The following is a 56,371-nucleotide window of genomic DNA, read 5'->3' as shown; positions in this document are numbered from 1 at the left end:
GTTCCGCTTTCCTGATGATCTCGAGCGCTGCGCGCGGGTTTTCCAGGAAGCCGGCCGTATAGGCCTGCATGATCGCGCCATAGGGGCCGGTGGTGTTGGCTGGAGGCGGTTCGGCATGCGCGGGATCGGCGAGCGACCGGGCGAAATAGCCGCCATATCGGGCCATGGTTCGGCGTGTCGGGTCGAGATGCGGCAGCGCCTTCTGGAAGAGCCTGGCGGCATCGCCATAGCGCTTTTCGGAGCCGGCAATGGTGGCGTCGAGCAGGTCGACGCGGGCCTGCTGTGCGACCGTCAGCTTGCGGCTGCGGATATTTTGCAACGTTGCAGCTGCGGCCTGACGCCCGTCGAAGGCGCTTTGCACCTCGGCAAGTTCCAGCCAGTCTTCTATGCTGCGGCGCTCGGGCGGCAGCGCCAGAAGGCGGCGGCGCTCGGTGGCCATACGGTCGGCCCGCAGCGGCGAGGTCGGCATCAGGCCGAAGCCGTCGCGCAGGTCCAGATAGAAGAGCATCTGCTCGCGATCATCCGGATTGACGCTGATGAGCTTGTGCGGCGCCTGGCCGATGGTGGCGACGGCGCCTTCGCCCTCGTTCACCTCGATGCTGCCCTGCGGGTTGCTGAGCGCCACGCGGCCTTCGAGCACGATCATCGAGGTTCGGGCGCCGTCGACGGTCATCGTCCAGTCCGTGCCGCGGATGGCGGCTGCGGCGGCTGGTGTCTCGACCGTCAGGCCCTGGCCGCCGCGCTGGGCGCGGGCCCAGATGGTGCCGGACTGCAGATTGAGGATCGTGTCGCCGGTCGCAGACATTTTCTTGACCTGCAGCGCGGAATTGCGGCCGAGGCGGATCTGGGTGTGATCGGAAAAGAGGATGGCGAGCTGACCGGTGGCATTGGTGCGCAGCACGTCACCATCCAGAAGGTCCTGGTTGAGATCGACGACGCGCCAGTTGCTGACATCGACGAAGCGCACTTCCTCGCCGGTCTTGCGGGCGATGACGGAGCCTGCAGCCGGCGTGGCGCGCTGCAGCGGCTCGGCTGTAACCGGACACGCAAGTAACGCTGACATGAGCGCAAGAGTGGATCCCGCGCACAGAAAAGACTTCGACCCCGACATCCCAGATACCCCCGCATCTTTTTCCCGTTTGGCCAAGACCGGTGTAAAAGTCAAGTCGGATGCACACGTGTTCTTGCTTTCACAACCAAGTGTATTATTAGGGAAACACTATTGCGGGGTGGGGTTTCCTTTGAGCGAGTTTGAAAATTATGCGGAGCTGCCCTCCAGTTCTCCGTCGACGGATGATATCGGCTCGGGATATTTCGACCATATCAAGAAAATCAACGACATATTCTATGATCAGATCAAGATATCGGATCAGAAAGCCGCTTATATCTTTACGTTCATGCTTGCCTTTCTTGTGAGCTCCGTCGAAGTGAGGGCGGTCTTCACCTGGGTGCGCTATGCGCAGGGCACGCCGCAGGCCATTCTCTTCTCCGGCCTCCTGGCCACAGCCTCGGTCTTTTCGATTCTGTCGGCCATCCTCGTGGTGCTGCCGCGGCGGCTCGATAAATCCACATCGATGTTCTGGGGCGCATGGCCGCGGCATCGCGACGTCTTCTTCGATGCGGCGATCCGGCGCGACGAGCGCTATCTCTTCGACCAGTATGTGGAAAATGCCGACATTCTTTCGCATATCGCGCGCAGCAAATACCGGTTCGTGACGATCGCGTTTCGGGGACTGATGGTGACGGTCGTGGCTTATGTGCTGCTGCTGGTGGCGGCCTAATCCACGGTCTGGTTTGCCGCTCCCATGATCACTGGCGGATGCCGCTCGAGGCTGCAATGCCAGACGCGAATTCAGCTTTTCGCAAAGTCCGCCGCTGTGAGGGGAACAGGTCTGTAGCCGTTGACGTCAGCAATATCGTATTCCCGACCCAGCTCCGCCGCGACCAGGACCTGCCCGGATTTCGACATCAGCGCAGGGTCCCGCCAGAGTCCTGATATGACGTGGCCGATGAACCTGGGGGATTCGGAGTTGGACAGGTCGAAATATTCGGCGTTCTGCATGACGGCTTCGGTGCGGACCAGGCCGGGATAGAGTGCGACGGCGGCGACATCGTGCGGACGCAGATCATGGGCGAAGTCTGCGGCCATCTTGTCGGCAGCGGCCTTGGCCATGCCATAGATTGCGTTGCCGTCGTAGAATTGCGCTGCCCAGAATGAAATATTGACGATCAGACCACGCTGCGCCGAGATCATGACAGGCGCCACTGCACGAGACATCATGAAAGCCGCCCTCAGGGCCGTGCCGATCATTGCGTCCCACCGCCAGACGGGCTGCTCCCAGAAGGCTCGAGGCCAGGTAAAATCGCCATCCTCGACCATGTTTTCGTAGCCGGGCTATGCATTGTTGACCAGAATGTCCAGCCTGTTGCCGGCTCTGATCTCTTCGGCCACGCGCTCGGTCTCGGTGTCGTTGCTGTGGTCGCACTGATGAACGACGCGTCCGGGCAGATCCGCGGCCTCGAGCTCGAGCCCTTCCAGCGATCCCGCGTGTTTGCCCCCGGTTGCTTCTGCCTCGGAGCGCGTCCTTCCGGTGACATGCACCGTGGCGCCCTCGGCGAGCAATGCAAGCGCAATCCCGCGGCCGACGCCGCGGCTTGCGCCGGTTACCAGCGCGACGACATCCTTCATGTCGGCGATCCTCCCATACGATGGTTGTTTGCGGGCCGCGGTCCGTCAGTGCGCATCCGGGCTGCGACATATCCGCCGGACAGCGCAAAATACGGCGCCACCGCGCCATTGTGAAGATCAGGGAGAGCAGCTGTTTTGTCTGTGATCGACTGGACAGGCTGCGATCGGCGTTATTCGGTCCGCTTCATCGTGCCTGCACGGCCAGCCGGTAGCGAAAACGCCAATCGTTTCCTTGCAGATGGCGCGAACGACTTCGTGAAGCGGCGGCGACCTGTCGGCCGCCGCCTGTAGGGGTTAGCGCGTGGCCTTCAACTGGAGGCGGGAGACGCCTGCGGCCACATTCACACCGKTTCCGGTTTCACCGCTGAGCGGCTGCAATGCGAAATTCTTCGAATTTCCGCCGATCAGCGCATTTGCCCCGAGGCCGACACCGACGGAAGCACCGGCGGAAGCGCCGACATAGGTGCCGGCAAGAGCGCCATCACCGACGCGCGTGGGCGCGGTGTTGACGACGATCCAGCTGAGATAGGATTTGCCCGTGACGCCGACATCGAGACCGAGCTTGCCGATCGTGCCTCTATAGTGTTCGACCCTGCCGGTGTTCTGCTTGAAGCGRCAGTCGATCGCCTTGCTCGAGCCGATGATCATGCCGACGCCGCCGGCGACTTCGCAGGAAAGTGTGCCGAGACGCTGCCTTGGCTCATTTGCGACCTGCTGGGCGGCGTGTTTCGGTTGCTTGTGCTGGCTCGCGGCCTCGGCCACGGGTACGAAACCGAGGGAAGCGGCAGCTGCAAGGATGATGAGGTTCTTCATGAGTGTTTCCTTCCTAGTCTTCTGGGGGGACCGTTATAAACGTGTTCAACCCGACTTCGTTCAAACGTCGAAAGGAAACGGACCGGGCTGCAAGCCCGATCTGTCGGTAAATGTCTGCTTTGATGGTCCGGATCGATGCCTGATGCCGTTCAGGCGCTGACGGCTTCGGCGCTACCCGCAAAATCGACGGCGGCAAAGGCGGCGGCGATCACTTCCGGGCCGGCATTCGGCTTTGCGGCATCGGTCGACAGGATCTGGCGGTAGCGGCGGGCACCCGGCAGGCCGGTGAAGAGGCCGACCATGTGGCGGGCGATATGCTGCAGGCGACCGCCATTGGCGATATGGCGCTCCGCATAGGCCATCATGCGGTCGCGCAGATCGTTCCAATCCGGCTCGGCGGCGGGTGCGCCATAGAAGCGCTGGTCGATCTCGGAAAGGATCGCGGCGTTCTGATAGGCCGCGCGGCCGAGCATGACGCCATCGACATGGGCGAGGTGGCCTTCTGCCTCATCCAGCGTCTGGATGCCGCCATTGATGCCGATGAAAACATCGGGAAAGCGGGCCTTCATGCGGTAGACGATCTCGTAATCGAGCGGCGGGATCTCCCGGTTTTCCTTCGGGGAGAGGCCTTTCAGCCAGGCCTTGCGGGCATGGATCCAGATTGCGTCGGCTCCGGCATCGATCACCCTGGTCATCAGCGTGGGCAGGGCCTCTTCCGGCTCCTGCTCATCGACGCCGATGCGGCATTTGACCGTGACCGGGAGGTTTGCGACCTTCTTCATGGCGGCGACGCATTCGGCAACCGTCTCAGGCGTGAGCATCAGGCAGGCGCCGAAGGTGCCCGACTGGACGCGATCCGACGGGCAGCCGACATTGAGGTTGATCTCGTCGTAACCGTAAGGCTCGGCAATACGCACGGCCTCGGTGAGCTTAGCCGGATCCGAACCGCCGAGCTGCAGGGCGAGGGGATGTTCGGCGGCGTCGAACGAAAGCAGGCGTTCGCGCGGGCCATGAATGATCGCGTCGGCGACGACCATTTCCGTATAGAGCAGGGCGTTGCGGCTGATCTGGCGGTGGAAATAACGGCAGTGGCGATCCGTCCAGTCGATCATGGGCGCAACGGCAAAAACCGGCGCCTTGAAGTAGCGCTGGTTGTTTTCGGATGCAGCCGTCTTTGCCGTGGTCATGATCTCAAATCTTCTTTCGTCTGGTTATCTCGCGGCTCTGCCATCACGGACGAGCCTGATGTCGCGCGGCACTCGATGGGTCGCCAGAGCGGGCGCGGTCATGGAGCGGGCTCCCGAGACGAGGGGCTTATACAGGAGAGATGGGGATAAAGCGAGATCGACACCAGGGGCGAACCGACCCACGAAATACAGGGACAATTGAACCAAATTCCTTCTGCCGCGTTTTTGCCACATATAGGAGGATTTCGATGGACAACCTGCTTCTGATCGCCACCCTTTGCGGCCTCATGTCTTTCGCCATGATCTGGCTCCAGACAAGAGAATAGTTTTCTGCGTCAAAGACTTGGCGCTTTCTCTACGCGCATGTCGGCAGCCTGCTTGCGCCGATTCTTAATCTTTTCTTAACCAACGAAAAAGGCGCGCTTGACTTCTTCGGAAATGAGAACAAAATGAGAACAGATAAACGTTCTCATGGAGAGTTCGATGGCAGCCAGCCCGAGTTATTCAGGAGCAGCAGACAAGGCCATGGCCTTTGTGGCGCAGCTGCGTGCCGACCGCGAGCGCCACGAAGCGCGCAGGCGGGAAGAACAGCGCCGTATCGAGGCGATGCGGCCGATCAATAAACATGTGCTGAAGGTTTTTGGCGGGCAGCAGCTGGCGCTGAAGCTGGACAGCTGAGTTCTCGGGTCTGTCCGTGTGAATGACCGAACGGGCGGGCTAACGTCTGCCGCTCCATATCAGCGGGGCGGCTGACGCTGCGGGATGTCCAAGGCACTGCTGTCGAAAGTATGGCGCGCATTCCCCTGATATTTTTACCATTTTTCTAGCCGGTCGTGGACGGTCCGGAATTTCAGACATAGACGTATTGCAACTATTCGGGGTGGGGTTTCGTGAAAAGATTACTGTTGCTGTTGGTGGCGATCACGGTCTCCGCATCAGGCGCATTTGCGCAAGATGCGGAGAAGGAGCCGTTGGAGGGGGTGGTTCGATTCATGGGGAGGATCAATCCTCTCCTACAGGCTATCTATCAGGACCACATGGACGCGGCACGGAAAGTCTATGGGGAAGGCTGGGCGAATGTGTATGAGGAGCGGAAGATCCTTGCTGGGGTGATCGCGACATATGGTACTCCTGCCCTTGCGCGCGCAGGCGACAGTGCAGTGATTTCGGTCATGAACAAGACCGCCGCGCTTGCCGAGATTGTGGCCGAAAAATATCCCGAAGGCTGTGAGTATTTCTTCACCGGCAATATGTGGGATTGGTATTCCATTGCCGAAGTCAGAAACGGTCGCATGGCTGATCTGAGAGCGAAAGCCTATGCCTATCAGGACGGCAAGTTCCGCGCTCCTGTACCGTTGATGTCCGGCAAGGAGCGAGACCACATCATGAAGTGGTACCTGGGAATGACTGGGGGCGAGATATACAAGGCAAGGAAGGCCCCCAGCGGTGTGAGCGACGAAGACATGTGCTCGATAGCAAAGAAGCTCTATAACGTAGGCGCTGCGCCGAAAGAGCGACAGGGCGACTGGGGCAGGGCGTTGCTCTCGCTCGGTCCATCCCCGCAGAAGCAAAAGCCTGCCGCAGATTCGAAGACCATACCGGGTGTGGTCGCGCAAAAACCGAAGGCTGGCTCCTTCGAAAAGGAGATGCAGGTTCTCGCCGGTATCAATCCTTTCGTTCACGCGGTCTTCATGGATCACGAGGATGAAACGCGGCAGTTGCTTGCCAAGACCGAAGCCTCTGGAGGCAAGCTCGATCCGCGAGCACAAGCGGCGGCAATGGTGGCCAAATACGGCAATCCTGCGCTGTCGCGGGCAAGCGATGCAATTGCGATCGATGTCTTGAAGAAGACTGGTGAGCTCAATGAGGCTCTTGCCCGCTACTATCCGCGGGGCTGCAAGGAATTGGTGAACTCGAGGATGTCACAGAGCGCCCAGGCCATTCCGCAGGTGAAAGAGCGCTACTTCCAATATCTGGAAGCCAAACGCCTGGCTTATGAGGACGGGAAGACGCGTCCGCCCACGGCGGTGAAGATGACCGCGCAGGACATCTTGCAAATGATTACACAGCACCTGGGTGTGACCGTAGAGGAGGCGCGCAAGCTGACGAAACTCTCCGAACTCAGCGACGAAGAGGCTTGCTCGATAACGATGAGGCTCAACGCAATAGATCCCGTGCCAGAGGCGCAGCGCGGCGACTGGGCGAGGACTGCCATGTCATGGAGTGGCTGAGCGCTGCCGCTGGGAGCGTTTTACCGCCCGATATCGACCTCGCGACGGAAGGTAGCTGCCGCAGGAGCGGATCTTGCAGGGCGCGGCTTTCCCGCAACGAGAAGCATTGCCCTGCTGCTTTCCGGGGTCTTGCTGTCTGTGCCCGCCCTGCCATCGGCAAGGGCGGGCACGAAAAGACGCTGGATGCGTCGCGCGCCTCAGCGGCCCTGGAAGATCTTGACGAGTTTCGGAGTGTAGCGCTTATTTTGAATGTCGAGCAGATCCTGATAGTTGGCGCGGCCGGAGACGAGCGCTTTCGTGTATCGGCTGCAGGCAACCTTCGGAGCGTCCTTGTCCGCCACGTTCATCACGACCGCAGCGTTGTGATGCGTCTTCTTGTCGGAAAAGCTCAGGCGCCTGATGCAATCGTCAAGAAGGTCGTTTCTCGCTCGCTCGCTGCCCTGAAGCACCGTGATGGCGGCATCAAACTGCTTCTCGGTCGGCGCACAGCCGGCCAGAAGTGCGGTGGCAATCAATGTCATTGCAATATGGGCGCGCATGATTATCCCTCAAATAAGCTGATGACAGCGTCTTGTGCTGTAATAGGCACCGCATCTTTATTTTGATTCTCGCTCTGCGGGAATTCTATTCTTTGCGCTCCTTGATTTCTTCTATAGGCGGTTGAAAACCGTATCGCCCGCATGACGCGCGTGTGGCAGCGGGCGAGACGTTCCAGTCACCGATATCGTGGAAATCGGCTTTCGGCGGGCGTTCGTAACGTAGCTCCGTTCTCGAAGCTGAAGCGTCAGAACTGCCAGTTGGCGGGAACCCAGGCGTATCCGCCATCGGTCTTCAGCATGCGACCAAGACCAGGGAAGGGGTAGTGGAAGCCAAGGACCGGGATCCTGTCGGCGGCAGCCATATCGAAAATCCGTCGACGGGAGGCAAGCGCTGCGTTTTTGTCCCTATCGGGGCCGGGTCGCCACGGATTGTCGACATTGACAACGGGATGGTAGGCGAGGTCTGCCGTCAGCAGCAGCTGATCATTGCCTGAATGAACGATGAAGTTTGCCATTCCTGGTGTGTGGCCAAACGCTGCGATCGTGCTGAGCCCCGGCACGATTTCGGCGCCAGCCTCGTAGAGCTCAACGTCTTTGGCATAAGGCTCGAGACTATGCTTGATGGCCGCACCAAAGCGAACGCGGAAATCCTCGGGTACCGGCATATATGACAGATCGGGATCGTTGCGGACGAAGAATTCCCAGTCGGCGCGTGGCACGAAAACAGTTGCTCTGGGGAAAGCCATTGTGCCGTCGGCAGTTCGAAGGTTACCCACATGGTCGGGATGTGTGTGCGAGACGACCACGACGTCGATATCTGCCGGATCTAGACCGATTGCTGCCAGATTGGCAAAAATGCGACCTGCGTTCGGTCCCATCGTGCCGCCTGCTCCTGCTTCGATGAGGATGCGGCGGCCCGCATTTTCGATGAGCAGCGTATCAGGTTGAGCGTCAGATGGTCGGTGGGAAGAAAGGCGCGACGCAACACCTCCTGAAGCTCTGCTTCCGGTGCATCACTGGCATAGATCCTCGGAGGGCCACCGATGACGCCATCACTCAAAACCGTTGCCGTGATTTCGCCGACGCGAAACCGGTAGTGGCCTATGTTGCCAGAGCCTGGTGTCTTCGTTTGGGCCTGAACCACACCGGCGGCGCCACCAAGAAATGTACTCGTGGCGCCAATCACCGCACTCAGCATTACGGCGCGCCTGTTCAGCGTGAAAGCGTTCATGTGTGCATCCTTCGCAGTCATTGCTGAAGCAGCTCGCAGAACAGCCGCGAGTCCCAACAGCGGTTGGTTGCCGATCATCGTCCATCCGGTCGAGTGCCGGTGGATGTCCTTCTGAGATGACACACAGACATCGCGCTGATAAGATATGTAAACCTACCTGGCTTGATAAGGACTGCTTCGCAATGAGCCAATTGCGGCTGGACAGTTTCGATGTATTCGCCTCGATCGTGCGATGCGGCGGCTTCCGTGCCGCGGCGGCTGAACGTGGCGTCTCGTCTTCAGCTTTAAGCCAGACGATCAACTCACTCGAAGAGGTCCTGGGGATACGACTGCTCAATCGGACGACAAGAAGCGTGTACCCCACCGAAGCAGGCCAGCGCCTGCTCGAGCGCCTCGCTCCGGCATTGAGTGACATCAAGCTCGCGATCAGAGAAGTGGACGATCTTCGAGCAAGCCCGTCCGGCACATTGAAAATCAATGCGCCGGCTCCGGCCGTCGATCATGTCCTATGTCCGTTACTGTTTGATTTCATGCAAAAATATCCAGCGGTGAAGATCGAGGTGATCAGCGATGCTGCGATCGTCGACATTGTGGAACTTGGTTTCGACGCAGGCGTCCGGTTCGGTAAGCAACTGGCACAGGATATGATCGCAATCCCCCTGGGGCCGTCGCTTCGTTACACGATCGTGGCTTCCCCTGACTATGTCGAACGGTTCGGAAGGCCGCTGACACCGCACGATCTTGTCGGCCACGACTGTATCCAGCGCCGGTTTCCAGGCGGCACCCTGGTATCGTGGAGGTTCTCCCGTGCAGACGATCTGATGGAGATAACGCCTGCGGGGCGTCTGACACTGAGTTCGGCCGCTAACGAGCTTCAGGCCGCCCTGGCCGGCATGGGAATAGCGCACGTATTTGACGACTACGCGAGACCGTATATCCAGGAAGGAAAGCTGATGGAGCTCCTTCCCGATTGGAGTCCGGTTTTGCCAAGCTGGTTTCTCTATTATCCGAACCGGCGGCTCCCGAGCGCGGCTATGCGTGCATTTCTGGACCATGTCAGACATTTCACCTGGCGCACCGATCCGGCAAGCGGGCCAGAGGACTGACACGAGGGCGGCTTCTTCACAGGGGGGCAAGCTGGCCTCCGCCCGCTAGCCCCCGACCATCGCCTCCCGATATGCCTGCGCACGCTCCTTTTCCCGCACCGCCTTCACCACGAGCACACCCGCAACCGCGAGCCCGGCCACCATTACCCCACCAAGCACCCACAGATTCGCCTCCGCCGGCAGCGCCGCACCCGTTCCGGCCCCACCCGATGCCGACACCGCAATTGCCGCACCTGCCTTCCGCAGCGTGCCGGCAGCCTTCTCGGCCTTGCTTGCCTCATCCGCCAGGGCGGCCTTGGCGTTCACGCCCGGCTGGCTGCGCAGGAACATCGCCACGGCCTTCACCTCGATCCTTGCCACGCGGGCCGACCAGCCTTTGCCGTAGGTTTTCCAGATCGCCAGGCTTTGCATGAAGCTCAGCCGCCTTGCGCAGAGGGCTTTGATTTCCCTTGTGCCGGCGGTTGCGGCTTTGGCGCGGGTGATGGGGCCGAATTTGCCGTCGGCGGGAGCGCCGATCACGGTCTGGGCGTCGCGCAGGGCGCGGGCGGAGCCGGAGTTGACGGCATAGTCGAAGATGGCGAGGTCGAAACCATCAGGCAGCGTGTCGCCACCGATTTCGTCCCAGTATCTGGCCTTGTAGATCGGCTGGACGTCGTCGAGCGTCAGGTTGCGGATGTCGAGATCGGGGAAGGCGGCCGCCGAGATGCCGTATTTGGTGCCTTTCAGCGTGCCCTTGCCGATCTTGCCGCCGGTCCAGTTGCCGGGGTCGGTGCGCTCCAGGGAGAGGCCGCCTTCGGATGCGAGCGTGATGGAGAGGCATTCGGGGAAATTTGCGCTGGTCATGCCGCGGGTCCTTTTCGATGGATCGCGACAAGATCTGACGGCAACAGTTGTGCCTGTTGCATGAGGACGGGAGGAGTGACCGCCGCCTCCGTTACAGGAGAACAGAGAGGGGCGCGGCGGCCGGCTTTTGACGGCCTGTAAAAGAACCACCCGCGAGAGACATCGTTCCGAAATGAAGCCTAATCAAATAAGGCTAAGGGACGGTTCGCAGGTGTGGAATCGCATCGGAAATGGCTGTGCAAGGCGGGGCAATTCGCTCGACCGGCCTGGCAGTTGATGCCGATCGGCGTATTGCCTGAAGACATCAATGTCTGGTGCTACTGACCTCGGGATTGGCCATCTTGAATCTTGCCAGCATGTCGAGGGCCTCTTTGACGATTGCGTCTGATGTCGCAAACGAAGAGGAGGCGATTTTTTCGCGATCGCGGAAGAGGCGGCCGGCAAGCTCTTCCATGACGGTTGACAGGCGATCACCGTTGCCTTTTGCCACGAGGGCGGAAAAGTGCAGGGTTTCGCTCAACAACAGCAGAGCCGCCAAGCGTTGATCTCTTGTCAGTTCGTTTGCGGGCTTGATCTGGCGCACGTGTTTTCCGATCTGATCTCTGATTGTGATCGGGCGCTGCAGCCGCGCCCTAAAGCGTGTCGCGATCCAGATCCGCTTGTCACGCTTTAAGTCTTTGTTTTGCGCATGTGGTCATCGCAAATCAGGCTTTTTGAAAATCGATCCCGATTTTCGGACGATACGTTAGAAGGCGCCGGTTTTAAGGCTCCTGCAGTTCACCTCTCTCACGAAGCTTCAGAATGCCGAGCTGGATGACCTTTATGAGATCTGCCTGCAAGGAGCCGCGACTGTCCTGATATTCTTCCAGGGTGGGCTTGGTGACGGTCGCATAGGCGAGTGTCGACAGGCGATCATCCTTCACAGCCTGGGCTCCGAGATGCCAGATGCGGTCAAACAATATGCGGTCGAGATTCTGGCGTGACATGCTATTTCTTTTCAATTCACTTCTTCTTGTCGGCTTGAGGCTGAAACGCCGTTGATCGAAAGGCCGCCGCATCATGCTGATGGCGTGCCGGAACGACTTGCCTGCTTCAGACGGGTGCCGCCAGCCAGCGTTTCTCGGATAATTCCGCATCTTCATGCGCCCAGTGCGCGAATGCGTCGAGAGATTGCGAACGGTAAATCGGGATGCCGAATATGAACTGCCGATAGGCAACCTGGCCATCCTCCACCTGCCGCACATAGCGGCGGCGCCTGTCATATCGCGATACGTAGGCGTGGCCGGGCTCGATAAGGGAAAGCTGCATTGGAAGAACTCCATTTCTTCGATAATGGCCGGCAGCCGGGCGAGTTCCGACGCGGTTCAAAAAAAGTACTGCATCCCCGCCGCCTCCCATGCCCGCGTTTCAGAACACATCGGCATAGCCGGCCGTGGCGTTCATCGCGCTTTCCTTCAGCGTCACGCCCTGGGCGATCATGCCGGTCGCAAGCCGCGCAAGGCGCACATCCGGCATGGATTTGAGGCGCTGGGAGAAGGTGTTGACGGGCGGCAGGAAGTTTTCGCGGTAGCCCTGGTCGATCGCCCATTTGCGGAAATCCTCAAACAGCCTTGCGGTGCGCAGCCAGCCGCCGGCGGGCTCCATCGCGGCGGGTTCGACGCGGATGTCGAACCATTCGTTCAGCGGATCGAGCAGCAGCCAGGAATTCAGCGCGTCCCTGGAGCTTTCGGGCATGGTGTAGCCGCCATTCTGCTTCAGCCGCTGGGCGCCGGACACGGCAAGGCCGAGCAGCAGTTCAAGCTCTTCCTCGGCGATGCGCTCGGCAATATCGGGGATGACCTCATGGTCGGGAATGCTGCGGTTGAACTGGATGACGACGAGGCGGCGGCGCAGGCCCCGGTCGATGCCGCCGTTGAAGCGGGGGAGCGTGTTGGTGGTGAAGCAATGCAGGGCGCGGGGGGTGAAGCTTTCGACATCCTTGTAGAGGCTACGGCCTTCGATCGGGTTGCCGGTGACGGCGGCCTTGAATTCCTCGCCTGATATGGCCGCCGCACTCAGCTCGTCGGCGACGTTCGCGGCCTTGCCGGCGAGATTGATGATGCGCTTTTCATCATTGAAGAAGGCGGGCGAGATGGAGGAGACGGAACCTTCCGGCAGCAGAGCGCGGAATAGCGAGGCGATGGTGGATTTGCCGTTGCTCGCGGTCTCGCCGAGCAGGATGAAGGCCTTCGGCTGACGGATGCGGGTGGCAAGGCCGAAGGCGGCGGCACCCAGCATTTCTGCAACGAGGTCGATCTTGTCGGCGGCGTCGGGGTCGCCGTGGAAGGCGCCGTGCAGCAGCCGGTGCAGCAGCGAGCCCTCAGGCAGGTGGCCTTCGGTGGGCAAGGTGTAGTCGGCTGATATGGTGAAGCGGAAACGGTCGTCCGGGTCATGCGGGCGGCAGAGGACCTTGCCGGCCTCGTTGAGGGTGACGGTGCAGTTCAGCGCGTTGACGCCGATGACGGGATTGCCGAAGAAACCGGCATCGGCCGTGCGCGTGCCGAACTCGTTGACGATGCCGTCGATCATGTGCCGGCCGAGCTTCAGCGGCTTTTCCTTCTGGCCGATGCCGATTGCGTCGAAGGCATGGATGGCAAGGCGGAGCTTCTGCTCGGGGATAGGGCGCCAGGCCGAGGGGCCATAGGCCCAGAATTTGCCATCGGCGCGGACGATCCGCCCGCCGCAGGCTTGCGCCAGATGCTCGTTGAAAATGCGCGCCAGCCAGACTTCGGAGCCGAAGGGCTGGCTTGGAAACCATTCCGGCATGCGGTCCATGCCATCGATACCCGGCGGCGGCTCTTTCGGGCTGGTTTTGACCTGTTCCGGCGCTCGCGGCGGCGGCTCGACCGGCGGTGGGGCGTAGCGGCGGATGGTGGCGCGCATGAAGGCATCGAGATCCAGGCGCGTCCAGCCGGCATCGACGGCGTCGGCACTATCCCAGCCGCGAGCGGGAAGGCTGCCTTCCTGCCAGTCGCCGAAGGTGAAATGCTCGATCTTCGAGGCAGCCGCGGCATCGGCAAAGCCCGCGAGGCGCACGCGCGCCCCGAGGGCGGAGAGGATGGCGGCGATCTCGTCTGCCGCCGAAAGGCCGGGCGCATCGAAATCCGGCCAGATCACCACATCGCGGCCTGACAGCGGCGACCAGTCCGTGTGTTTGACGCCCTGCGTGCCGCCGGCCCAGGAAAGCACGGTGCGGCCGGACTTTTCCGCTAGCCGGTCGCGGCATTTCTCGCCCTCGACGACGATCACCTGTTTCGTCTCGCCGAGGCTTTCGAGGCCATAGAGCGGACGTGGCTTGGGGAAGGGGTAGCGGCACCAGGTCTCCTTGCCGTCGGGCAGACGGACAAACATGACCATCGGCGTTTCCTTGGCCCCATCGGCGAGATCTCGGCGCAGCACATAGCCGATCAGCGCGCCATCGGCCTGGCGATAGGGAAACACCATCGACGGAGCAAAGGAGCCCCATTCGAAGCGATCGCCCTGGCGCTTGGGATTATAGAGGCGGATGCGGGCGCCCGACTTGAGCGGCTTTGATGGAGGTGTGAGGGGGGTGATGCCTTCATAGGCATCGCGCACTTGCCGGGCGCGCGGGGCGTTGTTCGGCCTGATATGGCCGACGCCATCGGGACGGCTGACGCCCTCGAGGATACGGATCGCTTCGGCGAGATCGACGCCCTTGATCTGCCGCACGAAATCCAGGACATCGCCGCCGGCCTCGCAGCCGAAGCAATGGAAGCGCTCGATGCCATCCTGCCCTCTGAAGATGGTGAAGGAGGGCGTTTCGTCGGCATGGAAGGGGCAGCAGGCTATGTGTTCATGCCCGTTCCTTTGCAGCCTGCAGCCATAATGCGCCGCCGTCTCAGACAGCGACACATCGCGGCGAAGCCGTTCGACATTTGAAGGCATGTTGCGGCTCTTGCAAGGAATGTTGTTGTTATCGCAACATGGCCGGCCCAGTGCGGGCGGCGGCCATGGTCATTTCACGTCTCGGGCGGGGATTTTAACGCGAAGCGGTGCTCGGAAACCTGCCTTCGAGCACCAGTCGGTAGCCGCGGCGATAGCCGACATTGGCAATGCCGATGCCGGAGCCTTCCAGCTTCTGGCGCAGATGGCAAAGCGCGACCTTGAAGGCGAGGTACATCCTGTCCGGCGACGGGCCGCCATCGGGATCGTCGATATACATGGCGGTGAAGATGCGCTCGGTGATGACGGGCAGGCCCTTGCCCTTCCAGACCGCCGCGAAGATGCGGCCTTCCATCGGCGTGATGCCATAATGATCGATGACGATCTCCGGCGCGGGAATGGTGACCGGCTGCTTGCAGCAGGGGCAGAGCAGGGGCTTGGTGATGGAGAGCGGGCCAGTGGTTTGCGGGCCAGTGCTTTGCGAGATGGGGGCTTTTGCGGCTGAACGTGTCGTGATGGTCTGCATATCGGTCCTCACTGTATTTCCAGGCTTCACTTCCGGGCTTCTGTGACGTTGCGAATTGGTGTTCGGCGCTTCTGACGGCCTAAGACTGGGCCATCACCATCGCGCGGATGCGGTCTTCGAAGAGGGCAAGCCGGCGCAGCCGGTTTGCGAGATGCACGAGGTCGTCGACATCATCGCCATCGATCTTGAGCAGCGTTTCACCCGCCGCTTCGCCGCCGCGCATGACACAGCGCCCGACCAGCGCATCGATCAGCTCCGATTGCGCCAGCATGGACAGAGGCTCCTTACGCATCGTCCTCCTCCGCCATCATGTCCGAGGGGGCGAGACCGGGCTCGGCTGCGAGCTCAGCCGGCATCAGCGCGAATTGGGCGGCGGCTTTCTGCCGGGGCGTTCGGGCCTCTGCCATTCTGATCCACCTGTCCCATGCGTCTCTTGTTGTCTAAGTTGAGATTATGTTGTCGAAATCACAACGTCAATCGAAATAGGAAAAAATACCTATCTTTTGTATTTCGGTCCTGGCGGAGAGGTATTCGGCGCAAAAGGCAAGCGGTGATGCAACTGGAGCAGATCAACCATGTCAAAGGTTGACGGTAAAAAGCCCGGTGCGGTTGCTTGCGTGCCGTTGCGTTTTTTGCAACAAATCAGCAACGATGCATATGTGCATGGGGACGCGGATGGCCGAGATCGATGGCGCCTGGTTTCACAACCAGCTGGAGGATAGGGGGCAGTCGCTGCGCGCGCTCGCCCGCCATCTCGGCAAGGATGCCTCCGCTGTTTCCCGCACCTTCTCCGGCAAGCGCAAGATGACCATGGAGGAGGCGGCCGAGATCGGGTCCTTTCTCGGCGTAACCGTGACCGAGGTCATGCGCCATGCGGGAATTGCGCAGGACAGCGAAGGGCCGAAGATCCTGCTCTCTGCCACCATCGGCGAGGATGGCGAGGTGCGCCCGCTTTCCGAGCCGCAGCCCTTGCCGCAGGCGGTGTTCGACAAGGCCCAGCTCGCGATCGGCGCCGGCCGCAACCGCCGGATCATCGCCGCCCAGGTGCGGGCCTCCTCCGGCGCGCTGTCGATCTGGGACGATGCCGTGCTGTTCTTCGCACCGACCGATGGCATCGAGCCCGGCGCGATCGGCGCGCTTTCGATCTGTGGCCTTGTCGGCGGCAAGCAGATCCTCGCCAAGCTCGACCGCGCCCGCAAGACCGGCGAGGCCAGGGTGGTTTCGCCGGCGGGAAAGGTGGAGGAGGCGGTGCTGGTCTCGGCGACGCCGGTGCTGGCGCTGATACCGTAGGGCGATATGGCGGGCATAGACTGGACAGACGAAGAGAACGCTTTGATCATTGCGGACTATTTCGCGATGCTTGCCGATGACCTTGCCGGCCGGGCCTATGACAAGGCGGCCCACCGCTGGAGGCGCATGTTTCGCTGACGGCGACGTCCTTTCAGGCGAGCTTTCTCTAGAGCGGACCCCGCTTCCCCTCTCTTGAAATGATCTGCCGAGCGCTAATTTCTGTCGCGGAAGGGATGGTTATCGTGCTTGCGCCCATCTTGCGGACGGGTTTACGCAAGGGGGCGCGCGGGAAGATGCGCCTTGCGAGCGGGAAGTGGATTGGATGGACATTGAAGCAGACGGCGCCGGACGGGCGGGGAAAGACGATATCGACAGCGAACAGCACTACAGGATCCTCTTCGATGCCATCGATGACGGTTTCTGCACGATCGAGGTGCTTTTCGATCACGAGGGCCGGCCCCATGACTATCGTTTCCTGCTGACCAACCCGGCCTTCGAGCGGCAGACGGGGCTGGCCAATGCCACCGGCCAAACGATGCGCGCGCTTGCACCCGGGCATGAGCAGCGCTGGTTCGATATCTACGGCAGGATCGCGCTGACCGGGGAGTCCGCCCGGTTCGAGCATCAGGCCGAGGCGCTCGGCCGCTGGTACGAGGTCCACGCCTTCCGCATCGGCGAACCGGAGAAGCGGCAGGTCGCCGTCATCTTCCGCGATATCAAGGACAGGAAGCAGGTTGCGGAGGCGCTGCATGACAGCGAGGCGCAATACCGGACGCTGTTCAACTCCATCGACGAAGGCGCCTGCATCATCGAGCGCCTGCCTGTCGGCGCCGACGGGCGGCGCGACTATCGCTATATCGCCATGAACAAGGCGATGCAGGCGATGTTCGGCGTGGCCGATCTCAGCGGCCGCACCATCCGCGAATTTTTCCCCGACGAGGTGGAGGACTGGTACGACGACTACGACCGGGTTCTTGCAACGGGCGAGCCCCTCCGCTTCGAGCGGGAATCGCAGCCGCAGGGCATGGTGCTGGAAATGTTCGTCTCGCGGCTCGGCGGAAAGGCGGGCCAGCTGCTTGCCGTGATGCAGAACATCACCACGCGCAGGCGGGCGGAAGAGGCGCTGCGGCACAGCGAGGAGCGCACGCGGGCGCTGATCAATGCCAGCTCCGACGTCGTCTACCGCATGAGCGCTGACTGGCAGGAAATGCACCAGCTCGACGGGCGCGGCTTCCTCTCCGCTGTCGAGGGGCCGACCCTGCGCTGGATAGAAGATTATGTCTTTCCCGAGGATCAGGCGCATCTGCGCATGGCAATAGCCAGCGCCATCCGCGAGCGACGCCCCTTCGAGCTCGAACATCGCGTGAAGCAGGCGAATGGCGAGGTGGGCTGGACCTTCTCGCGCGCCATTCCGGTGTTCGACCGCTATGGCGATATCATCGAATGGTTCGGCATGGCGACCGATATCAGCGGACGGGTGAAGGCTCGCGAGCAGCAGCAGTTGTTGAATCACGAGCTCGGCCACCGGCTGAAGAATGTGCTGAGCCTGGTGCAATCGATCGCCAACCAGACCTTCCGCCAGGCCGACAACCTGGCAGAGGCCGCCGAAACCTACAGCGCCCGGCTGATCTCGCTGGGGCGGGCGACCGATATCCTGACGGAAACCGCCTGGGCGGATGCCAGGCTGCACAGCCTGGGGCAGGCAGCGCTGATCTCGGTCGGCGATTTCAGCGAGCGCATCCGCATATCGGGCCCCGATCTCGACCTCGCGCCGCAGCAGGCGCTGATGCTGACGCTGACGCTGCACGAGCTTGCGACCAACAGCCTGAAATATGGCTCGCTGAGCAATGAGACCGGCAGGGTGGACCTCAGCTGGGATGTGACGACGGCGGCTGACGGCGAGCGGCAATTCACCCTGGAATGGCGGGAGAGCGGCGGACCGGAAATCAGCGCGCCGGCGCGCGAGGGGTTCGGGACGCGGATGATTGGACGGCTGCTGCCGGCGTCGTTTCAGGGGACGGCGGTGCTGGGATATGAGGCGGCAGGGTTTGAGTTCAGGCTGGAGGCGCCGGTGGGGGAGGTGATTAAGGTTAGGGGGTAACTCTTTGAGGAAATGGAGATGATCCATCTGCTGCCGCCGAAGTCTGAGTAGTCATTTTGTAAGCCCGGACAAATACTTTTGCTGCCATTTCTCGAGATGTTTTAGAAATCTTTGTTTTACGAAAAGCGCCTCGGTAAGATCTGTGTCAATTGCATTGCAAACGATGACAGTGCCGTAGCCAAGATGCACGGCCAGCTCTTCTATGGAGACGCGGAGACCATTGCATCCCCCCACAATCTCCGCTACCAACGCCCATCCACAAGGACCCGGTGAAACCCCGGGTGGCTCTTCTGGCCGCCGATCCGCCAGACAACACGTGAACGCAACCTTACCTCCCAGGACCGGTCCCTCCGGTCGTTGCCTTCGACTGTGAAAAATTCTCAAATGCGATCTCTTTCAAACTACCGTCTGGAGTGGTTCTCCAACATTCGTGCCGATATTCTCTCAGGCATTGTCGTGGCGCTTGCGCTGATACCGGAGGCCGTCGGCTTTTCTGTCATTGCGGGGGTCGATCCCAAGGTCGGGCTGTTTGCCTCTGTCGCCATTGCCTGTGTGACGGCGCTTTGCGGCGGACGGCCGGCGATGATTTCGGCGGCGACGGCGTCTACGGCCGTGCTCATGGGGCCGCTGGTGCGGGATCATGGCATCCAGTATCTGTTTGCGGCGACCATTCTGATGGGTGTGCTGCAGATCATTGCCGGCGCCCTGAAGCTCGGGCGGCTGATGCGGTTCGTGTCGCGCTCGGTCATGACCGGCTTCGTCAATTCGCTGGCGATCCTGATCTTCGTGGCGCAGCTGCCGCAGCTGATCGGCGTGCCCGAAGTGACCTATCTGCTGATCGCCATCGCGCTTGGCGTGATCTATCTCTTTCCCTACGTGACCAAGGCCATTCCTTCGCCGCTGGTGGCCATCGTCGTCGTGACCTGCATCGCGCTAGGCTTCGGCATTCATGTGCATACGGTGGCCGATCTCGGCGAGATGCCGACGGCGCTGCCGCCGTTTGCCTGGCCCGCGGTGCCGCTGACATGGGAAACACTGCGGATCATCTTTCCCTATTCGGTGGCGCTTGCCGCCGTTGGCCTGCTGGAATCGCTTCTGACGGCGCAGATCGTCGACGATCTCACGGATACGCCGAGCAACAAGAGCCAGGAATGCATGGGGCAGGGTGCCGGCAATATCGTCTCGGCGCTGTTCGGCGGCATGGGCGGCTGCGCCATGATCGGCCAGTCGGTCATCAACGTGACTTCGGGCGGGCGCGGGCGTCTCTCGACCTTCGTGGCCGGCGCCTTCCTGCTGGTGCTGCTTCTGGTGCTCGACGATATCCTGCGCATCGTGCCGGTGGCGGCGCTTGTTGCCGTGATGATCATGGTGTCGATCGGCACGTTCTCGTGGAAATCGATCGTCGATCTCAAGCGGCATCCCGGCACATCCTCCATCGTCATGCTGGCGACGGTTGCGACCGTGCTGGCGACGCAGGATCTTTCCAAGGGCGTCGTGGTGGGCGTGCTTTTGTCCGGCATCTTCTTTGCCAGCAAGGTGGCGCGGCTCTTCAGCGTTGCGAGGCGGGAGGACAGCCAGACCGGCGTCGTGACCTATAGCGTCGAAGGGCAGGTCTTCTTCGCCTCGGCGGAAAGCTTCATCGGCGCCTTCGACTTTGCCGATGCGGGCAGGAAGGTCGTCATCGATGTCAGCGGCGCGCATCTCTGGGACATCACTGCCGTCGGTGCGCTCGACAAGGTGGTCCTCAAGCTCCGCAAGGCGGGCAGCGATGTGCAGGTGCTCGGCTTCAACAAGGCGAGCGCCGACATGGTGGATCGTTTCGCGCTGCATGACAAGGATGAGCGGGCGGCGGCCGGCGCCTCGCTGCATTGATGCGGATTGCTAGCTGAAAACAGATGTGATGGGTGTCCGGTTTGCGCCGGACACCCATCACATCCGGGATATTATCGAGCTTGGAGCGAAGTTGTGGTTTCTCCGGATATGCCGGGCGTGGAGTTTACGCCCGGCACTGTTCCTTTGGCCGATCGATCAGGCCGCCGGCGTCGCCACTGGCTCAGTCGCGAGCGCCTTGCGCAGCTGCTCTTCCTGCTCCGGCGAGAGCGAAGAGCGCAGGATGGTGGCGTGTTCGCCCTTGAATTCGGCCAGTACCTTTTCCGGCTGCACCTTGCGCAGCAGCAGGAACAGGGCGGAGCTGTTGACGGGGATGGTGTCGGCGAGCTTCTTGATGAGGTCGTCGTCGATGCCGTAATCGGTCATCGAGCCCGCGAGCGCGCCGGAGCCTGCGCCGAAGGCGCCGCCGAGAACCATGCCGGCCAGCGGATTGAGGAAGAGCAGGCCGACGAGCGAGCCCCAGATCGCGCCCGACAGGCCGCCGCTCGTTGCGCCCGCAGCCGTCAGGTTGACGCTCTGCTTCAGGCGCACCTTGCCTCCGGCGTCGCGCACGGCGATGACGGCATCTTCGAGATCGACGAGATATTCCTTCTCAAGCTGGACGAGCCGGTTGAGCACGGCATCCGCCTTGTCGGCGGTATCGAAACCAAGCACCACAAGTTCTGACATGGCTTTCCCTCCTGTTGGATTACAGATGCGGCAGATAGGCGCGCGCGCGGTTCCGTCCATGGCCCGGGCCACCCTTTTCTAGGGCTAGCACCGGGATGTGAGAGGGCGATGAAGGGGGATGGTCCGAAGCGGCGATGCCTGCCCGCGCGCGAATAAGTGCCTGACCGTGACGAAGACACAGTTGCGATGCCGCGGCTACTCCGGCACAAAGCGACGACAATGGGTTGAAACGGATGCAGTGGCTTCTCCAGGATTTCGACGACACCAGAAAGCTGGCCGAAGCGCTCGACCAACTCGGCATCTCCTACACGTGGCACAAGGTCGTTCCCTTCGTCGGCGAGCTGATCCCCGAGCCTGTCGTTGCCGATCCCGGCGCCGTGGTCATGTTCGGCGCCTATTCACTGTGGCGGTACGCGGAGGCCCAGGGCTACTGGCCAGGCATGTTGAAGCTGCGGCCTTTTGTGCAGGAAGAGGCGTGGCACCCTTACCTGCTCAATGGAGCCGACGCCCTGTTCATGACCCTCCGCGATGTGCCCGCGCGTCTTGCCGATGACGGGACGGAATGGTTCCTGCGGCCCGTCGATGACAGCAAGGAGGAGCCCGGCAATGTGAAAACCGCGGGTGAGATCATCCGTATGGCGGAACGGGTGCTGGTGCTTGATGAAGATGAGATTCCAAACGGATCGTTGCGCCACGATACGCTGCTGATGCTGACAAAACCTGTTCGTATCCTGCGCGAATGGCGGCTCTGGGTCGTGCAAGGGCGGGTCGTCACCTATTCGCTCTATAAGGATGGATCGCGTGTCATCCACCGTCACGAGATCGATGAGGACGCGCTCGCGTTCGCGCAGCGCATGGTGGATATCAATCCCGGCTACGCGTCGGCCTATGTGGTCGATATCTGCCGCACGGAGGAGGGCCTGAAGCTCCTCGAGACGAACTGTATCAACGCTGCCGGCTTCTACGCAGCGGATCTTAGGAAGCTTGCTGCTGATATCGACGGTCTCGCGCGAGACTGATGCCTTGCTGCTTTTGAGGCGGCGCTATCGCATTTGGCTCAATGAAACGGGCGCACCTCGACCGGTGCCCGGCAGGCGATGGCGGCCTTTCGGCCCCAGGCGAGCGCCTCTTCCATATCGGCTGCCTCCAGCACCCAGAAACCGCCGATATGCTCCTTGGTTTCGATATACGGCCCGTCGGTGACGAGCAGCTTGCCGTCAGGCTTCCGCCGCACCGACATCGCCGTGCTGACCGGCTGCAGGCCGCCGACGAAAGTCCGGATGCCGGCGGCGACCATTTCTTCGTTCAGCAGATCGATATCGTGGCGCAGCGCCTCGTCTTCCTTGCAGGGGTCGTAATCGTCGGGGAGGTGGATGGCGACCAGATATTGCGGCATGGGCTTCTCCTGTCTGGGGTAGGGTGAGGCCGCCTTGGCCTTCCTTCATTTTCTGGTCGAACGGCGAGGGCGGAATTCGACCGACGGCTTGCGAAATTTTGGATCCTGCCGATGGATCGGCTATAGGGAATTCTGCTCCCGGATCCCGTCTGCGCAAAGGTCTTGTCATGCCGCTTCTCGATGCAAATCTAGCCTTCCCCGTCACCCATCCCGATGGCAGGGTTTCGAAGACGACGATGTACCTGAAGAATGTCATCGATCATCCGCGCATGGAGATCGGCGATTACAGCTATTTCACGCATTACGGAAAGCTGGAGGAGACGGCCGAAATCCTCGCGCCCTATCTCGGGGGGAGTTGCCGGGAGCGGCTTGTCATCGGCAAGTTCGTGCAGATTGCCCGCGGCAGCTATTTCATTACCAGTTCGGCCAACCACCCGATGGGCGGCATCACCACCTATCCGTTCCGCATCTTCAAGCCGGAAACCTTCGGCTACAAGGATCTGCCGGTGAAGGATACGGTGGTCGAGAATGACGTCTGGATCGGCCACGATGCCGTTATCATGCCGGGTGTCAGGATCGGCGCCGGCGCGATTGTCGCTGCCTCATCGGTCGTCACCCGGGATGTGCCGCCCTATGCCGTCGTCGGCGGAAATCCGGCCAGCATCATCCGGATGCGCTATCCTGTCGAGATCATCACCGAGATCCTGGAACTTGCCTGGTGGGACTGGCCGATCGACAAGATCGAAGCCAATCTGCCGGCGCTGGAGAGCGGCGATCTCGCGGCCCTCAAGCGGGCCTGAACCGGTCCTCGACATGGGCGCGATGCCTGCGACCGCCGGCGCTCTTCCAATTGTTGCCGGTGGCGCTATCCTCGACAGGGACAGGGTGTAACAATCTTCTGACATGATGGGATCAGGTCGAACCATGCCTCCATGCGACCGGACGCCGATGGCCGCCAGCGGCCGGCCCGCCAATTGTTTTCAGCCTGTGCCTGATGGCGGGATGGACGCATGCTGATGCCGGATGATTCCTACCGACGCCTGGGGCTTGCTGTCATCGCCTGCCTCATCGGGGCGGTCGTGTCGTGGCTGACATTGTCGCCGCTCGGGCTGCTCGGTCCTGTCGTCGCGGCTTTTCTCTATGGGCGAGGCGTTGCTGCCCGGCTGCTTTACGCGGCGTTGGCGGTCGCCCTCGTCGGCGCGCTTCTGGCAGCTGCGCTTTATCCCGATATGCGCGACGCCGCGCTGTCGTGGGTGGCTTTCCTGGCGCTTTCGCTGTGTCTCGGCCCGGTCGTTTCAGCCAACACGCCGGAGAAGCCCGACGCCGATCCGGTGCGGGCAGCCAAATCGGTGGAACGGCTGACGGGTATTGCCTGGGCTACGGATGCCGCCGGCGCTTTTCTCTACGTGACGCCCAGCGTGCTTGCCTTTCTCGGTCTCGGCCTTGATGACTTCAATGCACCGCTCGTCAATAAGGAATTCGGATGGAAGCGGGCGATCCATCCCGACGATTACGAGGTTGCTGCAGCCCTGTGGCGACGCTGCCTGCAGACGGGCGAGCATTACAGCATGGACAGCCGCATGCTGCGCCCGAGAGGCGGTTACGGCTGGACACGCAGCACGGGACAGCCGCTGCGCGACGGCAACGGCGTTATCACCGGATGGTACGGCACGGTCATCGATGTCGAGATCGCGCCTCCGCACAACGAACCTGCGGCTGATGAGCTCGGCGGTTCTGCCGCCGGTGTGACGGCATCCGATACGCTGCCGTCGATGGCAGAGGTTCATCCGCATGACAGGGCGACGGTGGAGCAGGCGCGGGCGCGGGCTTTCTTCCACGGCATTCCCCAGGTCAGCAGCTACCGGAAGCTTCAGGCCGATGGCAGCTATCGCTGGGTCGAATTCCGGGTGGAGCCCACATATGGCACCAGCGTCGAGGTCGATCCGGCTGTCGCGCGGCAGGACGAGCGATGGACGACGGCGAGCGAACTCGGCGAGACTGGCGAGGCGGTGCGTGCCGCACTCGCCATCGAAAACCTCTATGGCGGCGCCTGGGCGTTGGACGCGTCAGGGCAATTCACCTATGCAACGCCGACGGCGCAGACCTCGATCGCCATGGTGCTCGAAGACCTGAACCTGCTTCTCGACGACAAGCCCTTCATCGAGGGCGGACGGCAGGGCTGGCAGCGCGGCGTGCATCCCGACGACAGCGAGGCGGCCGGCGAGACCTTGCGCCACGCGTTGAGGACGGGCGAGCACTGGAATTTCGAATACCGGGTGCTGCGCGCCAACGGCGCCTATGTGTGGCACCGCGCGGCAGCGCGCCCGACACGCGACACCGAGGGGCGCATTACCGGTTGGTATGGCGTGACTGTCGATATCGACGCCTACAAGCGCACGGAGGCTGCACTTCGCGAACGCGAGCGGCAGCTGCAATTGCTTGTCGATACCGTGCCGGCGCTGATCTGGACCACAACGGCCGAGGGACGGCCGACCTATGTCAACAAGCCCTTTACCGAGGTGACGGGCGCCACTCTTGAAGACATCACTGCGCAGGATGGCTCGCCGTCGCTCAGCGTCATCCATCCTGATGACCGGGAGGCGGCGCGCCAGGCGGTGCGCCACTCCTTCGCCACCGGTGAACCCTATGTCCAGCGATACCGACAGGCCCGCGCCGACGGCAGCTACCGCTGGACCGAGACGCGGGCGGAACCGCTGCGCGACGCCTCAGGCGCCATCCTGCAATGGTATGGCGTCAGCACCGATATCCACGACCTGGTCACCACCCAGGAGGCCCTGCGCGAGAGCGAACGCTTCCTGCGGCAACTGGTGGAAACCCTGCCGGCGATGATCGATTGCGCCGCGCCGGATGGCGAGCCGATCTTCCGCAGCCAGAGACTGCGCAACTTCCTCGGCTACGATCTCGACGAACTCGACGGGACGGGAAAATCCCGGCTTTCCGGCACGCTGGATGCCGGCGTGCATCCCGACGAACTGGCCCAGGTGAAAGAGAAATATACCCATGCGCTGGCAACAGGCGAACCTTATGCCCGCCGGCATCGCCTGCGCAGGTTCGATGGCGAATATCGCTGGGTGGAGACGCGCGCGGCACCGATGCGCGATGCCGAGGGCGCCATCGTGCAATGGAACGTCGTTTGCCTGGATATCGACGGCGAGGTGCGGGCGCAGGAGAAGCTGCTTGCAGCACAGGAAAGCCTGGCGCGCGCCAGCCAGGCGGCCAGCCTCGCGGAACTCTCGGCCTCCATCGCCCATGAGGTGAACCAGCCGCTCTCGGCCGTTTTGAGTTCTTCGGACGCCTGCCAGCGCTGGCTGATGGCGGAGCCGCCGAATATCGAGCGGGCGCAGAAAACGCTGGAGCGCATCATCGCCAGCGCGCATTCGGCAAGCGATGTCGTCACGCGCGTGCGGGCCCTGTTCAAGCGCGCCGAAGACAAGCGGGATTGCGTCACACTCGGCCGGGTGATCACGGAAGCGGGCGACCTGCTGGCCGAGGAGGCCGTGCGGCGCGGCGTTCGCATCGATATAGACGGCAAGGATATTGTTCTGCCCGTTCCCTTTGACCGGGTGCAGATCCAGCAGGTCGTCATCAATCTCATGCGCAACGGCATGGACGCGATGGAGGCCGTTCCCGACAGCAGGGTCCTTCAGGTCCGCGTTCGCAGGGAGGGTGGCATGATACGGGTTGCAGTCAGCGACTGCGGTGCCGGCATCGAATTTCCCGACAAGATCTTCGAGCCGTTCTTCACGACGAAGGAGCAGGGCATGGGCATGGGGCTTGCGATCTGCCGCTCGATCGTCGAGGCGCATGGCGGGCAACTTTGGGCGGAAGGGAACGAGCCGCGCGGGACTAGGTTCATCTTCACTCTGCCGGACGAGGCGGCAGCGGCGTAAGACGCGCCTGATGCCATGGGCAAACCTTCGTTCGATGGCGAGGCATTTCGATCAGGCCTATTCCTCTGATTGCTTCCAGCATCAGAAGAAGGCTTTGGCATCATGAGCACGACAGAGACACGGATCGTTGCCGGCATTTCCGTCTCCGATACACCCGTCATCGATCGGGCGGTGGACTATGCGCGGTCGGTCTGCGAGCCCTATCTCTTCAATCACGTGATGCGATCCTGGCTGTTTGCGGTGCGGACGGCGCAGTTGCAGGGGATCGAGCATGACGGCGAAGTCGTGGCACTCGGCACGCTGCTGCATGACATCACCCTCAACGAGCGGTTTGCGGGGCCGCGCCGGTTCGAGGTGGAGGCCGCCGATCTCGCCCGCGGCTTTGCCGTGGATGCCGGGCTTGACCGGCGCCGCGCCCAGATGATCTGGGATGCGGTTGCGCTCAACTCGACGCCATCGATCGGTCTCTACAAGGAGGCCGAGATTGCGCTTTGCACGACCGGCATCTGCCTCGATGTCGTCGGCTTCCAGCACAGCCTCATTCCGGCGGCCGAGATGCGGGCGATCGTCGCGGAATTTCCCCGGCTCGGCATGAAGAAGAAGATGACCGGCTGTTTCTGCCACATCGCCAGGACGCGGCCGGAAACGACCTATGACAATTTCGTCCGCGATTTCGGCGAACGTCTCGTGCCCGGTTATGCGGTTCCTATGTCGTCCGTCGATCTTGTTGCGCAGGCGCCTTTTGACGAGTGAGGACTATTGCAAGACGCTGCGGGGCGAACCTGGAGCTACCCGCGCGGTCTCACCAGGGTTTCGGGGGTGAGCAGATGAAGTTGCTTTTCGTCTTTTTCCAACTCGGTGAGATCGCTCGAAAAACCCGTTCTGCTGAAGAACAGGAAATGCTTGTCGGCGGCACCTTTTCCGTAAGATGTCTTTTCGGATCGCTCGCGTAACAGCCTTACATGGCCAAGGTCGATCGCGCTCGACCTCCATTTGCACTCCCCATAGAAGAATGCACCGTCCAGCAATCTGCCGGCGACATCGATGTCAAAATCGGAATGGCCCCAGATCTGACCGACTTCCTGGGCAGGGACTCCGAGTACTTCCTGAATGTGGAGTCTGGCATATTCCAGCGCGATCGCTTCGAATTCGATGCCCATGTATTCTGAAAACCGAGGCTCCACGACACGGTCATAAACGTCTGCGCCAAAACCGCTGCTGATCGCAGTCAGGTTCGGGCGCACGAAGCGATGCCAGAAGGAAATCAGGCTGTCTGCGACGCGATAGCGCCGGTTTCGGCCCTTCTCATCTGCATCCAACGACTTGGCATTGCTGATAAGATCAAGGACCAGCAATTTTGCCATATAGGGTCCGATGCTGTCTGCTTTGGCGCCCAGTCGATTTGCGATCTCCGATTTGCTGTTACAGCCATCGGCAACGGCCGCCAGGATGCTGGAGTAAAAGCTCGGTTCCCTAAGCTCGGTTTGTAACAGCGTGTTCGGTTCGTCAATCAGTGTGCCCGTCTCGGTCAACAGCAAATTGACGACGTTGCTCCTAAGGGGCGCGTTCGGGTTGCAGAGTTGGAGATAGTAGGGAATGCCGCCGAAAATCGCATAAGCCTTGATGATGTCTTCAGCCCCGTATTCCGGGAAAAATCTGGCAACGTCACTCAAAGGCAGCGGCTTCATGTCCAGCGACAAGGTCTTGCGCCCGTAAAGAGGATTCCGCTCGGCCAACAATTCTTCCATTTGAGAGATGGCGGAACCGCAGAGGATCAGCTTCATGGCTCCTTGGCTGAGCGCATCAGAGTCCCAGAATTTTTGAAGAATGGAAGGTAGCGCGGGCTCGTCATCGAGAAGGTATGGAAACTCATCGATCGTGACGATCAGGCCCGGGTGTTCTGCTGCACGCTCCGCCACATAGTGGAGGACGCCCTCCCAACTGGACAGAGCGTTGAGTTGTGGCTTGAAACCAATCGTTTTTCCGACTTCGGCTTTGAATTGCTCCAGGTTAAGAAGCGATGAGACGCGTGTCGCCTGAAAGTAGATTTCGTTACGGCCTTTGGCGATTTCACGCAGGAATCTCGACTTGCCGATGCGGCGCCGGCCAAACAAGATGACGAGGGATGGCCTTGAGGAATCCAGCTCGCTTCTCACCAACTGAAGTTCGCGCTCGCGACCTAGAAACTCCATTCAATCCACCCACTGTAATTACGATTACCTTAATCACGATTACCTTAATTTTGATTACCTTATCGTGGGTAATGGAAATTGCAAGGGGACGCCATTAAAGCGACGCAAGGCCTGATCGTTGCGTCTTATGGCGGGGGAGGGTCCGCATGGTGGAATTTCCCCGCTTTCCCACGTCTCAAACCGGCATCTCGTCCGTGATCACTTCGAAGCGCTTCAAAACAGCGGGGCCGAAAGCCGTCGACATGGCGACGTCGGTGGCGTCGCGGCCGGTGGCGATCAGGATGCGGCCGATGCGCGGGGTATTGTGGCGGGCGTCGACAGTGTACCAGCGGCCGCTGAGATAAACCTCGAACCAGGCGCTGAAATCCATCGGGTTCGGATCCTTGGGCACGCCGATATCGCCGAGATAGCCGGTGCAGTAGCGCGCCGGAATGTTCATGCAGCGGCAGAGCGTGATGGCGAGATGGGCGAAGTCGCGGCACACGCCCGTGCGGTCGGTAAAGCCGCCGAAGGCGGTGCGCAGCGGGTCGGCCTTCAGATAGTCGAAGGCGATGCGCTTGTGGGTGAAATCGAGGATCGCCTGGACGCGCGGCCAGCCGAGCGGTGTTTTGAAGAACGTCTTCCAGGCGAAATCGGCCAGACGATCGGTATCGCAATAGCGGCTGCCGAGCAGGTAGACGAGCACGTCATCGGGAAGATCGTTGATATCGTGCTGCATGGCGCCATCGGGCACGGGATCGGGCAGGCCGCTGTCATAGATTTCGAATTCGGTGGAAATGGTCGTGAGGCCCGGCGGCGCTGTAATGCGGCTGCAGGCATTGCCGAAGCCGTCCGTATAGGACCAGGCTTCGATCGGCTGGTCGAAAGTGAGCGCCTGTTCTGTCAGCAGATCCACGCGTCGGGACGGGTGGAGGTTGAGGACCAGCAGCATGGGCGTTTCGTGTTCGCATTCATAGCCGATGTGAAAGCCTGCGCGTATCTTCATGGGGCGGTGGTCCTTTGAAACAGCGGTGGTCCTGCAGGCGAATGCGTGAGCGGGCCAGGCGTTCCGTCACCCGCCGCCTGCGGCATCGAATTCCCGTTCCGTGGTGACGTTGACCTGCACCTTCATGCTGTCGAAATCGCGCGATCCGCCGTCGTAACTTCCCGAGAGCGGCACGGCCTGGCGCGGGTCGCGTGCGACACCGACGCGGATCAGGTCGCGGCTTCCGACGATGCCATTGGTGGGATCGAACTCCACCCAGCCGGCACCCGGCAGGTAGACCTGGCACCAGGCATGGGTCGCGCCGCCGCCTCTTGTCACGGAGCCGTCGCGATCCGGCACATAGACGTAGCCGGTGACGAAGCGGGCGGCAAAGCCGAGCGAGCGGGTCGCCTCCATCATCAAGAGCGCGAAATCGCGGCAGGTGCCGCTGCGCAGCCGCAGCGTATCGCGGGGCGGCTGCGTGCCGTGTTCGGAGCGCCTGTTATAGTTGAAGCTCTCATGGATGGCGTAGCAGAGCGTCATCAGGATATGGCCGGTGCGGGCCCGCTGGCTCAAGGGCACGAATTGCCGTGCCCATTTGCCCACCTCGTCATCGGCGTCGGGATAGTGCCTGACGATGGTCCGTTCGAGATCGATCGCCTCGTCGTCATCATAGGCAAAGGGAAAGCGCAACGCCTGCGTATCGATCTCCAGATCGAGGGGAACCTGCACCGTATGGTCGAGGCGGATGACCGTTTCGAAGCGCAGTTCGGCGGAGGCCGCCGATATCTCGACCAGCGCGATGCAGTTGCCGAAGACATCGTGGATCCAGCGGACGGAATCCGGCTTGGGAAAGACATCGAGGCTGCAGTTCAGGAGCGTCTGGTCGAAACTGTCGCGGGGGCGGAACATCAGCCGGTGCTGGCCGAAATGCACGGGCCTTTTGTAATGATAGGATGTGATGTGGCGGACGGAGAAAATCGTCATCCTGCCTCCCTGTTTTCATGGCGCGGCGCTGGAATAACCGTGGGGACATGACCGCAGGGAGAAATGACCGCGGGAAATGACCGCGGCGCCGTCACGTCTCCGTCACTTCTCTCTGCGCGAGAGCGGATAGGCAGGCGCATCGTAGAGCATGCGGATCTGCCTTTCGTCGAAGCGGGCTTCATTCACTTCCAGCACGCAGCCGCGCAATTGCGAGCCGGGCATATCTTCCATGGCAAAACGCACCGCTTCCGCGGCGGTTTCAAACCGCTTGTAGCGGGGGCCACGGGTGCTGCGCAATGTCTTGCCGGTGTAAAGCCCGGCTTCTGTCTGATAATTGAATTCTGCCACTTTATGGTCCTTGCTCGCTCCTGATATGCCGAGCCATCCCGATTTCGGAGTCTTCCAGCTCTTCGGGGCCGGCGGGTTCAGGATCAAACGACGGGAAGCGTCGCCCGCGTTATCTGGCGCTGGCGGCGTTCATCCTGCCTGGTTTCGCGTTGTTTCAAGAGCAGCCGTTTGCGAACATCCTGAAGCTTTTCGGCATCGGAGGCTTTTTCGGGCTGCGGCGCGCGAAAGAGATTTTCCGCTGCGCGCTTGTCGGTGGTCATATTGTTATCCTCTGGAACTTGGGCGGGACGGCCGCAGGGCCGTCACACCGGAGGGCTCGGCGTTATTTCTTCTTGTCGCTGCCCGTGTTGCTGCTTGCCATCTTGACCTGCGTGCCGGGCGCCGGGGCAGGTGTAGCCGCCGAAGCGCTACGGTCCTTCTTCGGCTTGCGGGTTTCGCGGTTGCTGCGGACTTGGCCTTTGGCCATGGTTTCCTCCTGGTGTGGTGATGCGGGGTATATCAGGTATTGAGGCTGCCGCCGGCTGGCCGGCGTGGCCGTTGCGGCATCAAAGGGGCAGGGGTCCGATGCCGGAGCGCTTGTCCAGAGAGGCTGCCAATGTGGAAACATGCAACTGCCCCAGAGAATGGATGCGGCGCGCGTTTGTTCCGCGGCCGGCCTGCGGCCCACGGCTGAAATCGGGAAAAGCCACGAAATTTCCGATGGCTTCGAAACGCTGGTCCCGCTGCCTGGCGGCGGCATCTTCGGCACGATTGAGAATGCCGAGCGCCACATTCTCGCGGTAGCCGAAGGCACCGGTTCGGATGAGATTGCGCGACAGGCTTGACGGATAAAAGTCGGAAGACATCACGTCCTCCTTTCGTTGGGGCCAGGCTAACGCCCGAACCGGCAGCGCCCTTGAAGTGGCTGCCAGCGATTGGAATCCTGCGCTTATTCGGTGTCCGGCGCAAGGCGTTTCTCGCGGAAAGCAGGGGCTCGGCAGCAGTCGCGGTGTAAACTTTTCGAATATTGCGCCGACGGCCGAAGCCGTTAATTTAAGGGCGGATATTTCAAGCACGGAATCGAAGATGAGTATCGCTGTTTTGACGACCTACATTCTTGTCGTGCTCGGGCTGATGGTGATTCCCGGGCCGGCGACACTGTTGGTTCTCGCCCGATCGGTCAGCGGCGGCCGGCGGGCGGGCATCGCAACGGGGCTTGGCATTGGGGCGGGCGATCTCATCCATTCGACCATGGCGACCTTCGGCCTTTCGGCTTTGCTTGCGACTTCGGCACTCGCCTTTGAAGTGGTCAAATATATCGGCGTGGCCTATCTCATCTATCTCGGATACCGGGCCTTCATCGAAAAGTCCGTCAATCTCGATATGGCGGCGGCCCCGGAGATCAGCCCCGGCAAGGCTTTCCGGCAGGGGATATTCACCGAAATCCTGAACCCCAAGACGGCGCTGTTCTTCCTCGCCTTCCTGCCGCAGTTCATCCATCCCGAGAGCGGATCGGTGATCGGGCAATTCGCGCTGCTCGGCATCATCTTCGTGGCGCTCAGCATCAGCGTGACATCTGCCTTGGCCTTCGGCGCCGGCTCGGTGCGCGGCTGGCTCAGCAGGAACCGGAGTATTGGCCGCTGGCAGGGGAAGGTGATCGGCTCGATCTATATGGCGCTTGGCGTGCGGCTGGCATTCCAGCAGCAGTGAGCGGCGCCCCGGCCACTGATATGTCCGGGGTTTGAGTTGCTATCGCTTTCGCTGCTAGCTGCCACTCGAAGCTCGCGAGGTCGAAATAGTCGCGCCAGAGGTTAATCCGCAAGCGAGTGCTATGGTTTCCATGCGCCAGCTGCGTTCATTCACGTGTATTGCCGGAACGGTGGCACTTATTACAGGGTTGCGACTGAACACGAGCCCGGTCTAGCCGGCCTGAGGGTCATCTACTAAATCTGTCCGTATCCCGCTTCGTGGTTACCTTTGTCTAAGGGCTATACGGCTGTTGACAAAGGCGGCGCCGATATTGCCGGCGCCGCGTAAGGTGCAGGTGGTTGCAGCCGCTATGGCTTGATCGTCACCAGTTGCCGTTCGAAGCTTGCGAGATCGAAATAGTCGCGCCAGACGGTGATCCTGCCGTTTTCCACCGTCAGCGTGCCCATGACCGGCAGGGTGATCGTGCCGCCACTTTCATGAGTGAAGATATCGATGCGCTCATTCAGCACGACATCGCCCGAGACAGCGATCTCGATAATTTTCCAATCCACCTTGAAGCCGGTGCCGATGCCGAAATCGGCCTGGAACTTCCGGACGTTTTCGCGACCGACGATATCAGGCAGGGGCACGTTGTCGTAGAGCACATCATCGCTCAGCATGGCGACGGCTTCGTCGATGCGGTTGGCGCTCCAGTGGGCGAAGAACGTCTGCGCCGTTTCGAGAGGTGACATGGTGCTCCACCCTCAACCGAACTTGACGAAGTTGATTGCCGGCAGCGGGCCGCCGGGGAACTGGGTGAGGCTGCCGCCTGTCGCGAGCGGGCCGAGATCGATGCCCGCAAAGCCGAGGCGGGTGATGAGCGCGCCGACTTCCGCCTTCGCTTGCTGATCGTCGCCCGAATAGAACAGCACCCGGTTGCCGCCTTCGGCCTTGGGGTCGGCGGAGACGAGGTTGGCCAAGAGGTGATTGAAGGCCTTGACGAGGCGGGCGCCGGGCACGAGGCCGGCGACGATTTCGCTCGACAGGCGGCCGCCGAGTTCGGCCGGCTTGAAGAGGGGTGCCTCGATCGGGTTATTGGCATCGATGACGATGCGGCCGGCCCAATCCGGCAGACTGGACAGTGCCGCCGGCAGCTTCGACCAGGGCACGGCGATGAGGACGATATCGGCGCCGGCAGCCTCCGCGATCGTTCCGGCCGTGATATGCGGGGCGAGTTCTGCGGTGAGCTCGGCCAGCGTTTCCGGGCCGCGGCTGTTGGCGATGGTGGCGGAGATACCGTTACGGGCGAGAGCGCGGGCGAAGGCGGAGCCGATATTGCCGGCGCCGATGATACCGATGGACATGGCAAGTTTCCTTTCTGAATGTCGTTTCGATAGAGCCAATATCGCGCTGCCATTCCTCTTTGATTAGGCCGAAATGGATGGTATCAGTTTCAAGTGTCTCTTGAAGGTCGTGGTTGATGGAAAGCCTGGCTAACCTGGAATCCTTCGTGCGCAGCGCTGAACTCGGCGGCTTTTCGGCGGCGGCGCGGCGCCTTGGCCTGACGCCGGCGGCGGTCAGCCGCAATGTCGCGGCACTCGAAGTCAATCTGAAGCTCCGGCTCTTTCATCGCAGCACGCGCAGCCTGACGCTGACGGAGGCAGGCGAGCGCTTTCTCATCGCCATGCGCGACCATCTCGAGGGGCTCCAGGGGGCGATAGCCGAAATCTCCAACGAGCAGGCGGAGCCGGCCGGCATCCTGAAAGTCAGCCTCAGCCCGGCCTTCGGCATAGAATATGTGCTGCCCATGCTGCCCGACTTCATGAAGCGTTACCCGCTGGTGCGGCCGGAATGGATGTTCGAGAACCGGCAGGTGGATTTGGTCGGCGAAGGTTATGACGCGGCTGTTGGAGGCGGCTTCGAGCTTGCCTCGGGCGTGGTGGCGCGGGTGCTGGCGCCGGCCCATCTCGTGGCGGTGGCGTCACCTGCGTATATCAATGGCCGCGTGCTGCCGGCCGATCCGGCCGGACTTGCGGGGCTCGACGGCATCGTCATGAAATCGATCAATACCGGGCGCATTCCGCAACGGCAGATGCGTAACGCTGCGGGAGAGGTGCAGCCTGTCGATCTCACGCCGGGGATCGTCGTCAACGATCCCGCCGCCATGCGGAAGGCCGCCCTTCTCGGGCTGGGCGTCACGCTGCTCTCCAAGCCAGATGCGCTTGCCCATCTCGACAGCGGCGAGCTGATCCGGCTGGTGCCCTCCTGGTATGTCGATATCGGCCCGATCTCCGTCTATTACGCCAACAGGACACTGCTGCCGCTCAAGACCCGGGTGTTCGTCGATTTCGTCATCGAGGGCTTTCAGCGTCAGCGGCTGGCGGAGCGTTTCGCGGGCAGCCTGGGGTGACCCTGCTTGTCCGGCCGGTAGCCGAGCACGAAGGCGACCACCTTGGCGGACGACATCTCGCAGGGTTTCAGGCTGCTGCCGCTTGCCTCCAGCAGGTAGAGGTTGAAGCTGACGACATCGCTGCCGCCGAGATCTTCGGCATAGAGCCAGATGCGCTTGCCATCCGGCGAGCGCTTGACGGTGGCGCCCCAGCGGCCGGCTTCGAAGCTACCTTCGCTGTAGCCCTCGGGTATAAGGGCAAGCGCCTGGGAAAAGTCGTCGGCTGCGGGGTTCATGGGAAGCCTGTGGAGTGAGGCAAGTTCTGTTGCATAGGTGAGGGGTTGGAGGGCGCTTCGCAAGGTGGCACGTGGCCGGGTTGCCACGCGCTCAATCGTCATGCTCGGACAGGCATGCTGGAGAGGAGTCAGTGCTTGCCTCGACAAATGCCCTCAGTGCCCCGTCAGCACCAGCGTCTGGACCGGCAGCAACATGGCCTGCATGCGCAGGATCATGGCGTGCACCACGCCGACCGTATCGATGACATGCAGGCCAATCGATTTGAAGGTGCCGATATTGGGGTCGGCGAGCGCTTCGTGGTTGTTGGTATAGGCGTTGGCGATGCAGCTGCCGCCGGGCGGCACGCCGTCGAGGCCGCCGGGGAAGAGGGGCTGCAGGAAAACGGTCAGCGTGCCGGGGCTTGACAGTTGCGTGACATCGACGAGCTGGTCGGTGGGGCGCAGCTGGCCGGCGGCGATCACATCCTGCACCTCGGTGACGACGAGCGGGATGATGGCGAAGGGTTTGCCAACGCAGGTGGCTTCGGCCACCATGCCGGGCCTCATGACCTGCGCCTCGATCTGCCCGAAGCCGGCAACCAGCGTGCCGCGGCCGGCTTCTTCGGGCACGAGGATGCCCGCCGGGCGCAGCATGGTGTTCAGCACATCGCCCTTGCGCAGCGTAAACTGCTGGACGGTGCCGTTGATGCCGGCCTTGACGACCGTCTTGTCCAGTTCCACCTGGGCCTGGTTGAGTGCTGCCCCGGCACTGGCCTTCTGCGCCGGCAGGAGCACGTTGAGCTTGGTCTGCAGCGTTTCCTTGTTGGCATAGGCGGCACTGACCATGCCCCGCTGGCTTTCCACGGTATTGGTCAGCCGGTCCACCTCGCGGCGGGCAACCGCATCGTTCTTCAGAAGCTGGGTCTTCATCTGCAACTCGTCGATCGAGACCTGCAGGGCGCCTTCAGCCTGCCGGATCATGCCGTCGGCGCTGGCAAGCTCGCTCTCGGCCACCCTGGTCTGAGCCTCGACTTCGGCAATCTGCTTGTGCGCCACATCAAGGGCGGCCTTCTGGGCGGAGTCGTCGAGGCGGAAGAGCGGTGCGCCAGYCGCGACCTTCTGGTTTACGCCGACATAGACCTCATCGACCCGGCCCATGGATTCCGGCAGGATGGTAACTGTGCGGAAGACGGCGGTGACGCTCTTCGTCGAGGGGTGGAAATAGAAGATCATGGTGATCAGCGAGATGGTGAGCAGCAGACAGGCGGAAATGCCCCAGCGCAGTTCGTACCACATGCTGTAGAGGGTGATCTCGCGGCCGATGCGCTTATCCTGCACATAGCGGCGGTAGAGATAATCCGGGAGGATGGTCAGCATCGAGCACAGCATCAGTTCAAGCATGGTCAGATACCTTCTCCCTGTGCACCGGACTTGATGACCGGCTGGACGATGTGCGGATGCGTGGCGGATGGCGCGGGAGCGATCGGTGCACCGGAAACGGGCGCAGTGGCCGTGGGAGAATTGGCTGGGGGCGACGGGTCTGCTGCAACCGGGGCAGCATGATTTGAGGCTGGCGGAGCAGCCGGGGCAACACCGGCCTCGGGATGGCGGCTTGCGAGCCTCGCAATCGACCGGGCGATCGAATAGAGCGGTGTCGAAAAATCCGGAATTCGGATCATCGCCAGCAGCAGGCCGATGATCCAGTAGAGGTGATTGTGGGTGAAGAGCGAGATCAGTGCCAGCACGGCGACGATCTCCAGCTGCGCCTTGTTGGCCCGGTGCGCGATGCGCTCGGGAACGGCATGGAGCTGGAAGTAGAAATTGCCGATGGCGAGGATCATTACCAGGATCAGCACAATGACGGCGATGAAGAGATAGTCGGTCTGGCCGGGTCCGGTGATGAAGCCGGGTACATGGTCGGTGAGGGCGGTGTGATAGGCCCGCGTCGCTGCGTCATCGGCTGCTGACGCAGATTGCGTGGCCGCCGATGCCGCCGCAACGGTCGCGGTCAGGCGGCGCCCACACTGCCTCATCCTGTTCAATCGGTCTCTCATGCCTGACTTCCCCCCGGATGGCATTTTAGTGTGGGCTGAAGTTTAGGCGCTTTGTATGCAACACGAAAGTACGCAACAGTAATATCGGCGTAAATACATGTAGCTGTCGGCCTTTCGGATAAGGCTTCCGGTTGAGAGGCTTAAAAGCAGGAATTGGTGCCGCGGGGCAGGCCCGCGGCACGGATGCGTTTAGCGGATCTTGACGGAGGGCTCTCGCGCCCAGACCCGCAGTTTTCCAAGTTCAGCGACAAATGCCTCGATGTCCTTGGCCGAGCCGATCTCGACCGTGCCTTCATCGAGATCCTCGATGCCTGCCTTCCGCATGAGCGCCAGGACAGGGGCTGCGTAGCCAATGAACTTGCAATGGGCGAATGCATCGGCGACGAAATCGCGGGCGGTGGATTCCTTGAGGAGGTCGGGCATCGCGTCTTCTGCGGCGAGAACGGCGACCGCATCATAGAGAACGGATGGTCCGCCATCGATCATCTGCTGGGCTTCAAGGAACGAGCCGTCCGACAGGGTCACGCCTCCGATCTTGGGCGCAATGATCTCGACCACGCCCTTTTCCCCGGTAATTGCGCCGGTAATGGCTCCAATGAGACCCGCGTCCGATCCATCAGTCACCAGCAATCCGAGTTTGCGGCCCTCGAACCGTTTGGGTCCGCGCTCGATGATGCTGAGTGCGGCTGAAGGCTCCAGATCCTGGCGGGTCGGCATGGCCGCGTCCGCCGGCTTCGGCATGTCGGCAATGCCGAGCGCTGCTGCCACCTTCGCAGCCAGCGTCTCGTCGATGTTCAGCAGATGCGATACCATCCGCTCGCGGATGACGGGGTTTTCGACCTTGCTGAGCTCAAAGGTCAGGGCGGCGGCGATGTGACGCTGCTCGGGCGGCGTCTGGCTGATATAGAACTGGCGCGCCTGGCTGTAATGGTCGGCAAAGCTTTCGGGACGCAGGCGCACCTTCTGCCCCGTTTCCTCCGACGGGAAGGTGCGGAAGCCCCTGGCCGGCGATTCACGCGGGCCTTCGCCCGAGGAATTCGGTTCGTAGTTGATCCGGCCGACCGGGTTGCGCATCGCCATGTGCCCGTCCTGCTGGAAATGGTGGAAGGGACACTTCGGTGCATTGATCGGCAGATGCGTGAAGTTCGGTCCGCCGAGGCGCTTCAGCTGCGTATCGAGATAGGAGAAGTTGCGTCCCTGGAGCAGCGGATCATTGCTGAAATCGATGCCGGGCGGGACGTTCTGGGTCATGAAGGCGACCTGTTCGGTTTCCGCGAAAAAGTTGTCCGGCATGCGGTCGAGCACCAGCCGGCCGATCGGCTGGACGGGCAGGATCTCCTCGGGAATGATCTTGGTGGGGTCGAGCACGTCGAAATCGAACTCGTCTGCGAATTTCTGATCGAAAAGCTGCACGCAGAGTTCCCATTCCGGGAAGTTGCCCGATTGGATCGCCTGCCAAAGATCGCGCCGATGGAAATCGGGATCGGCGCCATTGATCTTGACGGCTTCGTTCCAGACCACCGACTGCAGCCCGAGCTTGGGCTTCCAGTGGAATTTGACGAAAGTGGATACGTCCTTCTCGTTGACGAAGCGGAAGGTATGCACGCCGAAACCTTCCATGAAGCGGAATGATCGCGGGATCGCGCGGTCGGACATCACCCACATGATCATGTGCATGCTTTCCGGGGTCAGCGAGATGAAGTCCCAGAAATTGTCGTGGGCCGACTGCGCCTGGGGAAAGCCGCGGTCCGGTTCAGGTTTGACCGAATGGATAATATCCGGAAACTTGATGGCATCCTGAATGAAAAAGACCGGAATATTGTTTCCGACCAGATCCCAGTTTCCCTCCTGGGTGTAGATCTTTACGGCAAAACCGCGCACGTCGCGCGCGAGATCGAAGGAACCCTTGCTGCCGGCGACAGTGGAGAAGCGCACGAAGGCCGGCGTCTTCTCGCCGGCGCGCTGGAAAAGATCAGCCCTCGTATATTTCGACAGGGGGGCATAGGTCTCGAAGAAACCATGCGCGCCATAACCGCGGGCATGGACCACCCGCTCCGGAATGCGCTCGTGGTCGAAATGGAATATCTTTTCGCGGAAATGGAAATCCTCGATCAGGGCCGGGCCGCGCGGGCCGACCCTCAGCGTGTTCTGATCGTCTGCAACGGGTGCGCCCTGCGACGTCGTCAAGACGTCTGCGCCATCCTCGGCGATCTGATGGAGCTCGCCGCCGGCCCCCCTGTGAAGGCGCTGATCGTGGATCGTCGCGGTTGCGGATGCAGCTGTTTTTACGGTTTTGGGTGACATGGGTCCCTCCTTGGGTCGATGAGGGAATGCACTCAACTGCTCATTGTTCCTGTCCGGAAACGCTGTCGCCACTGTATTCGGACCGACGTGAAATCGGGCTCAGGGAGACGCGCGGAATTTCGGCGATCAACAAAGCAGGCTTTTGGGCGGTTGCTGATATACGCTGAATCGAGAGCATGGGGCGGCGCTGGACAAACCGTTTCAGTGAAGGTCTCTCCATTCTGCCGGGGTAAGCCCTTCCCATACGCGGAAGGCCCGATAGAACGAACTGGTATCCTGAAAGCCCAGCAGGAATGCGATCTCCTCGATGCCGTTCTGCCCGTCGGACAGCAAACGGCGGCCGAGTTCCCGCCGTGCTTCGTCCAGCAGGCCGCGATAGCTCGTGCCCTGTTCTGTGATGCGGCGCTGAAGGGTCCGCTCGCTCATGCCCATTTCGCGGGCCACATCGGCAATATCGGGTTTGCCGCTGGCGATGCGGCGCTTGATCAGGATCTTCACCTGATCGGGGAGCGAGGATCGTGCTTCGATCTCGCCAAGCGATGCAGCAAGAGAGGGATCGAGGATCGCAAGCAGTTCGGGGTTATGTCCTGAGAACGGCAGGTCCAGATCGGCACGATCCAGCACCAGCACGTTCTGCGCGCAGCCGGTACGAACAGGTGCATCAAAGTAGGATCGATGTGCTTCGCTCACTGGCCCGGTTCGGGTCATCTCGACCCGGATGGGCATGAGATGCCGCCCCGTTCCGCGCCGCCCGAGTTCAAGGATCGCCGCAAAGGTCACGTCGGCTGCCGCATCCGGCTCGGCTTCATCGGTATGAAGCCAGCGCACCGCGACCCGGCATTCGCTCCCGGTTTCGGCTGCGGTCAGTTCCTCCGGGGTGCACAGCCGTTTGAACCGCGCCAGCCGGTGCAGCCCATCGCGGTAATCCCGGGCGAAGAAGGCCGACATCGTGGCAGGCGGATGCACGGAAGTATCGGTCTCGATGGTCATGCGCAGGCCGATGGCGGGGTCTTGCGACAGCGTTTCGACCGCACGCCACAGCGCGAAATACTGCGCGGTGGACAGCCATGTCTCCGGCGCGATATGCAGTGTCGCCGGCAGCCTTGCCTGACGCAGCAGAGCCGGGGCGGGCAGGCCCATACGGTCCGCCGCCCGCCAGAAGGCCTGCGGCAGCCTGCATCTGTCGCCCGCATTCCCGGTCATCATTGCATCCTCTACGGCGACCTTCACATCTGGCTCTTGATCAGCCGGTCGAAGGCGCGGTCGCCCAGCCACTTGCGCACCCAGATCATCATCTTTGCGTATTTGCCCGCTGCATAGCGGGTTTTGGGCCGGGCCGACCGGACGGCATCACCGACGACATCGGCGATGACCTTGGGATCGGTTCCCTGGCCCCGGCCATAGCTCCTGTCGATGGAGGCGGCCACGCTTTGCGCGAGCTTCCCGTAAGGGCCGGTGCCGGACCGTTCCAGGATGCCCCGGGAAGCGGCGTCGCCAAAGCCTGTTTCGATAAGTCCCGGCTCGATCACGACGACGCGGATACCGAAGGGTTCGAGCTCGAGCCGCAGGCTGTCGGACCAGCCTTCCAGCGCATGCTTGGTGGCGTGATACCAGGCGCCGAGCACTGTATAGATCTTGCCGCCCATCGAGGTGATGTTGACGATGGTGCCTGCGCCGCGCGCCCGCATAGCCGGAAGCAGAAGCTGGGTCAGGCGCGCGGGGCCGAAGACGTTCACCTCGAACTGATAACGCGCCTCATCGAGCGGGATCTCCTCGACAGGGCCGTAGAGACCGAAGCCGGCATTGTTGACCAGCACATCGACGCCACCAGATCTCTCGGTGATGGCCCTGACGGCGGCAACGATGTCCTCGTCCTTCGAAATATCCATCTGCAGCGGGATTGCGCCAAGCTCTGCCAGATCGGCCATCTTCTCGACGTTGCGGGCGGCGACATAGACCAGATAGCCATCAGCGATCAGACGTCCGGCGATGGTTTTCCCCATGCCGGATGACGCGCCGGTGACCAGGGCCGTGGGTCGGGATTTGCTGTTCATGATGCACCTTTTTGCTCTTGCATAGAACGCAAGGTAATCGGCGCATCATGCCAGATCATTTGCAGACGACGCCAGACATATTGCGAAAGGCGCCAATTTTCTCCCCGCCAACAACACAGATGGCGAGGAAACGTTTGCGGGTTCTGCCCGGAGATCAGTTCGACTTCTTGGCGTCGACTTCCTTATAGGCGGCGTCGAGGAAGCTGGTGTCGATCCACTTGTCGTAGTCGACGGAGCCCTTGAGCAGCTTGGCGTCGGCCATGAACTGCTCTTCGCTTTTCAGCGAGGCGAGCGCCTCAGGCGTGATCTTCGGGTCCTGGTAGAAGACGTTGTCCTTGTAGGTCTTGCGGACGGACTTTTCCGAGGACTTGGTTTCGTCGACGAAGATCTTGATCGTTTCTTCCGGGTGGGCATCGGCCCAGCGGGCGGTTTCGATATCGACCTTCAAGAGGCGCTTGACGAGATCAGGGTATTTTTTGACGAATTCGCCATTGGCAGAGATCAGGAAGGGGGCGGACCATTCCGGATGCGAGGAGGCATCGAGGATGACGCGGGCCTCACCGGTGTCGACGAGCTTGGCGGCGACATCGCCGCTTTCGACGACGGCATCGACATCACCGCGCACCAGCGCCGGGCCTGACGCGTCGAAGGCGAGGTTCAGGGATTCGACATCGGTGAGCGACAGGCCAGCTGATTTCAGCGCCTTGGCGAAGGTGGAGTGGCGCACGGTGCCGGTGAGATAGGCGACCTTCTTGCCCTTCAGGTCCGCCAGCGACTTGATCGGCGAGTCCGTCTTGACGATGATCGCCGAGCCATTTTCCTTGACGAAGCTGGAGAGGCCGATCGCCTTCACATCCGCACCGGCTGCGGCGACGCGCAGCGCCGGATTGTTGCCGGTATAAATGAATTCGACAGCACCGGTGGCAAGCGCTGTGGTGGCTTCCGAGCCGCCATTGGTGAAGGCGATGAATTCGACCTTGATGCCGTCCTTTTCGAATTCCTTGGCGAGTGAGCCGCTATGGCGCTCGAGGATGAATTTCAGATGGCCGGGAGCCGTGCTGCCGATGCGGATGACATCGGGCTTGTCTTCGGCAAGGGCCGGTGTCGCGAGTGCTGCGCTGCCGAGCGCAAGCGCCGCAAGGCCTGATAGCAGCGTGCGGCGCAGGATGGATGGGTTGAAGCTTGTCATGTGGTGTCCCCTTCAGAAACGGTATTGCATTCAGTTGTGAGAGATTTCGGAATTGCCCTTCCAGGCGGTCGCCCAGCGCTCGAACCAGACGAGCAGGTAGTTCACGAGCAGGCCGATCGCGGTCATGGTGATGATGCCGGCATACATATCGGCCGTTTCCATCATCAGCTGCGATTGCTGGATCAGGAATCCGAGGCCGGATTTAGCGGCGAGCATTTCGGCGCCGATGACGGCGAAGATCGAGGATTTGACGGCAAGACGCATGCCCGAGACGATGGAGGGAATGCTGGCCGGCAGGATGACCTTGCGGAACATGTCGAGATCGGACGTGCCCATGGAGCGGGCGGCTTTCAACAGCAGCGGATCGACGGATTTGACGCCCGAAATCGTGTTGATCAGCAGGAAGAAGATCGAGGAATAGAAGCAGATGGCGATCTTCGAAGCCTCGCCGATGCCGAGCAGCAGGATGAAGACCGGCAGAAGGGCAAATTGCGAGGTGTTGCGCAGCGTCTGCACCAAGAGGTCGGAGACCTTTTCGAACAGCGTATAACGCCCCATCAGGAAGCCGAGCGGCACGGCAATGACGACGGCGAGAAGGAAGCCGATGGCGGCGCGCTGCAGGCTGATGCCGATATTGGCCGAGAGTGTGCCGTCGAGTAGCATCGCGTACCAGGCCACCAGCACTTCGCTCAGCGGCGGGAAGAAGATGCGGTTCAGCCAGCCGAGACGCGGCGCGATTTCCCAGAGGCCGAAGAAGACGACCATGAGCGGCAGGCCATAGCTCGCGGCGCCGAATTCGATGCGGCGCTTGGCGCGCGGGGTGGTGCGCTTCGGACGGGCGGGAGACAGCTCGGCGCCGAGGATGGTCTTGTCGGTTACATATGCCATGAGAGTTCTCCCGGTTTCAGTGGGCGTAGGCGGGTGAAAGCGCCCAGTCTTTCTGCGCCTTGTTCACTTCGTCGCGCAGCGCTTCCCAGACGCGGCCGCGATGGGCGTTGAACTCGGCACTTGCTCTGATGTCGCCATCGCGCGGGCGCGGCAGGTCGATATCGATGATTTCCTTCACCGTGCCGGGGCGCGCCGTCATGACGACGATGCGGTCGGCGAGGTAGATCGCCTCGTCGATCGAGTGGGTGACGAAGACGACAGTCGTGTTGATCTTTTCCCAGATGCGCAGAAGCTCGGTCTGCAGGATCTCGCGGGTCTGGGCATCGAGTGCGGCGAAGGGCTCGTCCATCAGCAGGACTTCGGGGTCGGTCGCGAGCGCCCGGGCAATCGCCACGCGCTGCTGCATGCCGCCGGAGAGCTGGTTGGGGAAACGATCCTCGAAGCCGGAGAGGCCGAAGAGGGAGAGGAAGTAGCGAGCCTTCTCCGTGCGCTCGCGCTTGGGAACGCCGTGGACTTCAAGCGCATATTCGATATTGGCAAGAGCGGTACGCCAGGGAAACAGCGCATATTGCTGGAAGACGTAACCGGTCTTCGGGTCCGGCTTGACGATGTGCTTGCCATCGATCCGGACGATGCCGTTAGAGGCTTCGGTGAGGCCGCCGATAATGTCGAGCAGCACGGATTTGCCGCTGCCGCTCGGGCCGACGAGGGTGATGAATTCGCCTTTGCGGATGGTGAGATCGATACCGTTCAAGACGGTGACGCGGTCCGAAGGGCGTCCATCGATCTGAACCGTCTGGCCGGGCTTCAGCTGGAAGGTCTTGCGGACATCGGTGACGGTGATGCGGTCCATGGGCTTCTCCAATTCAGACTTGCGCGACGCGGATGCGGTGGGTGGGGTCGAGTTGCGATCCGCCCGGTTTGCCGCGCTGCCAGCCGAGTGCGCGGGAATAGCTGCCGAAGAGATTGCGTTCCTCGACCTCTTCTTCAGTGATGGCGAGGGGACCGTCGGCGCGCTCGGCGACATAGAGCGCGTCGGTCGGACAGTAGATTTCGCAGAGGAAGCAGGTCTGGCAGTCATCCTGGCGGGCGATGACGGGAACGCCGTCGGTGGCGTCGAAGACATTGGCAGGGCAGACCTTCACGCAGATATCGCATTCCACGCAGCGGCTTTCGGAGACGACTTCGATCATGATGCGATCTCCTGTCGGGCCTCGGGTGCGGAAGAGACCACGATGTCATCGACGCCGCGCACGGTGATGGAATGGGCGAAGGTCGGGTCATTACCCTTGAAATCCGAGCGGCGGTGCATGCCGCGACTTTCCTTGCGGGCCAGCGCCGAAGCGAGCGACCAGCGGCCGTGGGCGGCAATGGAGGCTGCCTCGCGTGCCTTCAGCCTGTCGAGGCCGGCGCCGGACAGGTGGTTTTTGACATCGGCCCAGAGTGTGTCGAGCTTGTCCTGACTCGCCTGCAGGCGGGTGCCTTCGCGGAAATAGTTCTTCTCCAGCGGTGTGACTTCGGCGCGCACGCTGTCGATGACATCCTTCGGCGTCAGTGAGGATTTCGAAGTGCCGCCGGGGCGCAGACCCGCCTGGCCGAGCGGGCTGGAATTGGCGCGGAAGGCCTTGTCGCCGCGGCGTTTGGCATGACCCGCCGCACCCTGGCCGGACCACCAGCCGCTGGCGATGGCCCAGGAAGAATTCGGGCCGCCGCCGCCTGATGTGGCGCCCGCCAAGGGCTCGCGGCTTGCGGCATCGCCGGCGACATAAAGGCCCTGCACATCGGTGCCGCAATCTGATGTGGCAATGCGGATGCCGCCGGTGCCGCGCACGGTGCCTTCGGCGCGGAAGGTGACGCGGAACATTTGGGCGAAAGGATCGACCGGCGAGCGATCATAGGGCACGAAACAGTTCGGCTGGYCGCGGCGCAGCCAGTCCTGCAGGGCGGGTTCGGCCTGATCGAGCACTGCATAGACGGGGGCCTCGATCATGGCTTTCGCGATTTCCTTTTCGCGCTCGCCGATGCCGTTCTGCAGGTGGTTGCCGTCGCTATCGAGGATCGGCGTGCCATCCTCGCGGAAGAAGGAGGCCCAGCGGAAGGGCAGGCCCTTGTTCAGCGAGGAGCCATAGGGGGCGAGCGTATATTTGCCGGTAAATTCCATGCCAGAGAGACTGGCGCCGGCTTCCGCCGCCATCAGGTGGCCGTCGCCGGTGAGCGCCGCAGCACCGAGGATGCGCTCATGGAAGGCGCAGCCGCCTGTCGCCAGCACGACGGCGCCGGCATCCACGCGCCAGTCGCGGTCGCGCTGGCGGTCGATGCCTGCGGCACCCGTGACGGCTTCTCCATCGAAATAGAGTTCGAGGGCAGGGTGGTGATCGAGGACGGTGATGCCGGCTTTCAGCACCCGGCGGCGCATGAACGCCATGTAGTCAGGGCCGCGCAGATTGGCGATATAGAGCTTGCCATCCTCGTCGTCGGGGAAGGGATAGCCCCATTCGGCAAGCTTCAGCAGGTTTTCATAGGCCTGGTCGACGGTGCGCAGCATCCAGCGCTGGTCGGCGAGATTGGCGGTGCGCTGCCAGCGGCGCTCGACGACCTGGGCACGGTTTTCGCCCGGCGGCACCAGCCACGTGCCGGTGTTCGACGGGGCGGTCGCGCCGCTCGTGCCGAGATAGCCCTTGTCGGCGAGGATGACGCGGGCGCCATTCTGCGCAGCCGACAATGCCGCCCACGCGCCGGCCGGCCCGCCGCCGAGGACCAGCACGTCCGTCTGCAGATGCAACGGGCCGCTGCCCGCCAAGTCTTTACGCTTCAGCGACATCAGGAAATCTCTGGATCATGGGAAAGAGCGCGGCAGAGGGAGTAGCTGCCGCGACTGATATCAGGCAGCGTTGGAGAACCAGGAGGGTTCGTTGCCCGCGGTCCACTTGATGTTGCAGCCGATCGATGCGGTCTGTTCGGCTGCGGGCCTGGCGCCGGCGAGAACCGCGTCTGCGGCGGCGCGCAGATCCTTGCCGGTGACGGACTTGCCATTGCCCGGGCGGGCATCATCGAACTGGCCGTGATAGGCGAGCTTGCGCGCGCCATCGAAGAGGAAAAGATCAGGTGTGCAGGCCGCGCCATAGGCTTTCGCCACCGCCTGCGCCTCGTCCTTCAGATAGGGGAAGGTGTAGCCGATCGCTTCGGCTTCCTGGCCGACGGCCGCAAGGCTTTCTTCCGGGTGTGCTTCCGAATCGTTGCTGTTGATGGCGATGACGCGCAGGCCCCTGGCTTCGTATTCCCTGGCGAAAGCGGCCAGATCATTGCGGATCAGCTGCACGAAGGGGCAACGGTTGGAAATGAAGGCGACGAGCAGCGCCGGCGTGCCGTCAAAATCGGAGAGCTTGTGAAGCACACCCTTGGCGTCAGGCAGAATGAAGTCTGCAGCACGGGTGCCGAGCTCGATGGGATTGGAAGCGGTCTTGGGCACGGATATCCTCCTGATGCATGAATGAGATATAATCTATAAATTTTATGAAGTTTGAACCCGAAGACATTTGCTTCGATGGGGCTTTAGCGAAATAGGTTTTCGTTGATGGGATGGATCGTGGAAAAATCTTGGGAGTGTGGCGGAGGAGAGGATGGAAGGAGGACTCGGTAGTCTTGGCAGGCAGAAAGAGGAGAGGCTGGGGCCCGGAGCCCCCTCATCCGACCCTTCGGGCCCCCTGACCGGGGTCGAGCCACGGGTCTCGACCCGTCCTTCGGACCCCCGAGCGGCGAAGGAGAGGTGGCATACGATGTCCTTGAGACTATCCTGAGACGGCGCGGCTTCCCCTTCTCCCATCGGGGAGAGTTGCCCGAAGGGTGGACGAGGGGGCTACGTGGCACAAGGGTTCTATCCGCGGATCTTCAGTCTCAGCTCCAGCAATCAGACCTTCAAATCATCCTCCAGCCTATGCCGCATCCAGACATTCGGCTCCTTATAAAGCCCGAGCCCGCTCTCACAATCCGCAATCAGCGGCGTCAGACCGCCCTCCAGATGGTACGGCCCGGAAACGGGAAAGCGCAGACCGCTCCATTCGCTCCATTGCGACAGCGGCGCCTCGACCCGCATCGAGTTCGGAGCGATTTTGACGAGGCGGGCGCCGAGCTGCCAATGCTTGCGCACCCAGGGATCGAAGGGCGCGCCTGCCGGGGTCGTCCAGGCGATGTAGTTCTCGAAGGATGTCAGGGGATAGGCGGCCTTCTTCGTGGGGCGCACGGGGGCGACGAGGGCCTGAAAGCCGTAATGTCTGGCATCCGCCTTCATGTTGGCGATCAGCCGTTCGGCGAGATCCGAACCGCGCATGGCGGGCGAGACGACGATGGCGAGGGCTGAGAGGGTATTGGGTTTTTGACCCGACGTAAGCGCCTCTACGCCACGGGCGAGAACGGCATCCCATCCGGCACCGGGCAGGGAGGCGTCGTCTTCAGGTTCGGGCCAGAGGAAGGGGATGCTGTTCGATGTAGCAACAACCTGCTCGTTTCCCTGGCTGTCCCTGCCGACGGCCAGGAACTGATGGCGGCGCAGGCCGTCAGAGAACAGACTGTTCCAGTATTTGATGACAGCAGCGTCGCCGCCGATGAATTTCGGCCAGACGGCTGCACCGAGTTCGTCGAACGCGGGGATGAGATCGGGCCGTTCCTCGGCGGAGACAAGGGTGATCTCGTTACAGGTTTCTTCCGTCATGCCTGAATTTCCCGAATCCGTCGCTGCGAGCCCGCGCAGTCGGCCCTAACAGCTCGTCATACGCAACCTTTTGTTTATGTGCCGAACGTAGGGTCGGCCCAGGATATGAATTCCCGTGGAGGGTGAGGCAAATGGGGTATGATCTTCATATTACCCGCAAAGAGAACTGGTTTGACCCTAACCCGGGCTTTTCGCTTGAGGACTGGCTTGCCTATGTGGAGGGCGACCCCGAGCTGCGGCACGATGGTTTTGCCGAAACTGCCTTGAATGGTGGCAAGGTTCTCCGCGTCGAACAGAAAGGCCTCTGCGTCTGGACAGCCTATTCCGGCGGAGAGCGTGGAAACGATCTGTGCTGGCTTGCCTGGAGCGGGAGCGATAACATCGACGCCAAGAACCCCGATCCGGAAATTCGCCGCAAGATGTGGTCGATCGCCGAACACCTCGGCGCCAGAGTGCAGGGAGACGACGGGGAGTTCTATGGCCCGGATGGCGAACCCATAGCGGCCATCGCACCGGCTTCATCAACTGCAAAGCATCCGTGGTGGCGCTTCTGGTAGCAGAAGGCTGGCATCAAGAGAGCGCCTGGCTCCGGCCGAAGGCGTTTCGCAAGGTCACCGGAGGAATTCGGCCCCCAACCCGTCGCTCTCTTGATGGGGTGATGATGGCAGGCAATGGTTGAGCTGGTGTCTTGCTATCTCTTCAAACGCCGCGCGAGCAGCGCTCCGGCATCGCCGACGACGATCGCCGGGATCAGCACCAGCGCCATGTCATTGATGCGCGGCGGCACGTCGACGACGACGAGGTGGAGGCCGAACCAGGGATTGAGGAGCTGCACCATGTAGATCGCCGCCCACCAGAGCCCGAAAGGGATGACGATGAGCAGGCGGCCGAGGCGGGTGGCGCTCCAGCGGTCGGCGGCTTCCGCGACCGCGATATCGCGGGCAGCCTCGATGCCCTTGATCACTTCCTCGGCCGCAAGCTTCTGCTGATCGGTCTCGGCCGAGAGTTTTGCCTGATAGGCTGATAGCAGCGGGCCGGTGAATTTCTCGATGATGCCGCCGAGCAGCAGGTCGCTCAGCCACTTCATTTCGCCCATCCGCAGCGGTGCGCCAGATAATACCAGCCTTCGGCAATGGCGGCGATGAGCACGCCGGAGGCGACCTGAAGGGCCATAGCGACATCGGGATCACGCGAGATCATTTCGCCGAGATCGGGGGCGATCAGCCCACGGGTGACGAGGATGGCGGCGAGGTAACGCAGGAGAATGCGGATGAAGACGAGGGTCATGTCTGCTGCCCTTGTTGTGATGGAGCGGCAGGATGGCCTGGGGAGAGTTGTCGGGGTGAACTCAGAGAGTTTGAATTAGAGAAATGCTTTATCTCTTTGTTTTCCCCAAAATTTCTGACACAAAACCGCTACGCACTTTTGCTGGAATTGCTTAGAGAAAGCGGGCGAGCGCGCCGGAGGCGATCGCCTTGATCAACAACCCGGCCAGCGGCGTCAGCATGATGGCGACGATGGCCCAGAGTGCCTTGCCGATGCGGTTTGCAAGCTTCTCTACGCTGCCTTCGATACGCAGCAGGGCGGCATTGATATGCGGCTGCTGCGCCTCCAGCGAGACGACACGCTCCTTCAAATCGTTGATCCTGCCGTGGAGCTTCTCAAGTTCGTTGCGGGTCGTTTCGTCCATGATGCCATTCCTCGTTTGGCATCATGGATAGGGGGTGAACGGTTGAAATCGAAAATCACGGCCGGGCGATCTGCGCGAGACCGGCATCGATCTTGCGGAGGATTTCATCAGCGGGTGACTCTGCCACAAGACCGGTGGCGGCGATGATCTCGGTTATGTGCCGGTGGTCGATGTTGAGGTCGCCTGATGGTGAGCTGATGGCATTTGCCAGCGCCTTTGCATCGCTGTCGGAGCCGACAGGCGGGTTTTCCCCGTCGCGGATCGCGGGCAGGGCGGCCATGACGGAATAGCCGGTGTGCTGGGCCAGGAAGACCGGCCATGTGGCGTCGCCATGCCGCCCGCCCATCACCGTAGTAAACACGGTGTCCGCCATGGCAAGTGCGGTCAGATCCATGGCGAGAGAAAGGCCCTGCTGCGTGGTTTGTGCTGCATCCGCATCGGTGGCTTCGGCGGCGGCCTTGAACTTCGCGGCGAGATGCGAGCCGAGAGCCGTGAAGAGCCGCAGGGTTTCGCTTGCTCCGGCATGTGCCGGGAACGGGCCTAATATCGCATGCTGCATGTACGCATCGGCATGGGTAATGGCGCGCGCTTCATCTCCGCCGAATTGGCGCAGGCCCTTGTCATAGTGTGCGAGCCACACCGGTATCTCGATGAGATGGTATCGCAGCGTCTCCGTGAGCCAGCCGGCCATCGTTTCCCACGCCGTTCGGGCATCCGAAAAAAGTTGGCGACCGGCCATGAGGGGCGAGTGGCTGACGACTTGCCTGATGATGCCGGGGCGGAAGGTATTCTGCAGAGCGGCCACGTAATCGCTCCTACCTGACGCGGCGATTATTTCGGCAAGCCGGTAGCGGCTTGAAAGTGCTGCCGCGAGATCATTGGCCAGGCTGACGGCGGTGACGTTCTTCTTCGCCAGGCGAGCCATGCGGCCGATGCTGTCTGCGGAGCGCAGCTCGCCGGCGGCCGTTTCCTTCAGCCAGGCTTGCAAGGTCTCAAGATCGGCTTCGCGGCCGATGTCTTCGAGGGCCATCTGAAGGCTGACATTATCAAGCAGGCGACTGACATTCGAAAGCGGCTCGCTGAATTCCAGGTCGTAGAGCAGGTGATTGACATGCCGGTGCAGCACGGCGATATCGAGATCGAGCGGGCGGCCTATGAGATCGGTGCGGGACCGGCCATGGCTGGCCTCGGTCTGGGACTTGGCGAGACGGCCTGATAGCAGCGCTTGCGGCAGATCTGGCGCCGTCTCCGTGGCATCATAGGCCAGTGGGTAATAGCCGCCTTTCAGCGCCTTGCCGGCGATGATGACGGGCACGGGCTGCACCCATTGCGGCTCGATGCCGGTCAGGCGCTTTTCGCGCGCGGCGATATCGGGCTGGAAGCTGGCCAGAAAATCCCAGACGGATCGCACGAAACCCGCATCGCGTTCGTCGAGTGAGGCGAGCACACCGCCGAGCCCGGCTTCATCCAGCGCGCCCTCGATGCGGGCATCCGTCAGGCGCCGGCGGTTGGCCTCATTGCCGGCGTTGAGCGCAATGGCGATGGAATCCCATTTCGACAGGGACCGGCCGAGCGCCGGAAGATAGCGGGCCTGCGCCATCTCGCGCCGCTCCTCGGCCGAATAGACATCATAGAGCGCCTGCAGATCGGCGGCGGCTTTCTGTCTGCTGAGCGCAAGCCGCCCTGCGGCGGCATCGAGCGGCGCCTTGATGGCCTGATAGGCGGCGCCAGCCGCGCCGCCGCCGATCTGCTGCAGCAGGGCGTCGGCAGCAAGGGCAGGGTCGAGGTGAGGGCGGATGCCGGCGGCCGGTGGYGCTGCCTTGYCGACGGCGTCAAGCAGGGCGGCGACGGTCTCGTCGAAATCCGTCTCGCCATCGGTATCGATCAGCCTGCCGGCGCGCTCTGCGGCATGTTCCAGATTTTTCAGCGCGGCCATGACAGCGCGGAAGCGCTCGAGCGTGATCTCCTTGTAGGACTGGCGTCCGGAAGTGATCAGCACGCTATCGGCAATGGCCAGCTCGTTTTCCCGGCCTGCTGCCTTCATGGCCAGGGTATAGTTTCTCACGGCGGTGCGCGGGTCGTCCTGAGCGGCAGTCTGGCTTCCTGTCGGACCAGCGAGCCCATAGCGATCGAGCAGCGCGTCGATCGCGCCGAGATAGTCGATGCGGCCATCATCGCGGCGGCTGGCTTCCGCAAGCTTTTCGCGCGTCGTGCCGCTCGCGAGATGCTCGGCATCGGCCTCGAAGGTTTCCACCTCGCGGATAATTTTCAGACTTTCGACATAGATCGCGTGATTGAGAAGCTGCCGGCGTTTGGCCGTGATCAGCTTGCCGATACGTTCATTCTGTTCGGGGTGAGGGGTGGTCTCAGCATCGCTAGTGCCGGCGGCGGCGATCCCCCTGCGCGCCCTGTCACGCCAGCTTTCATCCTGCGCCAGCTCATTGCCCAGCCGGGCAGCTTCCATGCCAGTGCGCCGCCCGGCCGCAAGGAAGCGCGCGCCGGCCATGGCATCGCCGACCTCCATGCCCGCGGTCGCCGACAGCGCATAGGCCTCGGCTTCGCCGACCGTCAGGCCTTCGCCACTGCCGGCGACTTCGACGATGGCCTTCAGCTCGGCCGCCAGCCACTGCGCCCGCTTGTCATTGTGCACGGCCGCGATCGCCCGCTCCTCGGCCGAGCCATCGATCAGCATATCGCCGTGTCGTTGAAGCATCAGGCGTTCGACTTCGAAGGCAATCGCATCCTCGCGGCTCGGCGCCAGCGCCATGGCAGCGACCATCTCGTCGCCGGAGCCGAGGTCGAAGAGATCGGCGACGATATCGGGATCGAGGCCGCCTTCATCAACGTAGAGGGGATGCTCACCCCGCGGCAGGGCTTCGAGGATGGCGGGGCCGTATCGCGCCACGAGGGCGGGTTTGTCGAAACGGATGTCACCGGAAGGTGCGGGGGCTTCATCATCCAGCCAGCGGCGGTTCGCCATCCATTCGATGGCGCGGTAGAGGCCGGTGGCGTTGATCTCCCGTTCCACCTCGGTGCGCACGGCAGCCTTTTCCGCCTGATAGCTCTTCTGCCCCTCGCGCCGCACGGGCTCCATCATCTGGCGCAGCAGCTGCGCTTTCGCCTCCCGCGCGGCCTGGGCGCGCAGCTTCAGCAGTCGGTTATACTGCGCCTGCGTCAGGCCCGCGGTCTCGGCATTGGCAAAGACGGGCTCATCGCCACCGGTATCCTGTTGGGCCATCTCGATTGCGGTGTCGCAGGCGAGCAGGCGGAAGAAGATGGCGGCGATGTCGGGCGCGAGGGAAACATTGAGGGCGACGAGCCGGCGATAGATCGAGAGCAGCCAGTCGCGGAACTGTTCGAACACGCCGCGCATCTCAGGTGAGGGCGCCTTGCCTTCGATCAGATAGGTTTCGGCGGCACGCGCAAAGCGGGATCGCATGCCGGCATCGATGGAGATGTCTTTGACCAAGTCGCCCGTGGTGGCTTGTTTGAGTGCGGAGGCTACATCTTTTGCGGTGATCTTGACGCCGGGCTTGGTGCGGGTGCTATCGGTGGCACCGGCACGGGCGTTCTCGCGCCACCAGCTTTCGAGATGGGCGAAACTTTCACCCGCGGGGCGAACGCCGTGGTTGGCCATATCGTGCATGATATCGAGGAAATGGCGGCTTGCTCCGTCCAACATCGCGGCGAGGTCCGTCTTGCGGAAAATGTCGAGGATGGTTTCGGCGCCGTTTGGAAGTCGGATTGGACTATCCGGTGTGAAAGTCGGGCGTTGGAACAGATGTGGCGACGTGGCTGATGCTGAGCTATCGGCTTCCGTTGCTGGATTATCAATCGGTTGCTGAGCGGGCGAAGTCGCGGTATCGGCGGAACGATCTGTCAAATTTTTCAAAGTGAATTCCTCGGGAAATCGCTTGCCGGTCAGGACAGCGGGTAGCGGTTCAGATATTCGTCGAGGCTGAGGCCATCTGAGGCTGCCATTGTGGAATAGAGAGCCGGATAGGTCATGGCGTAGCGCGCCGCCGTCTCCTCGGGACGTCCGGCCGCACGGGCACGCGAAGCAACCTGATGGTAGACACGCCGTTCGGCGGCATGATTGGTGAGGGCATAAGCGAGAAGGCGCTTCGCCTCTGAATTGGCGGCTTGGCTATGAGCGTCGCCCTGCTCGCGGAAGACCTTGGCCTCGGCGGCGGTCAGAGCGCCCGGTTGAAAGCGCATATTGTCCATCAGGAATGGATCATGCTTCGAGCCCGCGAAATAGGTGGCATAGGTGGCTGTCGGGATGCGGATGTCGCCGCCAGTCGCCTGCGCCATATCGAGAGCGTGGCGCGTCATGCCATGGCTGTCGGCAAGCTCATGCGGATCAACGTCGGCTGCGACGAAGTGCCGAACGAAGGCATCGGCCGGTACGGAAAGCTTATCGGCCAGCGTGCCTGCTGTGGCTGTTGATACAAAATCGTAGAAGTTGTCGCCTGAGCGTGTGCGGGTTTTGGAAGCTTGCGCATAGAGGGAGATTTCACCGATGGTCTGGCGCGCCAATTCCGCCCCATCAGGCTGAAGCATGCCGACGAGGGCCGATGCGCGGGCCGAACCGCGGATATGGATGAGGATATCCAGCAGCGTCTTGAGCAAACCGAGACCTGCACCCGCTTTAGAGGTGTCCAAGAGTTTGTCGAGCACCTCTTGGTTTTTGTCCAGCCATTGCCGTTTAATGAAATTTTGTAGCAATTGCTGAAACGTCTGCGCTGCGCCTTCCTGGATGGCCTGCTTGAGAAACTGTTGCAGGAGCGGATTTTGGGTCAGGCGTTCGATGAGTGGTGCTGCCAGCTTTCCGGCTGGAATCTTGTCGCTTAGCGCGGTCATACTGTAGAGCATGGCCGCAGTGGTTTGCTCGTCCTCGGGCTTTCCCGCTTCTCTGGCGGCGGCAGCACCGTCTCCGGCGCCTCGCAACATTTCCACTGCAAGACCAAACTCGGGGCCAAACGCGAGAGTGGCCGTGATGCCAGGCAAGTTGGACCCGACCATCTCGCCGAGTTGTCGACCGAAGCTGTTCTCATAACCGGGCGCAGCGGGGAAAAGCGTCTTGCCATAATCCCCAAGCTGCTCACCATAGCTCTGGATACCCTTGAAAACATCGGAAAACAGGGGGCTCAGTCGCTCTCTGGCCTGATCGGGTGTTATCTTCCCCTCCAGGACGCCCTGCAAAATCGCGTTCGCCGTTCGCGGATGTACAAAAAGACCGTGCTCAAGAATTTGCTGCTTCAGGAGAGCAAGCTCATCAGGCTTGAGGTTGCGCGCGCCGGCGATCCCGTCAACCAGGGCCTGCTCTTCCTTTGACAGGGGGCTGCTGAGAAGCTGTCCCGTGCCTTCGATGATGCGGCCGGTCTCGGTAACCGCAGTGCTTGCAGTGCCCTTAAAAAATTCCGCGCCATTCTGAAGAATTGCGTCGAGCCTTTCCCGAACCTGCTCGCGGGTCAAGCCGCCCCCAAGCTGGGCCCTGGCATCTTCTGGGGTCGTGCTTCTATCAAGGATACCGGACAAAACCGACATGGCGGTGGTCGGGTTGAACCAGGTTTGCTTCCAGAGGTTTTGACGTAACTCGTACAGTTCCTGATCGGATTTCAGTGAACCTGCACGGATGACCTCCTCGACCAAAGCGTCTCGTTCCGGCGATTCGGCCTTGCCGATAAGCCATGCGATGTCGTCCAGGATCGGATCCGTGGCGGTAGCAGCACCATCGGCAACGCCCTGTCCGAAGGATTTTGCTTCTTCCCAGATCCGGTCCGCCCCAGTAGTGGCTCCATCGGCAACGCCCTGTCCGAAGGATTTTGCTTCTTCCCAGATCCGGTCCGCCCCAGTAGTGGCTCCATCGGCAACGCCCTGTCCGAAGGATTTTGCTTCTTCCCAAATCCGGTCCGCCCCGGTAGCGGCTCCGTCGGCAACGCCTTGTCCAAAAGACTTTGTTTCTTCCCAGAGCCGACCTGCCTCGGTGGTGGCTTCGTCGGCAACGCCCTGTCCGAAGGATTTTGCCTCTTCCCAGAGCCGACCTGCCTCGGTGGTAGCTTCGTCGGCAATGCCCTCTCCGAGAGACTTTGCATCTTTCCAGAGTCGATCCGTCCCGGTGGTAGCACCATCGGCAACGTCTCGGCCGAAAGACTCTACTCTTGCCCAGGCCTTCTCAGGCGTTGCCAGACCGTACCGGGATCCCAGCATCGTTCTGACTTCATCCGCCGTCGTCTTTTGCGCGCGCACGGCGTCCAGAGCAAGCTGACCTGTCCCTGCATCGAACCAGGACTG

At 61.8% G+C, this 56,371-nt stretch carries 55 protein-coding genes, 2 pseudogenes and 1 other annotated feature (1 of these 58 cut by a window edge); of the genes and pseudogenes, 14 read left to right on the top strand and 43 right to left on the bottom strand.

Annotated features, from left to right (window positions below; all coding sequences use genetic code 11):
* Window positions 1-1,063, bottom strand: the 5' end (the start) of a protein-coding gene (locus AC1D35_RS11665; RefSeq protein ID WP_477853210.1) for a FecR domain-containing protein. The gene continues 2,654 nt to the left of window position 1, outside the view; only the first 1,063 of its 3,717 coding nucleotides appear in the window; it begins with the start codon at window positions 1,061-1,063; its stop codon lies off the left edge, out of view.
* 178 nt (window positions 1,064-1,241) lie between these two features.
* Here AC1D35_RS11665 and AC1D35_RS11660 point away from each other — a divergent pair, with 178 nt between their 5' ends.
* Window positions 1,242-1,781: a Pycsar system effector family protein gene (locus AC1D35_RS11660; RefSeq protein ID WP_113297105.1), complete on the top strand. Its 540-nt coding sequence runs from the start codon at window positions 1,242-1,244 to the stop codon at window positions 1,779-1,781.
* Window positions 1,782-1,852: 71 nt separating this feature from the next.
* Here the strand turns inward: AC1D35_RS11660 and AC1D35_RS11655 are convergent.
* The 3 genes and pseudogenes from AC1D35_RS11655 to dusA form a co-directional block, all read right to left on the bottom strand.
* Window positions 1,853-2,689 (bottom strand): annotated as a pseudogene (locus AC1D35_RS11655) (SDR family NAD(P)-dependent oxidoreductase).
* 294 nt (window positions 2,690-2,983) lie between these two features.
* Window positions 2,984-3,502 carry a DUF992 domain-containing protein gene (locus AC1D35_RS11650; protein WP_477938617.1) on the bottom strand — a complete coding sequence of 173 codons (519 nt, stop codon included), beginning with the start codon at window positions 3,500-3,502 and terminating at the stop codon, window positions 2,984-2,986.
* Between the two features lie 149 nt (window positions 3,503-3,651).
* A complete protein-coding gene (gene dusA, locus AC1D35_RS11645; protein ID WP_477853208.1) occupies window positions 3,652-4,689 on the bottom strand; it encodes a tRNA dihydrouridine(20/20a) synthase DusA in 1,038 nt (345 codons plus the stop codon).
* A 483-nt stretch (window positions 4,690-5,172) separates the two neighbouring features.
* On the opposite strand from dusA, the gene AC1D35_RS11640 reads away from it, so the two are divergent.
* Both AC1D35_RS11640 and AC1D35_RS11635 read left to right on the top strand, forming a co-directional pair.
* Window positions 5,173-5,367: a hypothetical protein gene (locus AC1D35_RS11640; protein WP_113507809.1), complete on the top strand. Its 195-nt coding sequence runs from the start codon at window positions 5,173-5,175 to the stop codon at window positions 5,365-5,367.
* 212 nt (window positions 5,368-5,579) lie between these two features.
* Window positions 5,580-6,920, top strand: coding sequence for a hypothetical protein (locus AC1D35_RS11635; RefSeq protein ID WP_477938616.1), 1,341 nt, complete (start codon window positions 5,580-5,582; stop codon window positions 6,918-6,920).
* Between the two features lie 197 nt (window positions 6,921-7,117).
* Here AC1D35_RS11635 and AC1D35_RS11630 read toward each other — a convergent pair whose 3' ends face one another.
* Together AC1D35_RS11630 and AC1D35_RS11625 are read right to left on the bottom strand one after the other, a co-directional pair.
* Window positions 7,118-7,459 (bottom strand): hypothetical protein, encoded by a 342-nt coding sequence (locus tag AC1D35_RS11630; protein ID WP_113297099.1) that lies wholly within the window; start codon window positions 7,457-7,459, stop codon window positions 7,118-7,120.
* Between the two features lie 245 nt (window positions 7,460-7,704).
* Window positions 7,705-8,690 (bottom strand): annotated as a pseudogene (locus tag AC1D35_RS11625) (MBL fold metallo-hydrolase).
* Between the two features lie 116 nt (window positions 8,691-8,806).
* Between AC1D35_RS11625 and AC1D35_RS11620 the strand changes: the two are divergent.
* A complete protein-coding gene (locus AC1D35_RS11620; RefSeq protein WP_162748598.1) occupies window positions 8,807-9,796 on the top strand; it encodes a LysR family transcriptional regulator in 990 nt (329 codons plus the stop codon).
* Between the two features lie 45 nt (window positions 9,797-9,841).
* Here AC1D35_RS11620 and AC1D35_RS11615 read toward each other — a convergent pair whose 3' ends face one another.
* The 8 genes from AC1D35_RS11615 to AC1D35_RS11580 all read right to left on the bottom strand — a co-directional run bounded on the left by AC1D35_RS11615 (window position 9,842) and on the right by AC1D35_RS11580 (window position 15,514).
* Window positions 9,842-10,639 (bottom strand): glycosyl hydrolase 108 family protein, encoded by a 798-nt coding sequence (locus AC1D35_RS11615; protein WP_113310988.1) that lies wholly within the window; start codon window positions 10,637-10,639, stop codon window positions 9,842-9,844.
* A gap of 304 nt (window positions 10,640-10,943) precedes the next feature.
* The gene (locus tag AC1D35_RS11610) at window positions 10,944-11,222 is read right to left on the bottom strand and encodes a hypothetical protein (protein ID WP_113297096.1); all 279 of its coding nucleotides are present in this window, start codon (window positions 11,220-11,222) and stop codon (window positions 10,944-10,946) included.
* Window positions 11,223-11,400: 178 nt separating this feature from the next.
* Window positions 11,401-11,625: a hypothetical protein gene (locus AC1D35_RS11605; RefSeq protein ID WP_113310987.1), complete on the bottom strand. Its 225-nt coding sequence runs from the start codon at window positions 11,623-11,625 to the stop codon at window positions 11,401-11,403.
* 106 nt (window positions 11,626-11,731) lie between these two features.
* Window positions 11,732-11,947 (bottom strand): hypothetical protein, encoded by a 216-nt coding sequence (locus tag AC1D35_RS11600; RefSeq protein ID WP_113297094.1) that lies wholly within the window; start codon window positions 11,945-11,947, stop codon window positions 11,732-11,734.
* 99 nt (window positions 11,948-12,046) lie between these two features.
* A complete protein-coding gene (locus AC1D35_RS11595) occupies window positions 12,047-14,584 on the bottom strand; it encodes a CHC2 zinc finger domain-containing protein (protein WP_477938615.1) in 2,538 nt (845 codons plus the stop codon).
* Window positions 14,585-14,678: 94 nt separating this feature from the next.
* The gene (locus AC1D35_RS11590) at window positions 14,679-15,107 is read right to left on the bottom strand and encodes a hypothetical protein (protein ID WP_113297092.1); all 429 of its coding nucleotides are present in this window, start codon (window positions 15,105-15,107) and stop codon (window positions 14,679-14,681) included.
* A gap of 79 nt (window positions 15,108-15,186) precedes the next feature.
* A complete protein-coding gene (locus AC1D35_RS11585) occupies window positions 15,187-15,399 on the bottom strand; it encodes a hypothetical protein (protein WP_113310985.1) in 213 nt (70 codons plus the stop codon).
* Window positions 15,392-15,514, bottom strand: coding sequence for a tautomerase family protein (locus AC1D35_RS11580; RefSeq protein ID WP_162748597.1), 123 nt, complete (start codon window positions 15,512-15,514; stop codon window positions 15,392-15,394). The genes AC1D35_RS11585 and AC1D35_RS11580 overlap by 8 nt, the downstream gene beginning before the upstream one ends.
* Window positions 15,515-15,782: 268 nt before the next feature.
* Between AC1D35_RS11580 and AC1D35_RS11575 the strand changes: the two genes are divergently transcribed.
* The 3 genes from AC1D35_RS11575 to AC1D35_RS11565 all read left to right on the top strand — a co-directional run bounded on the left by AC1D35_RS11575 (window position 15,783) and on the right by AC1D35_RS11565 (window position 20,370).
* On the top strand, window positions 15,783-16,397 hold the full coding sequence (locus AC1D35_RS11575; RefSeq protein ID WP_113310984.1) for a helix-turn-helix domain-containing protein: 615 nt from the start codon (window positions 15,783-15,785) through the stop codon (window positions 16,395-16,397).
* Between the two features lie 322 nt (window positions 16,398-16,719).
* A complete protein-coding gene (locus AC1D35_RS11570; RefSeq protein ID WP_113310983.1) occupies window positions 16,720-18,498 on the top strand; it encodes a PAS domain-containing protein in 1,779 nt (592 codons plus the stop codon).
* 259 nt (window positions 18,499-18,757) lie between these two features.
* Window positions 18,758-18,813, top strand: a sequence feature (sul1 is cis-regulatory element that is thought to sense ions involved in sulfur or methionine metabolism; They are found in Alphaproteobacteria).
* A 69-nt stretch (window positions 18,814-18,882) separates the two neighbouring features.
* On the top strand, window positions 18,883-20,370 hold the full coding sequence (locus AC1D35_RS11565) for a SulP family inorganic anion transporter (RefSeq protein ID WP_113310982.1): 1,488 nt from the start codon (window positions 18,883-18,885) through the stop codon (window positions 20,368-20,370).
* 156 nt (window positions 20,371-20,526) lie between these two features.
* Here the strand turns inward: AC1D35_RS11565 and AC1D35_RS11560 are convergent, their stop codons facing one another.
* The gene (locus AC1D35_RS11560) at window positions 20,527-21,057 is read right to left on the bottom strand and encodes a DUF1269 domain-containing protein (protein ID WP_113310981.1); all 531 of its coding nucleotides are present in this window, start codon (window positions 21,055-21,057) and stop codon (window positions 20,527-20,529) included.
* Between the two features lie 233 nt (window positions 21,058-21,290).
* On the opposite strand from AC1D35_RS11560, the gene AC1D35_RS11555 reads away from it, so the two are divergent.
* Window positions 21,291-22,076, top strand: coding sequence for an ATP-grasp domain-containing protein (locus AC1D35_RS11555; protein WP_113310980.1), 786 nt, complete (start codon window positions 21,291-21,293; stop codon window positions 22,074-22,076).
* Between the two features lie 38 nt (window positions 22,077-22,114).
* Here AC1D35_RS11555 and AC1D35_RS11550 read toward each other — a convergent pair whose 3' ends face one another.
* Window positions 22,115-22,453, bottom strand: coding sequence for a YciI family protein (locus AC1D35_RS11550; protein WP_113310979.1), 339 nt, complete (start codon window positions 22,451-22,453; stop codon window positions 22,115-22,117).
* 167 nt (window positions 22,454-22,620) lie between these two features.
* On the opposite strand from AC1D35_RS11550, the gene AC1D35_RS11545 reads away from it, so the two are divergent.
* The 3 genes from AC1D35_RS11545 to AC1D35_RS11535 all read left to right on the top strand — a co-directional run bounded on the left by AC1D35_RS11545 (window position 22,621) and on the right by AC1D35_RS11535 (window position 27,117).
* On the top strand, window positions 22,621-23,253 hold the full coding sequence (locus AC1D35_RS11545) for a CatB-related O-acetyltransferase (protein ID WP_113310978.1): 633 nt from the start codon (window positions 22,621-22,623) through the stop codon (window positions 23,251-23,253).
* Between the two features lie 210 nt (window positions 23,254-23,463).
* On the top strand, window positions 23,464-26,364 hold the full coding sequence (locus AC1D35_RS11540) for a PAS domain-containing protein (protein ID WP_477853201.1): 2,901 nt from the start codon (window positions 23,464-23,466) through the stop codon (window positions 26,362-26,364).
* 102 nt (window positions 26,365-26,466) lie between these two features.
* Entirely contained in the window at window positions 26,467-27,117 is a 651-nt protein-coding gene (locus AC1D35_RS11535; RefSeq protein WP_113310977.1) for an HD domain-containing protein, read from the top strand.
* Window positions 27,118-27,152: 35 nt separating this feature from the next.
* Here the strand turns inward: AC1D35_RS11535 and AC1D35_RS11530 are convergent, their stop codons facing one another.
* The 7 genes from AC1D35_RS11530 to AC1D35_RS11500 all read right to left on the bottom strand — a co-directional run bounded on the left by AC1D35_RS11530 (window position 27,153) and on the right by AC1D35_RS11500 (window position 31,700).
* Window positions 27,153-28,556, bottom strand: a complete 1,404-nt coding sequence (locus AC1D35_RS11530; protein ID WP_113310976.1) for an AAA family ATPase — start codon at window positions 28,554-28,556, stop codon at window positions 27,153-27,155.
* Between the two features lie 175 nt (window positions 28,557-28,731).
* Window positions 28,732-29,541, bottom strand: a complete 810-nt coding sequence (locus AC1D35_RS11525) for a transglutaminase-like domain-containing protein (protein WP_113297079.1) — start codon at window positions 29,539-29,541, stop codon at window positions 28,732-28,734.
* A 66-nt stretch (window positions 29,542-29,607) separates the two neighbouring features.
* The gene (locus AC1D35_RS11520; RefSeq protein ID WP_113310975.1) at window positions 29,608-30,507 is read right to left on the bottom strand and encodes a transglutaminase-like domain-containing protein; all 900 of its coding nucleotides are present in this window, start codon (window positions 30,505-30,507) and stop codon (window positions 29,608-29,610) included.
* Between the two features lie 102 nt (window positions 30,508-30,609).
* Window positions 30,610-30,855, bottom strand: coding sequence for a hypothetical protein (locus tag AC1D35_RS11515; RefSeq protein WP_113297077.1), 246 nt, complete (start codon window positions 30,853-30,855; stop codon window positions 30,610-30,612).
* Between the two features lie 83 nt (window positions 30,856-30,938).
* Window positions 30,939-31,115 (bottom strand): hypothetical protein, encoded by a 177-nt coding sequence (locus AC1D35_RS11510; protein ID WP_162748596.1) that lies wholly within the window; start codon window positions 31,113-31,115, stop codon window positions 30,939-30,941.
* 62 nt (window positions 31,116-31,177) lie between these two features.
* Window positions 31,178-31,321: a hypothetical protein gene (locus tag AC1D35_RS11505; protein ID WP_477834739.1), complete on the bottom strand. Its 144-nt coding sequence runs from the start codon at window positions 31,319-31,321 to the stop codon at window positions 31,178-31,180.
* Between the two features lie 79 nt (window positions 31,322-31,400).
* On the bottom strand, window positions 31,401-31,700 hold the full coding sequence (locus tag AC1D35_RS11500; RefSeq protein WP_113297076.1) for a hypothetical protein: 300 nt from the start codon (window positions 31,698-31,700) through the stop codon (window positions 31,401-31,403).
* Window positions 31,701-31,920: 220 nt separating this feature from the next.
* On the opposite strand from AC1D35_RS11500, the gene AC1D35_RS11495 reads away from it, so the two are divergent.
* Window positions 31,921-32,544 (top strand): LysE family translocator, encoded by a 624-nt coding sequence (locus AC1D35_RS11495; protein ID WP_113310974.1) that lies wholly within the window; start codon window positions 31,921-31,923, stop codon window positions 32,542-32,544.
* A gap of 347 nt (window positions 32,545-32,891) precedes the next feature.
* Here the strand turns inward: AC1D35_RS11495 and AC1D35_RS11490 are convergent, their stop codons facing one another.
* Both AC1D35_RS11490 and AC1D35_RS11485 read right to left on the bottom strand, forming a co-directional pair.
* Window positions 32,892-33,275 carry a limonene-1,2-epoxide hydrolase family protein gene (locus tag AC1D35_RS11490; protein WP_113310973.1) on the bottom strand — a complete coding sequence of 128 codons (384 nt, stop codon included), beginning with the start codon at window positions 33,273-33,275 and terminating at the stop codon, window positions 32,892-32,894.
* Window positions 33,276-33,287: 12 nt separating this feature from the next.
* A complete protein-coding gene (locus tag AC1D35_RS11485) occupies window positions 33,288-33,887 on the bottom strand; it encodes an NAD(P)-binding domain-containing protein (protein ID WP_113310972.1) in 600 nt (199 codons plus the stop codon).
* Between the two features lie 116 nt (window positions 33,888-34,003).
* Between AC1D35_RS11485 and AC1D35_RS11480 the strand changes: the two genes are divergently transcribed.
* Entirely contained in the window at window positions 34,004-34,933 is a 930-nt protein-coding gene (locus tag AC1D35_RS11480) for a LysR family transcriptional regulator (RefSeq protein ID WP_113310971.1), read from the top strand.
* On the opposite strand, the gene AC1D35_RS11475 is transcribed toward AC1D35_RS11480, so the two are convergent.
* From AC1D35_RS11475 to AC1D35_RS11415, 13 genes are all read right to left on the bottom strand, one after another.
* Entirely contained in the window at window positions 34,894-35,208 is a 315-nt protein-coding gene (locus AC1D35_RS11475) for a hypothetical protein (protein WP_113310970.1), read from the bottom strand. The genes AC1D35_RS11480 and AC1D35_RS11475 overlap by 40 nt on opposite strands.
* Before the next feature lie 153 nt (window positions 35,209-35,361).
* The gene (locus tag AC1D35_RS11470; RefSeq protein WP_477938614.1) at window positions 35,362-36,588 is read right to left on the bottom strand and encodes an HlyD family secretion protein; all 1,227 of its coding nucleotides are present in this window, start codon (window positions 36,586-36,588) and stop codon (window positions 35,362-35,364) included.
* Window positions 36,589-36,590: 2 nt separating this feature from the next.
* Window positions 36,591-37,088, bottom strand: a complete 498-nt coding sequence (locus AC1D35_RS11465) for a hypothetical protein (RefSeq protein WP_113297112.1) — start codon at window positions 37,086-37,088, stop codon at window positions 36,591-36,593.
* Window positions 37,089-37,430: 342 nt separating this feature from the next.
* On the bottom strand, window positions 37,431-39,545 hold the full coding sequence (katE, locus tag AC1D35_RS11460) for a catalase (RefSeq protein ID WP_113310969.1): 2,115 nt from the start codon (window positions 39,543-39,545) through the stop codon (window positions 37,431-37,433).
* Between the two features lie 201 nt (window positions 39,546-39,746).
* Complete coding sequence (locus AC1D35_RS11455; RefSeq protein ID WP_113311156.1) at window positions 39,747-40,685, bottom strand: AraC family transcriptional regulator; 939 nt, start codon at window positions 40,683-40,685, stop codon at window positions 39,747-39,749.
* A gap of 86 nt (window positions 40,686-40,771) precedes the next feature.
* Window positions 40,772-41,599: an oxidoreductase gene (locus AC1D35_RS11450; RefSeq protein ID WP_113310968.1), complete on the bottom strand. Its 828-nt coding sequence runs from the start codon at window positions 41,597-41,599 to the stop codon at window positions 40,772-40,774.
* A 154-nt stretch (window positions 41,600-41,753) separates the two neighbouring features.
* Window positions 41,754-42,788 carry an aliphatic sulfonate ABC transporter substrate-binding protein gene (locus AC1D35_RS11445; protein WP_113310967.1) on the bottom strand — a complete coding sequence of 345 codons (1,035 nt, stop codon included), beginning with the start codon at window positions 42,786-42,788 and terminating at the stop codon, window positions 41,754-41,756.
* A 30-nt stretch (window positions 42,789-42,818) separates the two neighbouring features.
* Entirely contained in the window at window positions 42,819-43,676 is an 858-nt protein-coding gene (locus AC1D35_RS11440) for an ABC transporter permease (protein WP_113310966.1), read from the bottom strand.
* 16 nt (window positions 43,677-43,692) lie between these two features.
* Complete coding sequence (locus tag AC1D35_RS11435) at window positions 43,693-44,529, bottom strand: ABC transporter ATP-binding protein (protein ID WP_113310965.1); 837 nt, start codon at window positions 44,527-44,529, stop codon at window positions 43,693-43,695.
* A gap of 13 nt (window positions 44,530-44,542) precedes the next feature.
* Window positions 44,543-44,869: a 4Fe-4S dicluster domain-containing protein gene (locus tag AC1D35_RS11430; RefSeq protein WP_037107632.1), complete on the bottom strand. Its 327-nt coding sequence runs from the start codon at window positions 44,867-44,869 to the stop codon at window positions 44,543-44,545.
* A complete protein-coding gene (locus AC1D35_RS11425) occupies window positions 44,866-46,497 on the bottom strand; it encodes an FAD-dependent oxidoreductase (RefSeq protein ID WP_477938613.1) in 1,632 nt (543 codons plus the stop codon). Before AC1D35_RS11425 ends, AC1D35_RS11430 begins: the two co-directional genes overlap by 4 nt.
* A gap of 60 nt (window positions 46,498-46,557) precedes the next feature.
* Window positions 46,558-47,145, bottom strand: coding sequence for a thioredoxin family protein (locus AC1D35_RS11420; protein ID WP_113310963.1), 588 nt, complete (start codon window positions 47,143-47,145; stop codon window positions 46,558-46,560).
* Window positions 47,146-47,583: 438 nt separating this feature from the next.
* Window positions 47,584-48,384: a hypothetical protein gene (locus AC1D35_RS11415; RefSeq protein WP_113310962.1), complete on the bottom strand. Its 801-nt coding sequence runs from the start codon at window positions 48,382-48,384 to the stop codon at window positions 47,584-47,586.
* Between the two features lie 131 nt (window positions 48,385-48,515).
* On the opposite strand from AC1D35_RS11415, the gene AC1D35_RS11410 reads away from it, so the two are divergent.
* Window positions 48,516-48,941 carry a hypothetical protein gene (locus AC1D35_RS11410; RefSeq protein ID WP_113310961.1) on the top strand — a complete coding sequence of 142 codons (426 nt, stop codon included), beginning with the start codon at window positions 48,516-48,518 and terminating at the stop codon, window positions 48,939-48,941.
* A gap of 134 nt (window positions 48,942-49,075) precedes the next feature.
* Here the strand turns inward: AC1D35_RS11410 and AC1D35_RS11405 are convergent, their stop codons facing one another.
* From AC1D35_RS11405 to AC1D35_RS11385, 5 genes are all read right to left on the bottom strand, one after another.
* Complete coding sequence (locus AC1D35_RS11405; RefSeq protein WP_113310960.1) at window positions 49,076-49,471, bottom strand: hypothetical protein; 396 nt, start codon at window positions 49,469-49,471, stop codon at window positions 49,076-49,078.
* Window positions 49,468-49,671, bottom strand: coding sequence for a hypothetical protein (locus AC1D35_RS11400; protein ID WP_113310959.1), 204 nt, complete (start codon window positions 49,669-49,671; stop codon window positions 49,468-49,470). Before AC1D35_RS11400 ends, AC1D35_RS11405 begins: the two co-directional genes overlap by 4 nt.
* A 151-nt stretch (window positions 49,672-49,822) precedes the next feature.
* Entirely contained in the window at window positions 49,823-50,074 is a 252-nt protein-coding gene (locus tag AC1D35_RS11395) for a hypothetical protein (protein ID WP_113310958.1), read from the bottom strand.
* Window positions 50,075-50,129: 55 nt separating this feature from the next.
* Window positions 50,130-53,756 (bottom strand): hypothetical protein, encoded by a 3,627-nt coding sequence (locus tag AC1D35_RS11390; protein WP_477938612.1) that lies wholly within the window; start codon window positions 53,754-53,756, stop codon window positions 50,130-50,132.
* Window positions 53,757-53,995: 239 nt separating this feature from the next.
* Window positions 53,996-56,371: hypothetical protein (locus AC1D35_RS11385; RefSeq protein ID WP_477938611.1), on the bottom strand; the 2,376-nt coding region annotated here is incomplete at its 5' end.

It is taken from the genome of Rhizobium sp. P1_E6, assembly GCF_056405875.1.
This window is presented reverse-complemented; position numbering and strand designations above follow the sequence as displayed.

Coding starts and splice junctions, on each gene's coding strand:
- dusA (WP_477853208.1), bottom strand. CDS start 4,689: ATGACCACGGCAAAGACGGCTGCATCCGAAAACAACCAGCGCTACTTC.
- AC1D35_RS11640 (WP_113507809.1), top strand. CDS start 5,173: ATGGCAGCCAGCCCGAGTTATTCAGGAGCAGCAGACAAGGCCATGGCC.
- AC1D35_RS11630 (WP_113297099.1), bottom strand. CDS start 7,459: ATGCGCGCCCATATTGCAATGACATTGATTGCCACCGCACTTCTGGCC.
- AC1D35_RS11620 (WP_162748598.1), top strand. CDS start 8,807: ATGACACACAGACATCGCGCTGATAAGATATGTAAACCTACCTGGCTT.
- AC1D35_RS11615 (WP_113310988.1), bottom strand. CDS start 10,639: ATGACCAGCGCAAATTTCCCCGAATGCCTCTCCATCACGCTCGCATCC.
- AC1D35_RS11605 (WP_113310987.1), bottom strand. CDS start 11,625: ATGTCACGCCAGAATCTCGACCGCATATTGTTTGACCGCATCTGGCAT.
- AC1D35_RS11600 (WP_113297094.1), bottom strand. CDS start 11,947: ATGCAGCTTTCCCTTATCGAGCCCGGCCACGCCTACGTATCGCGATAT.
- AC1D35_RS11595 (WP_477938615.1), bottom strand. CDS start 14,584: ATGCCTTCAAATGTCGAACGGCTTCGCCGCGATGTGTCGCTGTCTGAG.
- AC1D35_RS11590 (WP_113297092.1), bottom strand. CDS start 15,107: ATGCAGACCATCACGACACGTTCAGCCGCAAAAGCCCCCATCTCGCAA.
- AC1D35_RS11585 (WP_113310985.1), bottom strand. CDS start 15,399: ATGCGTAAGGAGCCTCTGTCCATGCTGGCGCAATCGGAGCTGATCGAT.
- AC1D35_RS11580 (WP_162748597.1), bottom strand. CDS start 15,514: ATGGCAGAGGCCCGAACGCCCCGGCAGAAAGCCGCCGCCCAATTCGCG.
- AC1D35_RS11575 (WP_113310984.1), top strand. CDS start 15,783: ATGGCCGAGATCGATGGCGCCTGGTTTCACAACCAGCTGGAGGATAGG.
- AC1D35_RS11570 (WP_113310983.1), top strand. CDS start 16,720: ATGGACATTGAAGCAGACGGCGCCGGACGGGCGGGGAAAGACGATATC.
- AC1D35_RS11565 (WP_113310982.1), top strand. CDS start 18,883: ATGCGATCTCTTTCAAACTACCGTCTGGAGTGGTTCTCCAACATTCGT.
- AC1D35_RS11560 (WP_113310981.1), bottom strand. CDS start 21,057: ATGTCAGAACTTGTGGTGCTTGGTTTCGATACCGCCGACAAGGCGGAT.
- AC1D35_RS11555 (WP_113310980.1), top strand. CDS start 21,291: ATGCAGTGGCTTCTCCAGGATTTCGACGACACCAGAAAGCTGGCCGAA.
- AC1D35_RS11550 (WP_113310979.1), bottom strand. CDS start 22,453: ATGCCGCAATATCTGGTCGCCATCCACCTCCCCGACGATTACGACCCC.
- AC1D35_RS11545 (WP_113310978.1), top strand. CDS start 22,621: ATGCCGCTTCTCGATGCAAATCTAGCCTTCCCCGTCACCCATCCCGAT.
- AC1D35_RS11540 (WP_477853201.1), top strand. CDS start 23,464: ATGCTGATGCCGGATGATTCCTACCGACGCCTGGGGCTTGCTGTCATC.
- AC1D35_RS11535 (WP_113310977.1), top strand. CDS start 26,467: ATGAGCACGACAGAGACACGGATCGTTGCCGGCATTTCCGTCTCCGAT.
- AC1D35_RS11530 (WP_113310976.1), bottom strand. CDS start 28,556: ATGGAGTTTCTAGGTCGCGAGCGCGAACTTCAGTTGGTGAGAAGCGAG.
- AC1D35_RS11525 (WP_113297079.1), bottom strand. CDS start 29,541: ATGAAGATACGCGCAGGCTTTCACATCGGCTATGAATGCGAACACGAA.
- AC1D35_RS11520 (WP_113310975.1), bottom strand. CDS start 30,507: ATGACGATTTTCTCCGTCCGCCACATCACATCCTATCATTACAAAAGG.
- AC1D35_RS11510 (WP_162748596.1), bottom strand. CDS start 31,115: ATGACCACCGACAAGCGCGCAGCGGAAAATCTCTTTCGCGCGCCGCAG.
- AC1D35_RS11505 (WP_477834739.1), bottom strand. CDS start 31,321: ATGGCCAAAGGCCAAGTCCGCAGCAACCGCGAAACCCGCAAGCCGAAG.
- AC1D35_RS11500 (WP_113297076.1), bottom strand. CDS start 31,700: ATGTCTTCCGACTTTTATCCGTCAAGCCTGTCGCGCAATCTCATCCGA.
- AC1D35_RS11495 (WP_113310974.1), top strand. CDS start 31,921: ATGAGTATCGCTGTTTTGACGACCTACATTCTTGTCGTGCTCGGGCTG.
- AC1D35_RS11490 (WP_113310973.1), bottom strand. CDS start 33,275: ATGTCACCTCTCGAAACGGCGCAGACGTTCTTCGCCCACTGGAGCGCC.
- AC1D35_RS11485 (WP_113310972.1), bottom strand. CDS start 33,887: ATGTCCATCGGTATCATCGGCGCCGGCAATATCGGCTCCGCCTTCGCC.
- AC1D35_RS11480 (WP_113310971.1), top strand. CDS start 34,004: ATGGAAAGCCTGGCTAACCTGGAATCCTTCGTGCGCAGCGCTGAACTC.
- AC1D35_RS11475 (WP_113310970.1), bottom strand. CDS start 35,208: ATGAACCCCGCAGCCGACGACTTTTCCCAGGCGCTTGCCCTTATACCC.
- katE (WP_113310969.1), bottom strand. CDS start 39,545: ATGTCACCCAAAACCGTAAAAACAGCTGCATCCGCAACCGCGACGATC.
- AC1D35_RS11455 (WP_113311156.1), bottom strand. CDS start 40,685: ATGGGCCTGCCCGCCCCGGCTCTGCTGCGTCAGGCAAGGCTGCCGGCG.
- AC1D35_RS11450 (WP_113310968.1), bottom strand. CDS start 41,599: ATGAACAGCAAATCCCGACCCACGGCCCTGGTCACCGGCGCGTCATCC.
- AC1D35_RS11445 (WP_113310967.1), bottom strand. CDS start 42,788: ATGACAAGCTTCAACCCATCCATCCTGCGCCGCACGCTGCTATCAGGC.
- AC1D35_RS11440 (WP_113310966.1), bottom strand. CDS start 43,676: ATGGCATATGTAACCGACAAGACCATCCTCGGCGCCGAGCTGTCTCCC.
- AC1D35_RS11435 (WP_113310965.1), bottom strand. CDS start 44,529: ATGGACCGCATCACCGTCACCGATGTCCGCAAGACCTTCCAGCTGAAG.
- AC1D35_RS11430 (WP_037107632.1), bottom strand. CDS start 44,869: ATGATCGAAGTCGTCTCCGAAAGCCGCTGCGTGGAATGCGATATCTGC.
- AC1D35_RS11415 (WP_113310962.1), bottom strand. CDS start 48,384: ATGACGGAAGAAACCTGTAACGAGATCACCCTTGTCTCCGCCGAGGAA.
- AC1D35_RS11410 (WP_113310961.1), top strand. CDS start 48,516: ATGGGGTATGATCTTCATATTACCCGCAAAGAGAACTGGTTTGACCCT.
- AC1D35_RS11405 (WP_113310960.1), bottom strand. CDS start 49,471: ATGAAGTGGCTGAGCGACCTGCTGCTCGGCGGCATCATCGAGAAATTC.
- AC1D35_RS11400 (WP_113310959.1), bottom strand. CDS start 49,671: ATGACCCTCGTCTTCATCCGCATTCTCCTGCGTTACCTCGCCGCCATC.
- AC1D35_RS11395 (WP_113310958.1), bottom strand. CDS start 50,074: ATGGACGAAACGACCCGCAACGAACTTGAGAAGCTCCACGGCAGGATC.